Origin of the sequence: Salinisphaera orenii subsp. halophila YIM 95161, assembly GCF_003732545.1 — a bacterium.
In the GTDB taxonomy this organism is placed as follows: domain Bacteria; phylum Pseudomonadota; class Gammaproteobacteria; order Nevskiales; family Salinisphaeraceae; genus Salinisphaera; species Salinisphaera orenii_A.
The window spans coordinates 1-56,121 of sequence record NZ_AYKF01000121.1; the positions used below are offsets into that span (position 1 = coordinate 1).

Annotated in this window: 56 protein-coding genes (1 of these 56 only partly in view); 30 read left to right on the forward strand and 26 right to left on the reverse strand. The window is 67.9% G+C overall.

Features of this window, described 5'->3' with window-relative positions:
• Window positions 1–250: 250 nt before the first annotated feature.
• Entirely contained in the window at window positions 251–1,288 is a 1,038-nt protein-coding gene (locus tag SAHL_RS14820; protein ID WP_416235855.1) for an IS110 family RNA-guided transposase, read from the forward strand.
• A gap of 263 nt (window positions 1,289–1,551) precedes the next feature.
• Here SAHL_RS14820 and SAHL_RS14825 read toward each other — a convergent pair whose 3' ends face one another.
• The 8 genes from SAHL_RS14825 to SAHL_RS14865 form a co-directional block, all read right to left on the reverse strand.
• Complete coding sequence (locus SAHL_RS14825; protein WP_221177982.1) at window positions 1,552–2,022, reverse strand: hypothetical protein; 471 nt, start codon at window positions 2,020–2,022, stop codon at window positions 1,552–1,554.
• Between the two features lie 98 nt (window positions 2,023–2,120).
• The gene (locus tag SAHL_RS14830; protein WP_123592197.1) at window positions 2,121–2,936 is read right to left on the reverse strand and encodes an alpha/beta fold hydrolase; all 816 of its coding nucleotides are present in this window, start codon (window positions 2,934–2,936) and stop codon (window positions 2,121–2,123) included.
• Between the two features lie 156 nt (window positions 2,937–3,092).
• The gene (locus SAHL_RS18445; protein WP_123592198.1) at window positions 3,093–3,497 is read right to left on the reverse strand and encodes a zinc-ribbon domain-containing protein; all 405 of its coding nucleotides are present in this window, start codon (window positions 3,495–3,497) and stop codon (window positions 3,093–3,095) included.
• A gap of 236 nt (window positions 3,498–3,733) precedes the next feature.
• Entirely contained in the window at window positions 3,734–4,219 is a 486-nt protein-coding gene (locus SAHL_RS14840) for a cupin domain-containing protein (protein ID WP_416235856.1), read from the reverse strand.
• A 96-nt stretch (window positions 4,220–4,315) separates the two neighbouring features.
• Window positions 4,316–4,894: an OsmC family protein gene (locus SAHL_RS14845; RefSeq protein WP_221177984.1), complete on the reverse strand. Its 579-nt coding sequence runs from the start codon at window positions 4,892–4,894 to the stop codon at window positions 4,316–4,318.
• Window positions 4,895–5,011: 117 nt separating this feature from the next.
• Entirely contained in the window at window positions 5,012–6,082 is a 1,071-nt protein-coding gene (locus tag SAHL_RS14850; protein ID WP_221177985.1) for an alpha/beta fold hydrolase, read from the reverse strand.
• 314 nt (window positions 6,083–6,396) lie between these two features.
• Window positions 6,397–8,100, reverse strand: a complete 1,704-nt coding sequence (gene ilvD, locus SAHL_RS14855; RefSeq protein ID WP_123592201.1) for a dihydroxy-acid dehydratase — start codon at window positions 8,098–8,100, stop codon at window positions 6,397–6,399.
• Between the two features lie 745 nt (window positions 8,101–8,845).
• Entirely contained in the window at window positions 8,846–9,481 is a 636-nt protein-coding gene (locus SAHL_RS14865) for a peroxiredoxin (RefSeq protein WP_123592202.1), read from the reverse strand.
• A gap of 170 nt (window positions 9,482–9,651) precedes the next feature.
• Here SAHL_RS14865 and cutA point away from each other — a divergent pair, with 170 nt between their 5' ends.
• From cutA to purH, 9 genes are all read left to right on the forward strand, one after another.
• On the forward strand, window positions 9,652–9,987 hold the full coding sequence (gene cutA / locus SAHL_RS14870) for a divalent-cation tolerance protein CutA (protein WP_123592203.1): 336 nt from the start codon (window positions 9,652–9,654) through the stop codon (window positions 9,985–9,987).
• On the forward strand, window positions 9,984–11,855 hold the full coding sequence (gene dsbD, locus SAHL_RS14875) for a protein-disulfide reductase DsbD (protein ID WP_123592204.1): 1,872 nt from the start codon (window positions 9,984–9,986) through the stop codon (window positions 11,853–11,855). Before cutA ends, dsbD begins: the two co-directional genes overlap by 4 nt.
• Window positions 11,852–12,397, forward strand: coding sequence for a TlpA family protein disulfide reductase (locus tag SAHL_RS14880; RefSeq protein WP_123592205.1), 546 nt, complete (start codon window positions 11,852–11,854; stop codon window positions 12,395–12,397). Before dsbD ends, SAHL_RS14880 begins: the two co-directional genes overlap by 4 nt.
• 148 nt (window positions 12,398–12,545) lie before the next feature.
• On the forward strand, window positions 12,546–13,001 hold the full coding sequence (gene aroQ / locus SAHL_RS14885) for a type II 3-dehydroquinate dehydratase (RefSeq protein ID WP_123592206.1): 456 nt from the start codon (window positions 12,546–12,548) through the stop codon (window positions 12,999–13,001).
• Between the two features lie 5 nt (window positions 13,002–13,006).
• A complete protein-coding gene (accB, locus tag SAHL_RS14890; RefSeq protein WP_123592207.1) occupies window positions 13,007–13,474 on the forward strand; it encodes an acetyl-CoA carboxylase biotin carboxyl carrier protein in 468 nt (155 codons plus the stop codon).
• 11 nt (window positions 13,475–13,485) lie between these two features.
• On the forward strand, window positions 13,486–14,841 hold the full coding sequence (gene accC, locus SAHL_RS14895) for an acetyl-CoA carboxylase biotin carboxylase subunit (RefSeq protein ID WP_123592208.1): 1,356 nt from the start codon (window positions 13,486–13,488) through the stop codon (window positions 14,839–14,841).
• A complete protein-coding gene (gene prmA, locus SAHL_RS14900) occupies window positions 14,828–15,724 on the forward strand; it encodes a 50S ribosomal protein L11 methyltransferase (RefSeq protein WP_221177987.1) in 897 nt (298 codons plus the stop codon). Before accC ends, prmA begins: the two co-directional genes overlap by 14 nt.
• Window positions 15,725–16,039: 315 nt before the next feature.
• The gene (gene fis / locus SAHL_RS14905) at window positions 16,040–16,300 is read left to right on the forward strand and encodes a DNA-binding transcriptional regulator Fis (protein WP_123592209.1); all 261 of its coding nucleotides are present in this window, start codon (window positions 16,040–16,042) and stop codon (window positions 16,298–16,300) included.
• A gap of 66 nt (window positions 16,301–16,366) precedes the next feature.
• Entirely contained in the window at window positions 16,367–17,947 is a 1,581-nt protein-coding gene (gene purH, locus SAHL_RS14910) for a bifunctional phosphoribosylaminoimidazolecarboxamide formyltransferase/IMP cyclohydrolase (RefSeq protein ID WP_123592210.1), read from the forward strand.
• A gap of 380 nt (window positions 17,948–18,327) precedes the next feature.
• Here purH and SAHL_RS14915 read toward each other — a convergent pair whose 3' ends face one another.
• The 5 genes from SAHL_RS14915 to gatC form a co-directional block, all read right to left on the reverse strand.
• A complete protein-coding gene (locus SAHL_RS14915) occupies window positions 18,328–18,867 on the reverse strand; it encodes a superoxide dismutase family protein (RefSeq protein WP_123592211.1) in 540 nt (179 codons plus the stop codon).
• Between the two features lie 130 nt (window positions 18,868–18,997).
• On the reverse strand, window positions 18,998–19,414 hold the full coding sequence (locus SAHL_RS14920) for a secondary thiamine-phosphate synthase enzyme YjbQ (RefSeq protein ID WP_123592212.1): 417 nt from the start codon (window positions 19,412–19,414) through the stop codon (window positions 18,998–19,000).
• 281 nt (window positions 19,415–19,695) lie between these two features.
• Window positions 19,696–21,147 carry an Asp-tRNA(Asn)/Glu-tRNA(Gln) amidotransferase subunit GatB gene (gatB, locus tag SAHL_RS14925; RefSeq protein WP_221177988.1) on the reverse strand — a complete coding sequence of 484 codons (1,452 nt, stop codon included), beginning with the start codon at window positions 21,145–21,147 and terminating at the stop codon, window positions 19,696–19,698.
• Window positions 21,144–22,610, reverse strand: coding sequence for an Asp-tRNA(Asn)/Glu-tRNA(Gln) amidotransferase subunit GatA (gene gatA, locus SAHL_RS14930; RefSeq protein ID WP_123592214.1), 1,467 nt, complete (start codon window positions 22,608–22,610; stop codon window positions 21,144–21,146). The genes gatB and gatA overlap by 4 nt, the downstream gene beginning before the upstream one ends.
• Window positions 22,607–22,894: an Asp-tRNA(Asn)/Glu-tRNA(Gln) amidotransferase subunit GatC gene (gene gatC, locus SAHL_RS14935; protein WP_123592215.1), complete on the reverse strand. Its 288-nt coding sequence runs from the start codon at window positions 22,892–22,894 to the stop codon at window positions 22,607–22,609. Before gatC ends, gatA begins: the two co-directional genes overlap by 4 nt.
• Before the next feature lie 213 nt (window positions 22,895–23,107).
• Between gatC and SAHL_RS14940 the strand changes: the two genes are divergently transcribed.
• The 16 genes from SAHL_RS14940 (at window position 23,108) to SAHL_RS15015 (ending at window position 37,134) form a co-directional block, all read left to right on the forward strand.
• Window positions 23,108–24,148, forward strand: a complete 1,041-nt coding sequence (locus SAHL_RS14940; RefSeq protein WP_123592216.1) for a rod shape-determining protein — start codon at window positions 23,108–23,110, stop codon at window positions 24,146–24,148.
• Between the two features lie 240 nt (window positions 24,149–24,388).
• Complete coding sequence (gene mreC / locus SAHL_RS14945; RefSeq protein WP_123592217.1) at window positions 24,389–25,351, forward strand: rod shape-determining protein MreC; 963 nt, start codon at window positions 24,389–24,391, stop codon at window positions 25,349–25,351.
• Window positions 25,348–25,833, forward strand: coding sequence for a rod shape-determining protein MreD (mreD, locus tag SAHL_RS14950; RefSeq protein ID WP_123592218.1), 486 nt, complete (start codon window positions 25,348–25,350; stop codon window positions 25,831–25,833). Before mreC ends, mreD begins: the two co-directional genes overlap by 4 nt.
• 108 nt (window positions 25,834–25,941) lie before the next feature.
• Window positions 25,942–27,825, forward strand: a complete 1,884-nt coding sequence (gene mrdA / locus SAHL_RS14955; RefSeq protein WP_123592219.1) for a penicillin-binding protein 2 — start codon at window positions 25,942–25,944, stop codon at window positions 27,823–27,825.
• Entirely contained in the window at window positions 27,822–28,943 is a 1,122-nt protein-coding gene (gene rodA, locus SAHL_RS14960; RefSeq protein WP_123592220.1) for a rod shape-determining protein RodA, read from the forward strand. The genes mrdA and rodA overlap by 4 nt, the downstream gene beginning before the upstream one ends.
• Window positions 28,940–29,938, forward strand: coding sequence for a lytic murein transglycosylase B (gene mltB / locus SAHL_RS14965; RefSeq protein ID WP_123592221.1), 999 nt, complete (start codon window positions 28,940–28,942; stop codon window positions 29,936–29,938). The genes rodA and mltB overlap by 4 nt, the downstream gene beginning before the upstream one ends.
• Complete coding sequence (locus SAHL_RS14970; RefSeq protein WP_123592222.1) at window positions 29,938–30,906, forward strand: septal ring lytic transglycosylase RlpA family protein; 969 nt, start codon at window positions 29,938–29,940, stop codon at window positions 30,904–30,906. Before mltB ends, SAHL_RS14970 begins: the two co-directional genes overlap by 1 nt.
• Before the next feature lie 72 nt (window positions 30,907–30,978).
• Complete coding sequence (locus SAHL_RS14975; protein WP_123592223.1) at window positions 30,979–32,124, forward strand: D-alanyl-D-alanine carboxypeptidase family protein; 1,146 nt, start codon at window positions 30,979–30,981, stop codon at window positions 32,122–32,124.
• A gap of 6 nt (window positions 32,125–32,130) precedes the next feature.
• Window positions 32,131–32,994: a D-amino acid aminotransferase gene (locus SAHL_RS14980; protein WP_123592224.1), complete on the forward strand. Its 864-nt coding sequence runs from the start codon at window positions 32,131–32,133 to the stop codon at window positions 32,992–32,994.
• The gene (locus SAHL_RS14985; RefSeq protein WP_123592225.1) at window positions 32,987–33,256 is read left to right on the forward strand and encodes a YbeD family protein; all 270 of its coding nucleotides are present in this window, start codon (window positions 32,987–32,989) and stop codon (window positions 33,254–33,256) included. The genes SAHL_RS14980 and SAHL_RS14985 overlap by 8 nt, the downstream gene beginning before the upstream one ends.
• A gap of 7 nt (window positions 33,257–33,263) precedes the next feature.
• The gene (gene lipB, locus SAHL_RS14990; RefSeq protein WP_221177989.1) at window positions 33,264–33,920 is read left to right on the forward strand and encodes a lipoyl(octanoyl) transferase LipB; all 657 of its coding nucleotides are present in this window, start codon (window positions 33,264–33,266) and stop codon (window positions 33,918–33,920) included.
• A 34-nt stretch (window positions 33,921–33,954) separates the two neighbouring features.
• Window positions 33,955–34,800 (forward strand): ABC transporter ATP-binding protein, encoded by an 846-nt coding sequence (locus SAHL_RS14995; protein WP_123592226.1) that lies wholly within the window; start codon window positions 33,955–33,957, stop codon window positions 34,798–34,800.
• Window positions 34,797–35,582, forward strand: coding sequence for a lipid asymmetry maintenance ABC transporter permease subunit MlaE (gene mlaE / locus SAHL_RS15000; RefSeq protein ID WP_123592227.1), 786 nt, complete (start codon window positions 34,797–34,799; stop codon window positions 35,580–35,582). The genes SAHL_RS14995 and mlaE overlap by 4 nt, the downstream gene beginning before the upstream one ends.
• A gap of 28 nt (window positions 35,583–35,610) precedes the next feature.
• Window positions 35,611–36,111: an outer membrane lipid asymmetry maintenance protein MlaD gene (mlaD, locus tag SAHL_RS15005; RefSeq protein ID WP_123592228.1), complete on the forward strand. Its 501-nt coding sequence runs from the start codon at window positions 35,611–35,613 to the stop codon at window positions 36,109–36,111.
• A 73-nt stretch (window positions 36,112–36,184) separates the two neighbouring features.
• Window positions 36,185–36,817, forward strand: a complete 633-nt coding sequence (locus SAHL_RS15010) for an MlaC/ttg2D family ABC transporter substrate-binding protein (protein WP_123592229.1) — start codon at window positions 36,185–36,187, stop codon at window positions 36,815–36,817.
• 2 nt (window positions 36,818–36,819) lie between these two features.
• Complete coding sequence (locus tag SAHL_RS15015) at window positions 36,820–37,134, forward strand: STAS domain-containing protein (RefSeq protein ID WP_184947750.1); 315 nt, start codon at window positions 36,820–36,822, stop codon at window positions 37,132–37,134.
• Window positions 37,135–37,138: 4 nt separating this feature from the next.
• On the opposite strand, the gene SAHL_RS15020 is transcribed toward SAHL_RS15015, so the two are convergent.
• The 6 genes from SAHL_RS15020 to SAHL_RS15045 form a co-directional block, all read right to left on the reverse strand.
• A complete protein-coding gene (locus tag SAHL_RS15020) occupies window positions 37,139–39,139 on the reverse strand; it encodes an acetoacetate--CoA ligase (RefSeq protein WP_123592231.1) in 2,001 nt (666 codons plus the stop codon).
• 36 nt (window positions 39,140–39,175) lie between these two features.
• Window positions 39,176–40,378 carry an acyl-CoA dehydrogenase family protein gene (locus SAHL_RS15025; RefSeq protein ID WP_123592232.1) on the reverse strand — a complete coding sequence of 401 codons (1,203 nt, stop codon included), beginning with the start codon at window positions 40,376–40,378 and terminating at the stop codon, window positions 39,176–39,178.
• A gap of 17 nt (window positions 40,379–40,395) precedes the next feature.
• Window positions 40,396–41,682 (reverse strand): TRAP transporter large permease, encoded by a 1,287-nt coding sequence (locus SAHL_RS15030; RefSeq protein ID WP_123592233.1) that lies wholly within the window; start codon window positions 41,680–41,682, stop codon window positions 40,396–40,398.
• The gene (locus tag SAHL_RS15035) at window positions 41,679–42,215 is read right to left on the reverse strand and encodes a TRAP transporter small permease (RefSeq protein WP_123592234.1); all 537 of its coding nucleotides are present in this window, start codon (window positions 42,213–42,215) and stop codon (window positions 41,679–41,681) included. The genes SAHL_RS15030 and SAHL_RS15035 overlap by 4 nt, the downstream gene beginning before the upstream one ends.
• A gap of 284 nt (window positions 42,216–42,499) precedes the next feature.
• Window positions 42,500–43,528: a TRAP transporter substrate-binding protein gene (locus SAHL_RS15040; protein ID WP_148045581.1), complete on the reverse strand. Its 1,029-nt coding sequence runs from the start codon at window positions 43,526–43,528 to the stop codon at window positions 42,500–42,502.
• A 72-nt stretch (window positions 43,529–43,600) separates the two neighbouring features.
• On the reverse strand, window positions 43,601–44,371 hold the full coding sequence (locus tag SAHL_RS15045) for an IclR family transcriptional regulator domain-containing protein (RefSeq protein ID WP_123592236.1): 771 nt from the start codon (window positions 44,369–44,371) through the stop codon (window positions 43,601–43,603).
• 166 nt (window positions 44,372–44,537) lie between these two features.
• Between SAHL_RS15045 and SAHL_RS15050 the strand changes: the two genes are divergently transcribed.
• Genes SAHL_RS15050 through SAHL_RS15060 form a run of 3 tightly spaced genes read left to right on the forward strand, consistent with a single transcriptional unit; the run spans window position 44,538 to window position 47,129 of the window.
• Window positions 44,538–45,752 carry a CaiB/BaiF CoA transferase family protein gene (locus tag SAHL_RS15050; RefSeq protein ID WP_123592237.1) on the forward strand — a complete coding sequence of 405 codons (1,215 nt, stop codon included), beginning with the start codon at window positions 44,538–44,540 and terminating at the stop codon, window positions 45,750–45,752.
• A 25-nt stretch (window positions 45,753–45,777) separates the two neighbouring features.
• Window positions 45,778–46,239 carry a MaoC family dehydratase gene (locus SAHL_RS15055; protein ID WP_123592238.1) on the forward strand — a complete coding sequence of 154 codons (462 nt, stop codon included), beginning with the start codon at window positions 45,778–45,780 and terminating at the stop codon, window positions 46,237–46,239.
• Window positions 46,236–47,129, forward strand: a complete 894-nt coding sequence (locus SAHL_RS15060) for an HpcH/HpaI aldolase/citrate lyase family protein (RefSeq protein ID WP_123592239.1) — start codon at window positions 46,236–46,238, stop codon at window positions 47,127–47,129. Before SAHL_RS15055 ends, SAHL_RS15060 begins: the two co-directional genes overlap by 4 nt.
• A 348-nt stretch (window positions 47,130–47,477) precedes the next feature.
• Here the strand turns inward: SAHL_RS15060 and SAHL_RS15065 are convergent, their stop codons facing one another.
• Genes SAHL_RS15065 through SAHL_RS15075 form a run of 3 tightly spaced genes read right to left on the reverse strand, consistent with a single transcriptional unit; the run spans window position 47,478 to window position 50,198 of the window.
• Window positions 47,478–47,792, reverse strand: coding sequence for a 2Fe-2S iron-sulfur cluster-binding protein (locus SAHL_RS15065; RefSeq protein ID WP_123592240.1), 315 nt, complete (start codon window positions 47,790–47,792; stop codon window positions 47,478–47,480).
• 51 nt (window positions 47,793–47,843) lie between these two features.
• Entirely contained in the window at window positions 47,844–49,004 is a 1,161-nt protein-coding gene (locus SAHL_RS15070) for an NAD(P)/FAD-dependent oxidoreductase (protein WP_123592285.1), read from the reverse strand.
• Between the two features lie 21 nt (window positions 49,005–49,025).
• Window positions 49,026–50,198: an aromatic ring-hydroxylating oxygenase subunit alpha gene (locus SAHL_RS15075; protein ID WP_123592241.1), complete on the reverse strand. Its 1,173-nt coding sequence runs from the start codon at window positions 50,196–50,198 to the stop codon at window positions 49,026–49,028.
• Between the two features lie 322 nt (window positions 50,199–50,520).
• Between SAHL_RS15075 and SAHL_RS15085 the strand changes: the two genes are divergently transcribed.
• On the forward strand, window positions 50,521–51,579 hold the full coding sequence (locus tag SAHL_RS15085; protein WP_123592243.1) for a GlxA family transcriptional regulator: 1,059 nt from the start codon (window positions 50,521–50,523) through the stop codon (window positions 51,577–51,579).
• Between the two features lie 30 nt (window positions 51,580–51,609).
• Here the strand turns inward: SAHL_RS15085 and SAHL_RS15090 are convergent, their stop codons facing one another.
• The 4 genes in view from SAHL_RS15090 to SAHL_RS15105 are tightly spaced (at most 18 nt apart) and all read right to left on the reverse strand, a layout consistent with a single transcriptional unit that may run on beyond the window.
• Window positions 51,610–52,200 (reverse strand): sarcosine oxidase subunit gamma, encoded by a 591-nt coding sequence (locus SAHL_RS15090; RefSeq protein ID WP_184947752.1) that lies wholly within the window; start codon window positions 52,198–52,200, stop codon window positions 51,610–51,612.
• Window positions 52,124–55,195, reverse strand: a complete 3,072-nt coding sequence (locus SAHL_RS15095) for a sarcosine oxidase subunit alpha family protein (protein WP_123592245.1) — start codon at window positions 55,193–55,195, stop codon at window positions 52,124–52,126. Before SAHL_RS15095 ends, SAHL_RS15090 begins: the two co-directional genes overlap by 77 nt.
• Window positions 55,192–55,473, reverse strand: coding sequence for a sarcosine oxidase subunit delta (locus tag SAHL_RS15100; RefSeq protein ID WP_123592286.1), 282 nt, complete (start codon window positions 55,471–55,473; stop codon window positions 55,192–55,194). The genes SAHL_RS15095 and SAHL_RS15100 overlap by 4 nt, the downstream gene beginning before the upstream one ends.
• 18 nt (window positions 55,474–55,491) lie before the next feature.
• A protein-coding gene (locus SAHL_RS15105; protein ID WP_123592246.1) for a sarcosine oxidase subunit beta family protein crosses the window boundary here: on the reverse strand, window positions 55,492–56,121 show its 3' portion. The gene runs 621 nt beyond the window's last position; 630 of the gene's 1,251 nt are visible here — the last part of the coding sequence; its start codon lies off the right edge, out of view; the stop codon is at window positions 55,492–55,494.

Below are 56,121 nucleotides of genomic sequence, written 5' to 3' on the forward strand. Positions count from 1 at the left end.
TGGCCGCAAAAGCGGCAATCTAAACCCAAGGGCTCTGGATCAAAACGCTACTAAAACCGGGGCATGGTCGTAAGCTCAGTTGCCGCCGGAGCAGGCGAAGCCTGCGGAGGGAACCCGAAGCGCGGCAGCGCTTCGGGTGGTCAACTGCAGTGATGGAATGGACGCCTCCCGCCCTTTTGATCGGCATCTGCATGCCATGCTGAGGGTGTGGATCACAGCAGAAGAACCGGAGACGTCCATGACTTCGAGTATGACCATTGCCGTCGATCTGGCCAAGACCGTGTTTGAGATCGCCATCGCCGATGCAGAGTGGCGGATTGTCGAACGGCATCGGCTGAGCCGTGCGCAGTTCCAGACGTTCTTCTTCAATCGCGAATCGGCCACGATCGTGATGGAGGCCTGCGGCACGGCACACTTCTGGGGCCGTTGGCTGACTGATCTTGGGTTTTCCGTGCGGCTGATTCCAGCGCACTACGCGCGCCCCTATCGACGACGCAATAAGAACGACGCGGCCGATGCCGCCGCCCTGGTCGAAGCCGCACGCAATGCCGAGATCATCGATGTGCCGGTGAAGTCGGCCGACCAGCAGGCGATTCAAGGGCTGCATCGCATCCGGTCGCAGTGGATGGCGACACGCACGGCGCGGATCAATAACCTGCGTGGGTTGTTGCGAGAACAGGGCATCAATATACCGGTGGGTGCCGCCACTGCGGTCTCGGCAGCGCCCGCGCTGATCGACAGCGATGCCGTGCCGGCGGCCTTGCGTGCCGCTTTACAGGACATCATCTCGGAGATTCACGAGCTGGAAGCACGGATGAAAACCGTCGAACGTCAGCTCAAGCAGTACGCCGCCACGTCGCGTGATGTGCAAAGCATCCAGCAAGTACCCGGCGTCGGCCTGCTCACAGCGACAGCGTTGGTCGCCGCTGTGGGCTCGCCGGACAACTTCCGAGATGGGCGCCACTTGGCGGCCTGGATGGGGCTGACGCCTCGGCATGTCGGCAGTGGCCACCGCATGCATCGGGGCGGCATCTCCAAACGCGGCGATCGGTATCTGCGGATGTTGTTGATCCACGGGGCACGATCGGTCTTGATTCGCGCACAGCTCAATGCGAAGTCCGGTCAGCCACTCAACCGATTACAGCAATGGGCACTGGATCTGAGACAGCGATCCAACCACAACAAGACGACGTGCGCCTTGGCTAACAAGCTGGCACGGATCGCTTGGGCCGTCTGGGCACATGACCGAAATTTCGACGGCAACCATAGCCTGGTCCAAGCGGCATGAGCTTGACGATTAGATTCCCAACCCCGGTTGCGTAGAGACGACAGCAGTTATGGCAGACGAGGTCGGACCCGCGTCGAGCCAGGCCGATAACGAGTTCGGCTAGCAAAGCCGTTGCAGCGATAGGCCCTCGGCGTGCGGATTCCATAAAGGCTCGGGCTCCAATGTCCAATCAGAAGCCGGATATACGACCGCAACCGTTCTTCGGACTGCCGAACATCAAATGTCGGATCTACTACTTGCGGGAGGCGTCCATATACGCCTCGTTAGGTTCCGAATGCATCGACAATAGTCTGCCAGCAGCTTCGAAATGGTTGTGCCTGCTTATATAACAACCTCGCAACACTCGGTCTGTCTCCGTACTCGTAGCCGTGCTTTATCCTGTAGCGTTCGCGATATGCGGTTTCCTCAGCAGCCAGCGTTTTATGGAGTTGCGACTGCGTAAGGACGAAGAACTCAGCATGAGTATCGATATCTTCGCCTAAGCTTACGAACACCCAGATTTTTTTGCTCGGCGCTGGCACGCGGCTACCTATCGGCCATCTACCCTTCGAGCTGGTCTTTACCTCAATAACAAGCGCTTTTTCCGATTCCGGGTCGAGCGCGATTATATCGGCGCTTTTCGCGTTGCCATAAGTAACCGACGAAGATAGACAAAGACGCTGTAACTGAGCAGCAACCAAGTACTCCCCAGCCATAGCGAGATGATATTTACGCTGCTGTTTCGAAATTGCCAATTTTTATACCTAACGCCGACCATCAGGGGCCGTCGCAAGCAAGCGCAGCGCCGCTTTCGACGGTCCCCTGCATGGCCTTGTTGGGCGTCTAATCTGGATCACGCAGAACCGGCGTCAAGGAACTCACGAATGATCGGATTGACCAGATCTGAATGAGTGAGTGGCGCCATATGTCCGCCCTCGGCAACGGAACGGAAAGACCAGTGAGGACAGGCCTTGACAAAGATATCGACGATCTCCCGGATGGGAAGTCGGGTCGCCTGATCGCTGACCACTAACGTTCTCGCAGTTAGGCCTTTACATTCCTCAACGGTGGTCTCCTCGTCCATCACGGCATCCCATTCGTAGAAATTAGGCGGCAAGGCTTCGGAGAATGCGACTCGCCGCTTGTCGGGCATTGCACTCCACGAACCGTCACCTAACCAGTAGTCGGCAAAGCGTTCCGCCACTCTTGACCAATCTCCCAATGAGCCAAAGCATTTCACATGATCGCGCAGATCACGTGATTCCGCGAATGCTCGCGTTCGACCGTCCTGTTTGAGCAAGTAAAACGGATTCGGTTCGAGAAGAACAAGGCGCCCAGCTCGTGGCCCAAGCAGCATCGCGGCCTTCAACGCCACCGAGCCGCCGAAGGAGTGCCCGACCAAGTGGATGGGACTCGCTACTTTCTCGCTCAAGGCCATAACTAGTTGGGCCTGTGCATACAGGGATTGCGGAGAGGTTCCCGGCCAGGGGGTCGTATCTCCGTAACCGAATAGATTGATCGCCAGGACCCGGTAGCGATCCTTCAGCAACTCAGTGAGCGCACGCCATTGCCGATTGGCGCTGACGGAGCTATGCACCAAGACGATGGTCGGACCCTGTCCATCGTCCGTGTAATCGATCTTGAGGCTCCCTTTTGAGAGGATTGGCATATCTTACCTCCTATCAGCGCGCCTTCACGCCCAAGGGTTTAGGATGCCCAACGCCGAAGCTCAGTTGCCGCCGGAGCGCGAAGCGCGGAGGGAACCCAAAGCGCGCCAGCGCTTTGGGCGGTCAACTGCAGCTTTTCGTTAGAGAATCTTACTTAATCATTGATTGAAGATATTTGAAGAACGAAACCAAATTTTCCCTCTATTTAGTGCTCTAATTGAGAACAAAACCGGAATAAGCATCACTATTAAAATGAAAAGGCCAAAATATGGGTGAATTAGGGACCCAAACAACGAGAGGACTACCCCTAGAATGATTGGAACCGCGATCCCCCACCAAATAGTCCGCTTCTTTCCATAGACGTTGCCTGATGCTTGTACATAACCTTTTTGTGCACCACACTCCTTACATACTTCGGCACCTTCAGAAATTGACGTCTTGCAAAACGGGCAGCTCGGGCCAGTTTGCGTTGGTATGCTTTTGACTGGCGCTCCACACTTCGGACACGAGACGGCCGAGTCAGATACTTCATTAGTGCATTCCGCACATTTTATGAGAGCCATTTTTGCCTCCTTCACTCGCAGTTTATCTGTATATCTCTAACGCATAGCTAACCGGCGCCAGAGCGAAGCGGTGGGGACCAAAAGCGCAGCGCTTTTGGCGTCCGGTTGAGCGGCATGTTAGAAGTCGGCTCACCCGATGGTTTCCAGCCCCCACCACAACTCGCATGCGAACTCCAAAGAAGCTTCACCACGACCTTAATGAAACATGAAAGACCTGACCCGATTTCAGGCCCGGCTCAGTTGCGTTTGATGCCGCACTCCGCGTCCAGGGCTGCGTTTCTTTCCTCATCAACCGGAATGGTCAGCGCACCCTCAGCGGGCGCACCGAGTAGTAAGGCAACTACCACGGTTTCCTCGGTGCGACTCGGGTTGAGTGCCGTGTGGACGGTGTTGCCCGGATCGACCAGGGCGTCCCCGGGGCCGTATTCGCGGTTCACGCAGTCTTCCGCGAAGATGAACTCGAACTCTCCCTCCGTGACGGTGATCAGAACCGTGCCCGGGTGGGTGTGCCAGGGAAAAACAGCGCCCGGCTGAATGGTAAACCGCACCACCGTGATATGCGATGCATCGTCAAACGAGATTGCCTGTTCCGGCAACCCCTCCAGTTTCTGAGTTATTCTGACCGAGACCTCACCGTCAAAGGCGTGCCTCTGGGTTAGTGGCTCCGCCGCGATGGGCTTTGGTTCATCTGCCTCGGCGGCGGTACTCATAATCAATGCCATGAAAATGCTGGCGATTCCGGCTAATTTGCGACTATGGATCATAATAATCTCTCCCATTCGCTCTTGTTGAAACGCTGTCACGCGCCGTTGCTGGCTTCAGGACACCTGATCAACGCGCCAGTCTGTGGTTACTTTGGTGCCACCTTGCAGCGTCTGGAATACAACGCAGCAGTGCTCGGCACCGGCCATCAGGGTTTTGAGAGTTCGCTCGCCGGTATCGGCGGGCACCTCCAGGTTTACATCGCAATGCAGGCGCTGGAATCCCACCGGCACACTTGAATCCACCATCAGGGCACCGCGCACATCCACCTGCGCCGTGGCGGTGACGTCGCTGTTCAGGATGGTCACGCCCAGGCGCTCGGCTACCATGCGCAGCGTTGAGTGCAGGCAGGTCGACAGCGCGGCGCAAAGGTAGTCTCCGGGGTTCGGAGCGTCGTGGTCGCCACCGACAGCTCTGTGAATGCCATGCTGATGGCGAACGCCTCCGCTGTTGGCCAGCTCGACGGCACCGTGGACCGGGTCTTTCTTTTCGCCTGGCATTGCCCTCGCATGATCCGTGATCCAGGCGTCCTCAGGCACCTCCAGATAGTGCCGGCTCAAGCTGTCCTGGCGTTCTATGAACGATGATATTTTCTCTGCTACCGACATGATTTCGCCTCCTGTGATGAGTGGCATGTCGTAGCTTTAGCCTAAACAGCAGAACCACACGGCACATGAGGCAGATGTCCCGGGGTAAAATACGAATGTCAGGAAAACCGGGACGAATGTCCCGGGAATGGAGCGGTCAGCTACTCAGTTGTCGCCAAAACCTGCATTGAGGGCTTCGACCACCAATTCGGAGCGGGTTGAGATCGCCAGCTTGCCGCAAATATTGCTTACATGATTGCGCACGGTCTTCGGTGCCAGTGACAGGGTGCCGGCGATGTGGGTGTTCGAGCGCCCGCGGGCAATCTGCTCCAGCACTTCACATTCTCGGCGAGTGAGCTCATGGAATAGGGAAGGTTGGCTCACGTCGCGTTGTGGGTTGTCATCGAGAAAATGTCGGATTTCCTTGATGAACGGTCGCCAGCCCGGATCGTTTGGTTGCAGGATGTGATTGCGACCCTCGAGCGGCAAGAATCGACAGTCCGGGATCCGGCTGGCCAGATCCCGCCCGGCTTCGAACGGCACCATGTTGTCAGCTTTGACATGTGCCGCCAGGGTGGGTGCCTTCAAGTTGGACAACTGGCTGCGAATATCAATTTCATGGAAGCCGCGCCAAAGCCCGGCGGCGGTGGGCCGGTCCGCCGTCAGCCGCTGAAGATCGTCCCACCAGGTGATCTGATCGGGGGCATCGGAGGGTGACAGCAGGCGCGCAAACACTTCCCGGAAGGCGCCGGTCTTTCGGCCCCAGCCGATCTCAATCATGCGGGCCAGGGTTTCGGCTTCCTCGACGCGGTATTTTGACATGCCTTCGGAAAAGGCGCCGCAGGCGTAAGCATTGTACAGAATTAGGTGACTGACCCGCTCCGGGTGACGCAGTGCATAGGTCACGGCAATCGCCGCTCCCTGGCAGACCCCCAGAATCGGGAAGCGTCGCCAGCCAAGGCTATCCGCCACCGCTTCCACATCTCGCACCCAAGCTTCGAGCGAGTGGCCGCTCACGTCCCGATCCGACAGGCCCGATCCGCGAATGTCAAAGCGCGCCAGTGTATGATCCCGGGTTAATTCCCGCAACCAATGGCGCCAGACCGGGCTGTCCCAATCGTGCTCGATGTGCGTCATCCAGCCGCCGATACGCAAAAGCGGCTTGCCTTGCCCAGCCGTGGCGTAGGCAATGCGCACATCGTCACTTGTGGTGCAGAACCCTATTCGCTGTCTCATACCATTCTGCTATCGAAGCTTGTTGATGTGTGGACACCCACCATAACCGCTTCTGATTTTTGAATCTAACGCCAAGTATACGGACGAAGCTAGGTATAGCGATTACACCTGTTTTCGTATAGCAATACTTGGCTATCTATTATTCAAGTACTTACAGCCTGTAGTTATCGGAACGCGGAATACCGATTTTTTGATTAGGTTTTAATGCGTACGATCCGGTTCCCCCGCTGTCCCTTAAAGCATCTCAGAATCTATGAACATAAAAAAGCCCGCACGACGCGGGCTTTCAATAGACGGCTAATCAACGACCTCGATCAATCGCTGCCCTGATCCGTAACCGCCCCCTTGGACGCCGTGCCCACCAAGCGCGCGTACTTGGCCAGCACGCCGCGCGTGGCGTTCGGCGGCTTGGGCTGCCAGGCCTTGCGGCGCTCGGCGAGCTCTTGGTCGCTGATCTCCAGATGCAGCTTCCGCTCGCGGGCGTCGATGGTGATGCTGTCGCCTTCCTGCACCAGGGCGATGTTGCCGCCCACGGCCGCTTCCGGCGCGACGTGGCCGACGACCATGCCGTAGGTGCCGCCGGAGAAGCGCCCGTCGGTGATCAGGCCGACCTTCTCGCCCAGGCCACGGCCGACAATCGCCGAGGTGGGCGAGAGCATTTCGCGCATGCCAGGGCCGCCCTTCGGGCCTTCGTAGCGGATGACCACGACGTCGCCGGCGACGACCTTTTCGTCGACGATCGCCTGCATGGCCTCCTCTTCGGAGTCGAACACGCGGGCGGGGCCGGTGATGGCCGGGTTCTTGAGGCCGGTGATCTTGGCGACACCGCCCTCCTCGGCCAGATTGCCCTTGAGGATGGCCAGATGGCCGGTCTCGTAGAGCGGCTGGTCGATCGGGTAGATGACGGTCTGCCCGGCCGGCGGCGCGTCGGGCACGTCCGCCAGCACTTCGGCCAGCGTCTGGCCGGTGATGGTGCCGCAGTCGCCGTGCAGCAGGCCGGCGTTGAGCAGCATCTTGAGCACCTGCGGGATGCCGCCGGCGGCGTGCAGTTCGGTGACGACGTGGCGCCCGGAGGGCTTGAGGTCGCAGAACACGGGCACCTTGCCGCGGATGCGCTCGAAGTCGTCGATGGTGAGGTTCACGTCCGCGGCCTGGGCGATCGCCAGCAGGTGCAGCACGGCGTTGGTGGAACCGCCCACGGCCATGATGAGCGCGATGGCGTTCTCGAAGGCCTCGAAGGTGAGCAGGTCGCGCGGCTTGATGTCCTGCGCGATGGCGTTGATGAGCGCCTCGGCGGAGGCGGCGGTGTTCTCGGCCTTTTCCGCGTCCTCGGCGGCCATGGTCGAGGAATACGGCAGGCTCATGCCCATGGCCTCGAAGGCGGAGGACATGGTGTTGGCGGTGAACATGCCACCGCAGGAGCCCGCGCCCGGGCAGGCGTTGCACTCGACGCGGCGGACCTGTTCGTCGTCGATGGTGCCGGCCACGCGCTGGCCCACCGCCTCGAACACCGAGACGACGGTGAGATCCTCGTCGCTGCCCGGCACGCGGCCCGGCTTGATGGTGCCGCCGTAGACGAAGATCGCCGGGACGTTCATGCGGGCGATGCCGATCATCGCGCCCGGCATGTTCTTGTCGCAGCCGCCGATGGCGATGACGCCGTCCATGGACTCGCCCTGCACCGCGGTCTCGATGGCGTCGGCGATGACCTCGCGCGAGACCAGCGAGTACTTCATGCCCGGCGTGCCCATGGAGATGCCGTCGGACACGGTCACGGTGCCGAACATCTGAGACTTGGCGCCGCCGGCTTCCAGCGCGCCCTCCGCGCGTACGGCCAGCTTGTTCAGGCCCATGTTGCAGGGCGTGATGGTCGAGTAGCCGTTGGCGATACCGACGATCGGCTTGTCGAAGTCCGCATCGACATAGCCCATGGCGCGCAGCATGGCGCGGTTGGGCGCACGCGCGGTGCCCTGGGTGGCGACGCGACTGCGACGGTTGAGCGGCTTGTCCTCGGCCATGGCACGACCCCTGCGGTTTGGAAGGCCGGCTATTATGCCGATTCGCGTGCATGACGCACAAAAACCGTTGCGCGCGGTTCGATATACGGCCAACGCGCGCCGCCGGACGGTTGCAGCAGACGTTTTTGATGCGGATGGCGGCCGGGTTCGATGCCCGGCGCGTGTCCCGAGCGCTCGGCCCGTGCCGGCGGACCGCGACCGCCAGAGTCGACACGCTACGCTCGGGCCGCGCTTCGGCGTGCCGTCAGCAAATTACACCGGGCAAGCGGCGGCCGGTTGGACACGCCCGCAGGCCCACGTCTTCGGCCGGCGATACGCCACGCTCCCGTCGCCGTTTCGGCCCGGCCGCGACGGCGAGCCCGGCGACCCGCACCGCGCCGATGCGACCTGCGACCTGCGACCTGCGACCTGCGACCGGCGACCGGCGACCGGCGACCGGCGACCGGCGACCGGCATCCGGCATCCGGCATCCGGCATCCGGCATCCGGCATCCGGCATCCGGCATCCGATGATCGGCTAGGCCGAACGTCGTATGACAAGCGGCCTCGGGTGTTTCCGGCACGTCGGGCACCGCGTGGCGGTTCCTTCCACGCGCGCGGCCGGAGCCGGCCAAGATCCGCCCGGGCTACGCCAGCCGCGATCGGGACCAGCGCCGTGCGACGGGCCCGCCGAATCCGTTTCGCCCGGGCACAAAAAAGGCGCGACCCGAGCGGGCCGCGCCTCATGCGCCGATTGCAGCGGCCGACTATTTGTTCGGCTGCTTGGTCATGCGCAGGTAGGGCTTGAGCTCGTTCCAACCGGCCGGGAAGAGTTTCTCGGCTTCCTCGTTGGACAGTGCCGGCGAAACGATGACGTCGTCGCCGTCCTCCCAGTTCGCCGGCGTGGTTACCTTGTAGTTGTCGGTGAGCTGCAGCGAATCGATCACGCGCAGGATCTCGTTGAAGTTGCGCCCGGCGCTCTTCGGGTAGGTGAGCGTCATGCGGATCTTCTTGTTCGGGTCGATCACGAAGACGCTGCGCACCGTGGAGGTGTCGCCGGCGTTCGGGTGGATCATGTCGTAGAGCTCGGAGACCTTGCGATCGGTGTCGCCGATCAGCGGCAGGTTCAGGCCGCAGCCCTGTGTTTCCTCGATGTCCCTGGCCCAGGCCTTGTGGTCCTCGACCGAGTCCACCGAGACGACGATCGCCTTGGCGTTGCGCTTGTCGAACTCGTCCTTGAGCTTGGAGGTCGCGCCGATCTCGGTGGTGCACACCGGCGTGAAGTCCGCCGGGTGGGACATCAGCACGCCCCACTGGTCGCCCAGCCAGTCGTGAAAGTTGATCGTGCCTTCGGTTGTCTCGGCCGTGAAATCCGGCGCGGTATCGCCCAGTCGCAGACTCATGTTCGTTTCTCCATCCGTGGTTTCGCGCGACTATAGCAGCCGCGCTTTGCGGTACTAAATAATCATCCGTTCGATGCTTAGATGTGGGGCGTGCCGCGGCGTGAGACAAGCCCCGGGGCCGGCCTTGTTAAGCTGTGGCGCCACTCGAGCCCAAGCCATCGACGATGCCCATGACCGCGGATTACGACGACGCCCGCATGGTCTACGTGACCTGCCCCGACCAGGCCACCGCCCGCACGATCGCGCAGGCGCTGGTCGCCCATCGCGAGGCGGCCTGCGTGAACATCGTGCCGGGGCTGGAATCGGTCTATCGCTGGCAGGGCTCGGTGGAAACCGATCCGGAAGTGCTGCTGCTGATCAAGACGCGCGCCGCGCGCCTGGCCGAGGTCGAAGCGCGAGTGGGCGCCCTGCATCCGGATGAACTTCCGGAGGTCGTGGCAGTCCATCTGAGCGACGGTTCGCAGGGCTATCTGGATTGGCTGACGCAGGAAACGACGCCCAAATGAGCGCCGCCCGCCGGCCGCTGCGCCGCTGTGCCTGGCTGCTGGTCGGCCTGTGGCTGGCCGTGGCCGCCTGCGCGGCGTCGGCGGCCGACGATTTCCTGCCCGTGGACGAGGCCTTCGCGCCGACGGCCAGCCGCGCGGACGACGGCGCCGTGGCGGTGACCTGGGCCATCGCCGACACCTATTATCTGTACCGCCACGCCTTCGAGTTCACCTTCGTCGACGCGGAGGGCGCCCGCGCGGGCGAGCCGCGCATTCCCGACGGCGAAACCGAAAGCGACGACTTCTTCGGCGAGGTCGAGACCTATCGCGACCGCATGCGCATCGAAGTGCCCACGGCCGACGACGAACCGCTGCCGGAGGACGCCCGCATCGAGGTCAGCTATCAGGGCTGCGCCGACGCCGGCCTGTGCTATCCGCCGCAGACGCGCACGCTGGCGATTGCCGACGCGCCGGCCGAGCCGCCGACCAACGCATCGGCGGAAGCCTCTCGCGCCGACGCGACCGGCGGAGCGGCAGCGGACGAATCGAGCGGGGCCGCGGCCCGCGGTGCCGACGACGGCTTCGTCGCGCAGCAGGACGCGCTCGCGCGCCGGCTGGCCGGCCCGGCCGAGGCCTCGACCCTGGCGCTGTTCCTCGGGCTCGGGCTGTTGCTGGCGTTCACCCCCTGCATCCTGCCGATGATTCCGATCCTGTCCGGCATCGTCGTCGGCAGCGGCGCCGGGCCGGCGCGGGCCTTCGCCCTGTCGCTGGCCTATGTGCTGGCCATGGCCGCGGCCTACACCGTCTTCGGCGTGGTGGCCGGCTATTTCGGCGCCAATCTGCAGGCCGCGCTGCAGATGCCGGCGGTGCTGCTGCCGTTCGCGGCGGTGTTCGTGCTGCTGGCCGCGGCCAGCTTCGGCGCCTTCGACCTGCAGATGCCGGGCGCCTGGCGCCAGCGGCTGGGCGCGATCGGCAGCCGCCGCGGCGGGCTCGTCGGCGCGGCGGGCATGGGGTTCTTCTCCGCTTTGATCGCCGGGCCCTGCCTGGCGCCGCCGCTGGCCGGCGCCCTGCTCTACATCTCCAGCAGCGGCGACATGTGGCTGGGCGGCGCGGCGCTGTTCATGCTGGGCCTGGGCATGGGCCTGCCGCTGATCGTGATCGGCACCTTCGGCGCCCGCTTCGTGCCCCGCGCCGGCCCGTGGATGACCCAGGTGCGGGTGTTCTTCGGCGTGCTGCTGCTGGGCGTGGCGCTGTGGCTGGCCTCGCGCCTGGTCGAGCCGGTCACTGCGCTGGCCGGCTGGGGGCTGCTCGCACTCGGCTACGGCGCCTGGCTGTCGACGGCGGCCGCGGATTCGCGGGCCGGGCTCGCGCTCAGGCGCGCGGTGGTCTTCCTGCTGTTCGTCTATGCCGGCGCGGCCGCCGTGGGCGTGCTCGCCGGCCAGGGCCGCGTCGACCGGCCGCTGGCGGGCCTGACGCTGGCTGCGGACGGAACAGCGGACCGGCAGCAGGCGCACGAATCGCCGTTCACCCGCGTGGATGATCTGGCCGCCCTGCGGGCCGCGCTGGATCGGGCCGCGGAGGCCGGCCGCCCCGCGGTGGTGGACTTCTACGCCGACTGGTGCGTGGAATGCGTGCGCATGGAGCGCACCACCTTCGCCGATGCGCGCGTGCACGAAGCACTTGCGGACGTTGCCGCCCTGCAGGTCGACGTCACCGACTACGACGCCGGCGACCGTCGCCTGCTGCGGGCGATGGACGTGTTCGGCCCGCCCACGCTGCTGTTCTTCCGTGCCGACGGCCGCGAGGCCGCCGAGCGGCGCGTGATCGGCGAGATCGACGCCGCAGAGTTCGTACGCCATCTGCAGCGCGCCACCGGGAGCGCGCCATGAGCCGGGGCGCGCGCATCGTCGCGGGGCTGCTCGTGCTCGCCGCGGTGCTCGGCGGCGGCGTGCTCGCCTATCGCTGGGCGGCCCCGGCGCAGCCGCCGCGCCCCGACTTCACGCTGCCCGGTCTCGACGGCGAACCGCGGTCGGTCTCGGAATTCGACGGCGACGTGCTGGTGCTCAATTTCTGGGCGACCTGGTGTGCACCATGCCGGCGCGAGATCCCCATGCTGGTCGAGGCCCAGGACGACTACGGCGACGACGGGCTGACCATCGTCGGCATCGCCGTGGACACCCGCGGCGCGGTCGCCGACTTCGCCCGCGAGTACGAAATCGACTATCCCGTGCTGGTCGACCCGACCGAGGCCGCCCGCGTGCAGGACCGCTACACCGGCGCCGACACGCCCGCCGGGGTGCTGCCCTACACGGTCGTCGTGAACCGTTCGGGCCGGATCGTCGCCCGGGTCGCCGGCGAGCTGACGCGGGCGCATCTGGACCGGCTGGTGCAGGGCCCGCTCAAAGCGACGCCGCCGGCCGAGACGCGGTAACGGCGCGTATCGCGGCGCCTGCGGTGATCTGATCGTCGGCGATTCCTCCACAATACGGCAGCGAACGGCACCGAAGTGCTGCAGTGCACGGTTGTATCGCGCGCAACGCTGGTGCAGACTTCGCCGAACGACACTCAAGGACGGCGGCGTGGCGCATTTTCTGCTGCTCAACGGACCCAACCTGAACCTGCTCGGCACGCGCGAGCCCGGGGTCTACGGGCAGGACAGCCTCGCCGTCATCGAATCGCGCCTGGCCGACACGGCCTGCGCCGCCGGCCACACGCTGGCCTGCTTCCAGTCCAACAGCGAAGCCGAACTCATCGAGCGCATCCACGCCGCGCGCGATGAGAACGTCGCCTGTGCGCTGTTCAATCCGGCGGCGTTCACGCATACGAGCGTGGCGCTGCGCGACGCCCTGCTGGCCGCGGAGCTGGCCTTCATCGAGGTTCATCTGTCGAACACCGCGAAGCGCGAGCCGTTTCGCCATCATTCGTACTTCGCCGACATCGCCGTCGGCACCATCACCGGTTTCGGCGCACGGGGGTACGCCATGGCGCTGGACGCCGCCATGGCGGGCTTTGCGGAAACCGCGCGGGAGCACTGATCATCATGGACATTCGCAAGCTCAAGAAACTCATCGAACTGGTCGAGGACTCGGGCATCGCCGAGCTCGAGATCACCGAAGGCGAGGAGTCGGTGCGCATCGGCCGCTATCCGGCGCCGGGCAGCGTGCCGGCGGCCCCGCAGCAGGCGTATGCGGCCGCGCCGCCGCCGGCCGAGGCACCGGCCCAGAACGCCGGCGGCAGCGCCCCGGCCGCCGAGCCGGCCGACAACACCCCCGAGGGGCATGTGGTGCGCTCGCCCATGGTGGGCACCTTCTATCGCGCGCCGGCGCCGGACGCCAAGGCGTTCGTCGACATCGGCGACACCGTCGGCCCCAACGACACGCTGTGCATCATCGAGGCCATGAAGATGCTCAACCAGATCGAGGCCGAGGTCTCCGGCGAGATCGCCGACATCCTGGTCGAGGACGGGCAGCCGGTCGAATTCGACCAGCCCCTGTTCGTGGTCAAGTAGAGGCCACTCCTATGCTGGGCAAAGTTCTAATCGCCAATCGCGGCGAAATCGCGCTGCGCATCCTGCGCGCCTGCCGCGAACTCGACGTCCCGGTGATCGCGGCCTATTCCACCGCCGACCGCGATCAGAAACACGTGCTGCTGGCCGAAGAGGCGGTCTGCATCGGGCCGCCGTCGGCCACGCAAAGCTATCTCAACATGGCCACGCTCATGAGCACGGCCGAGGTGGCCGGCGCGACGGCCGTCCACCCGGGCTACGGCTTCCTCTCCGAGAACGCCGACTTCGCGGAGAGCGTCGAGCAGTCCGGCTTCACGTTCATCGGCCCGCGGGCGGAAACGATCCGCCTGATGGGCGACAAGACCTCGGCCATCCAGGAGATGCAGGCCGCGGGCGTGCCCTGCGTGCCGGGTTCCGGCGGTCCGCTGGCCGCCGACGACGCCGCCAACCGCAAGCTCGCGCAGAAGATCGGCTTCCCGGTCATCATCAAGGCCGCGGGCGGCGGCGGCGGCCGCGGCATGCACGTGGTCTACGAGGCCAGCGCGCTGTCCGGCGCGATCGACATGGCGCGCCGCGAGGCCGCGAGCTTCTTCGGCAACCCGTCGGTCTACATGGAGAAGTATCTCGAGCTGCCGCGCCACATCGAGGTGCAGGTGCTCGCCGACAACCACGGCAACGCGATCCATCTGGGCGAGCGCGACTGCTCGCCGCAGCGCCGCCACCAGAAGGTGGTCGAGGAGGCACCGGCGCCCGGCATCACCGAGGAACAGCGCAACCAGATCGGCCAGCTCTGCGTGGACGCCTGCAAGCGCATCGGCTATCGCGGCGCGGGCACGTTCGAGTTCCTGTACGAGAACGGCGAGTTCCACTTCATCGAGATGAACACGCGCATCCAGGTGGAGCACCCGGTCACCGAGATGGTCACCGGCGTGGACCTCGTCGGCGAGCAGCTGCGCATCGCCGACGGGCAGGAGCTGCGCTACACCCAGGACGACATCCACATTCGCGGGCATGCCATCGAGTGCCGGATCAACGCCGAGCATCCGCAGACGTTCGTGCCCTCTCCGGGCAAGATCGAGGCCTATCACGCGCCCGGCGGCCCCGGCATCCGCATGGATTCGCACATCTATGCCGGCTACAGCGTGCCGCCGCATTACGACTCGCTCATCGGCAAGCTTATCGCCTACGGCGACACCCGCGAATCCGCGCGCAAGCGGCTCGACATGGCACTGTCGGAGATGGTGGTCGAGGGCATCCACACCAACATCGCCCTGCACAAGCGCATCATCCACGACCCCGCGCATATCGAGGGCGGCGTGTCCATCCACTTCCTGGAGAAGAAGCTGCGGGACGAAAGTGACGACGGCTGAGGCGCCAGCCTGGCTGCAGATCACCGTCACCACACCGCGGGCCGCACTGGCCGAGGCCGTGTTCGAGGAACACGGCGCCGATGCGGTGACCGTGCTCGACGCCGGCGACGATCTGGTGGCCGAGGAGGCCCCGCACGCGCAGCCGGACTTCGACGCCGCGCGCGTGGTCGGCCTGTTCACCCACGGCACGCCGGCCGAGCCGATCCTGGCGGTGCTACGCGACGTCCTCGGCGACGACGTCTCGGCGGCCACCGAGACGCTGGCGAACCAGGACTGGGCCGGCGCCTGGCTGTCGCAGCATCCGCCGCTGCGCTTCGGCGAACGGCTCTGGATCGCCCCGCACAGCGCGCCGGTGGACGCCGACGAGGACGCCGTGGTGGTCCGCCTGGATCCGGGCCTGGCCTTCGGCACCGGCACCCATGCCACCACCGCCCTGTGTCTGGAGTGGCTGGCCCGGACCGATCTGGCCGGCCGGCGGGTGCTGGACTACGGCTGCGGTTCGGGCATTCTCGCCATCGCCGCGGCGCGCCTGGGCGCGGCCTCGGTGACCGCGGTCGACATCGACGACCAGGCGGTGCGCGCCACCCGCGACAACGCCGCGCGCAACGGTGTGGCCGACGCCGTCGCCACGCCGCCGATGGACGCCATCGAGCACGGCCCCTTCGACATCGTGCTGGCCAATATCCTGGCCCAGCCGCTGATCGATCTCGCGCCCACGCTGCACGCCCTCACCGCGCCCGGCGGCGATCTGCTGCTCTCGGGCCTGCTGACCCGCCAGCGCGAGGCCGTGTCCGCCGCCTACATCGCCACCGGCTTCACGCTGGCCGGCGACGCGCACCGCGACGACTGGGTCCGCCTCGACGCCCGCCGCCCGGCGGGCTGACCCCGGCGAGCGCGCTCGGGCGCGGCCGGCGCTCGATCCCGCTCGATGTCCCGGACTCGGTGCCGGCAGGGGCGCCGACCATCGCCGGCCACGTCGTTCCGGGACGGCGCCGCTTGGCCGTGTCCGAGCCGGCTGTCGCGGCGCTCCGACGCGCGTCGGCACCGCGCCCGTCCGAGTATCGCCGGCAGCCCGCTTCGCGGCCTGTCGCGCGGCGAGGGACGGCGCGGGGCGGCATCGCCGAAAGTCGCCTTTCTATCGCCCGGCTTTGCCGTTATAGTTTCGAGTCCTTAACCCGCCCGCGCGCCTCGAGAACGGATGACGCAGACCGACCCGGACGCCGATGCCCTGCCGCTCAGCCACTACGTGAGCACGAGCATCGATCGCTATTTCGAGTCGCTGAACGGCTCCGCGCCGCCCTGCGATCTCTATCACATGGTGCTCGAGCAGGTGGAGAAGCCGCTGCTCGAGCGCGTGCTCGAGTACAGCCGCGGCAATCAGTCGCGCGCCGCCGAGATGCTCGGCATCAACCGCGGCACGCTGCGCAAGAAACTGCGCGCCTACGACATCGCCCAGTAGCCGGGCGCCCCGAAGCCATCCGCCCGCCTCGCGGGCTTTTTCTTTTTCGAGAGGACTTCCACCGACGTGAGCGAGCCGACCCCGATCCGCCGTGCCCTGATCAGCGTCTCCGACAAGACCGGCGTGGCCGATTTCGCCCGCCGCCTGGCCGAGGACCACGGCGTCGAGATCCTGTCCACCGGGGGCACGGCGCGCACCCTGCGTGAGGCCGGCGTCTCCGTGACCGACGTGGCCGAGCACACCGGCGCGCCCGAGATCATGGACGGCCGCGTGAAGACGCTGCACCCCAAGATCCACGGCGGCATTCTCGGCCGGCGCGGGACCGACGACGCGGTGATGGCCGAACACGCGATCGCGCCCATCGACCTGGTGGTGGTCAACCTCTATCCGTTCGAGCAGACCGTCGCCCGGCCGGACTGCAGCCGCGACGAGGCCATCGAGACGATCGACATCGGCGGCCCGGCCATGCTGCGGGCCGCGGCCAAGAACCACGCCCACGTCACGCTGGTGGTCGACGCCGCGGACTATGACGCCGTCCTGACCGACCTGGCCGCCAGCGGCGGCACCACCGACGCCACCCGCGCCCGGCTGGCGGCCAAGGGCTTCAACCACACCGCCGCCTACGACCACGCGATCGCCAGCTACCTGAACGGCAGCGACGCCCCGGCCGCGACCGACGACGCGCTGCCGGATCGCTTCGCACCGGCCTGGCACAAGCGGCAGTCGCTGCGCTACGGCGAGAACCCGCACCAGCGGGCCGCGCTCTACGCCGGCGACACGCCGGTCGCCGGCAGCCTCGTCGACGCCCGCGTCTGCCAGGGCAAGGCGCTGTCCTACAATAACCTCGCCGACGCCGACGCCGCGCTGGCGGCCGTGCGTGCCTTCGACCAGGCCCCGGCCTGCGTGATCGTCAAGCACGCCAACCCCTGCGGCGTCGCCGTGGCTCCGGATCTGACCACCGCCTACGAGCGCGCCTTCGCCACCGACCCGGTCTCGGCCTTCGGCGGCATCCTCGCCTTCAACGAGACGCTGGACGCAGCCACCGCGGAGCGCATCGTCGCCAACCAGTTCGCGGAGGTCATCCTCGCCCCGCACATCGCCGACGCGGCCCTGGCGGTGTTCGCGAAGAAGAAGAACCTGCGCGTGCTCGCCACCGGCGACTTCAAGCCCGCGGCCACGCCCGGCTATGCGCTCAAGCCGATCGCGGGCGGGCTGCTGGTCCAGGACGCCGACAGCCTGCTGTTCGAGCGCGACAAGCTGCAGGTCGTCACCGAGACCCAGCCCGACGGCACCCAGCTGCAGGATCTGCTGTTCGCCTGGCGGGTGGCCAAGTACGTCAAGTCCAACGCCATCGTCTACGCCCGCGACGGCCGCACCATCGGCGTCGGCGCAGGCCAGATGAGCCGCGTGGATTCGGCCCGGCTGGCCGGCCAGAAGGCCGCCGACGCCGGCCTAGAAGTCGCAGGCTCGGTGATGGCCTCGGACGCGTTCTTCCCCTTCCGCGACGGGCTCGACTCCGCCGCGAAGGTGGGCATCCGGGCGGTGATCCAGCCCGGCGGTTCCATCCGCGACGACGAGGTCATCGCCGCCGCCGACGAGGCCGGCATCGCCATGGTCTTCACGGGTATCCGCCACTTCCTGCACTAGGGCCACGCCGAAACGCCCGCCACGGGGGCGCCGGCCGACGGCGCCCCTTCGGCGATGCACGGGCCACGGCCCGGCTGGGTCGCGGCCGACCGCACGCGCGGTGCGCCGCCGCGGCTCGATCTCGCGCCCGGTCGCCGCGAGCGGGCCGATCTTCGGACAGGCGCCCGCCGGCCGACGACATGCGGCGCAGCTTCCAACTCTCACATCGCTTTCATGGGGTTGAACCACTCGCTGTGGCGAGCCGAGGGCCGGGGTTTACCGCGGCAGCACACCGACCGCCTGAAGTCTCGGATCTGCTACCCCGCGATCCCGGGCGACACGGGCCTGGACGACGCCGCGGTGGCGACCCTGCGCGCGGATCGCGCTTCTGCCGGGCGCGCCTACTCGATCACCCCGCAGTACATGCGCACGCCGCCCTTGCCGTGCTCGTGATCGCCGTGGCCGTCATAGTGATCGGCCGCGCCGTGGACCATGACGGCACGCCCGTCCAGGTCGGCGACCGTCGGCCGCGGTGCCAGCACCGAAATCGTGGCAGCGCCGTCGGCGGCCACGATCAGATTGGGCAGATCGCCGAGATGGCCTTCCCCGTAGGGGCCTTCGTGGCGCTGCGTATCGTCCGGGTCGTAGTGGCCGCCCGCGGCCCCGCCGGCCATCGCATGGCCGTGCGAGCCCTCCCGCGGGCCGCAATCGCCCCTGGCATGAATATGCATGCCATGCGCGCCCCCGCTTGCCAGGCCCTGCATATCCGGGGTGACGAGCAGGCCATGCGCCGTGTCGGTGAACGTGATCGTGCCGACCGCGCCCGCTTCGCCCTGGGCGGTGATCTCGTGCAGCGTCGCCGTACGTTCGGCCGCGGGCGCGCCGCACGAGACCAGCAGGGCGAGCGCGATCGCGGCCACCCGGCGTCGGGGAATTCGCATGAGGCTACTCCTTGTCTATCTTATTATTTATTTTCGGATAATACGCAGCACACGACCGAACGGCGGCGCGCCTCGCTTCCCTTGGTGGCGTCGGGGAGTCGACGAATGCCCGCCGCGCCGCGAGAGGCCGCTACCCCGCGGCGGGCATAAGCGTGACCACCACGTCGCGGCGATGCGGCGCGCTTCGGTGTTCGTAAAGATAGATCCCCTGCCAGGTGCCCAGATTGAGCGCGCCGTCCGTGATCGGCACCGTGAGATCCATGCCAGTGAGGATGCTGCGGATATGACCGGGCATATCGTCGGGGCCTTCCATGTCGTGCTCGAACATGGGGTCGCCGTCGACCACGGCCTTCGCCATCCAGCGCTCGACGTCCTCGCGCACGCTCGGGTCGGCGTTCTCGCAGATCATCAGCGAGGCCGAGGTGTGGCGGATGAAGACGTGGCACACGCCGACGGCCACGCCGGCCGCACGCACCACCGCGTTCACGTCGGCGGTGATGTCCCGGGTGGAGCGCCCCGGGGTCTCGAACGACAGTGTCTGCTGCATGCCCTGCTACCGAGTCGAAAAACCTCTGCGCGACAGGCTAACGCGTCGAACCCGCGGCGTCTGCGGCCAGGGCCGTGCGACCGAAGGGGCCAGCTCGGCGCTGCCGGCCACGCCCACCGTCGCGGATCGGCCGGCAAGCCCGCACGGCGGCCAAGCCCGGACCGGTGGAACCCGGCGTCCACCGAGCCCTGTCGGCAATCCGTGTGCAATCGGGCCCGTCTCGCGTACCCACTGTCATCGCGCACCGTCCTCCGGCGCCGGGGAATACGCCTCGACGGAGGCTAGAGCGCGTCGAGCTTGGCGACGAGCATCCGATTGACGTCTTTGGGGTTGGCCTTGCCCTGCGAGGCCTTCATGACCTGGCCGACGAGATAGCCCACGATCTTGGTCTTGCCGTCGAGATACTGCTGGACCTGGTCCGGGTTGTCGGCGATGACCTGGTCCACATAGCCCTCGATGGCGCCGGTGTCGGTGATCTGCCGCAGGCCACGGGCCTCGATGATCGCGTCCGCGGACTCGCCCTCACCGGCGAACAGCGCCTCGAAGACCTCCTTGCCGATCTTGCCCGAGATGGTGCCGTCGGCGACGCGCGCGATCAGGCCGCCGAGCTGGGACGGGCTCACCGGCGAGGCGTCCACGCCGCGACCCTCGCGGTTCAGCGCACCGGAGAGATCGCCCATGATCCAGTTGGCCGCGGGCTTGCCCTGGCTCGCCGCGTCACCGCCGGCGGCGGCCACGGTGGCCTCGAAATAGTCGGCGAGCACGCGCGACTGTGTCAGCGACGCGGCGTCGTCGTCGCCCAGGCCGTAGTCGGCGACGAAACGCGCGCGCTTGGCGTCGGGCAGCTCGGGCAGGTCCGCGCGCTCGGCCTCGATGAAGTCGGCGTCGATCGCCACCGGCAGCAGATCCGGATCGGGGAAGTAGCGGTAGTCGTGCGCTTCCTCCTTGCTGCGCATGCTGCGGGTCTCGTCGGCCTCGGGATCGTAGAGCCGGGTCTCCTGGACGACGGTGCCACCGGATTCGAGTACGTCGATCTGGCGTTCGATCTCGAAGTGGATCGCCTTTTCCAGAAAACGGAAGGAGTTGACGTTCTTGGTCTCGGTCCGGGTGCCGAACTCGGCGCTGCCCGCCGGCCGCACCGAGACGTTGGCGTCGATCCGGAACGAGCCCTCGGCCATGTTGCCGTCGCAGATGCCCAGATAGGTCACCAGCGAGTGCAGCTTGCGGGCGTAGGCCGCGGCCTCAGCCGCGCTCGTCATGTCGGGTTCGGAGACGCACTCCACCAGCGGCGTACCCGCGCGGTTGAGGTCGATGCCGGTCTCGCGGTCATACGCCTCGTGCAGCGACTTGCCGGCGTCTTCCTCCAGATGCGCGCGGGTGATGCCCACGCGCTTGTCGCGGCCGGCCACGGTGATGTCCAGATGCCCGCCGGCGACGATCGGCAGTTCGTACTGGCTGATCTGATAGCCCTTGGGCAGGTCCGGATAGAAATAATGCTTGCGCGCGAATACCGACCGCGGCGCGATCGTGGCGTCGATGGCCAGACCGAAGCGCGTGGCCATGCGGATCACGCCGGCATTGATCACCGGCAGCACGCCCGGCAGCGCGATATCGACCGCGCTGGCCTGGGCGTTGGGCGCCGCGCCGTAGGCGGTCGGCGCCGTGGAGAAGATCTTGCTCTGTGTGGCGAGCTGGATATGGACTTCCAGCCCGATCACCGCTTCCCAGTTCATGGCGTTTCCTGCGACTCGTAGCCCGGCGGACGGCGCGTGTGCCAGTCGGTGGCCTGCTGGAAGGCATGGGCGGCGTTGAGCAGACGCCCCTCCTCGAACCACGGCGCGAGCAGCTGCAGACCCACGGGCAGCCCCTCGACAAAGCCGGCCGGCACCGACATGCCGGGCAGCCCGGCCAGACTGGCGGGCAGCGTGTAGACGTCGTTGAGATACATCGACACCGGATCGTCGAGCTTCTCGCCCAGCCGGAAGGCCGGCGCCTGGGTGACCGGCCCGGCGATCAGGTCGACGTCGGCGAAGGCGCGCGTGAAATCGTCGGCGATCAGCCGTCGCGTCTGCTGCGCCTTGACGTAGTAGGCGTCGTAGTAGCCGGCCGAGAGCACATAGGCGCCGATCATGATGCGGCGCTGGACCTCGCGGCCGAAGCCCTCGGCCCGCGAGCGGCTGTAGAGATCGTCCAGATCGACCGGATCGGCGCAGCGGTGGCCGTAGCGCACGCCGTCGTAGCGGGCCAGATTCGACGAGGCCTCGGCCGGCGCGATCACGTAATAGGTCGATACCGCGAGATCGGTGTGCGGCAGATCGATCTCGACGAGCTCGGCGCCGAGGCCCTCGAGTTCCGCGATCGCCCTGTCGATGGCCGCGCGGCTGCCCGCCTCCAGGCCGTCGGCGAAGTACTGCTTCGGCAGCCCGATGCGCAGGCCGCGGATGTCGCCGTCCAGGGCCGCGGCATAATCGGGCACGTCCCGCTCCACGCAGGTGGAGTCGCGCGCGTCGAAGCCGGCCATGGCGCCGAGCACGTGGGCGCAGTCCTCGGCCGAGCGCGCGAAGCAGCCGCCCTGGTCGAGGCTCGAGGCGAAGGCAATCATGCCGTAGCGCGACACCCGGCCGTAGGTCGGCTTGATGCCGGTCACGCCGCACAGGGCCGCGGGCTGACGGATGGAACCGCCGGTGTCGGTGCCGGTGGCCGCGGGCGCGAGCCCGGCGGCCACCGCAGCCGCCGAACCGCCGGAGGAGCCGCCGGGCACGTAGTCGCGGTTCCACGGGTTGCGCACCGGGCCGTAGTAGCTGGTCTCGTTCGACGAGCCCATGGCGAACTCGTCCATGTTGGCCTTGCCGAGCGTGACCGCGCCGGCCGCGGCCAGACGCGCCACGGCGGTCGCGTCGTAGGGCGCGATGAAGTTATCGAGCATGCGCGAACCGCAACTCGTATTCACGCCCTCGGTGCAGAAGATGTCCTTGTGGATCAGCGGCAGGCCGGCCAGCGGCCCGTCCGCGGCGGTGCCGGCGTCGACCGCCTCGGCCTGGGCGCGGGCGCGTTCGGCACAGACGCTGATGAGGGTGTTGAGGTCGCCGTCGTGGCGCTCGATGCGCTCGAGATAGTGCGCGGCGATCTCGGCGGCCGATATCTCGCCTGCGGCGCGGCGCGCGACCAGCGACCGGATGCCGTCTTCGGCCGTCATTCGATCACCTTCGGCACGAGGTAGACGCCGTCGGCCACGGCCGGCGCGATCGCCTGGAAGGCGTCTCGCGTGGTCACCGGCACGGCCTCGTCGGGGCGCAGCCGGGCGGTCAGATCCAGCGGATGCGCCATCGGCTCGACGCCGTCGGTATCGACCTGCGCCAGCGACTCGAACACGTCGATGATGTTCGACAGTTCGCCGGCATGCTCGGCGACGCGCGCATCGTCGAGGCCCAGGCGCGCCAGCCGCGCCACGTTGCGTACCTGATCGTCGGTCAGACTCACGAGTGCTTGCCTGTCTTGGGTCTGTCGGTGAATGCCCGCGCACCGCAGCGCGGCGCATAAAACTAGCATAATTGACCGCTTGCCGAACCGCGGCGTTGCCGTGGCCCACCCCCGTTGCTAGCATTGCGCCCTTGACCGCGTCGCGCCCGAAGGCGCGACACGGCAGCGCGTGGCTGGCGCGCTGTATCGTACTTGCGCTCGGGTGCCCCTCTAATGCTGGATAATTTTCGCGGCCTGTTCGTCAACGATCTATCGATCGATCTCGGCACGGCCAATACGCTGGTCTACGCCCGCGACCAGGGCATCGTGCTCGACGAACCGTCGGTCGTGGCGGTGCGCACCGATGCCCGCGGCGGCAAGCGTATCGAGGCGGTCGGCGCCGACGCCAAGCGCATGCTCGGGCGCACCCCGACCCATATCAGCACCATCCGGCCGCTCAAGGACGGCGTGATCGCCGACTTCACGGTCACCGAGAAGATGCTCCAGCACTTCATCCGCAAGGTGCACAAGAAGCGCTTCCTGCGGCCGATGACGCGCGTGCTGGTCTGCGTGCCCTACGGCTCGACCCAGGTCGAGCGCCGGGCGATCCGCGAATCGGCCTCCAACGCCGGCGCGCGCCGCGTGTATCTGGTCGAGGAGCCGGTGGCCGCGGCCATCGGCGCCGGCATCCCGATCAGCGAGGCCCGCGGTTCGATGGTGCTCGACATCGGCGGCGGCACCTCGGAGGTTGCGGTGATCTCGCTCAACGGCATCGTCTACGCGGAGTCGGTGCGTACCGGCGGCGACAAGTTCGACGAAGCGATCGTCAACTACGTCCGACGCCAGTACAACATGCTCATCGGCGAGGCCACGGCGGAGTCGATCAAGCACCAGATCGGCACCGCCTTCCCCGGCCACGAGGTCAAGGAGATCGAGGTGGTCGGCCGGCATCTGTCGGCGGGCGTGCCGCGCAGCTTCACGCTCAACTCCAACGAGGTGCTCGACGCCCTGCAGGAGCCGCTGTCCAACATCACCAGCGCTGTCAAGCTGGCGCTGGAGTCGACCCCGCCGGAGCTGGGCTCGGACGTGGCCGAACGCGGCATCGTGCTGACCGGCGGCGGCGCGCTGCTGGCCGATCTGGACAAGCTGATCTCCGAGGAGACCGGCCTGCCGGTGATCGTGGCCGACGATCCGCTGACGTGCGTGGCCCGCGGCGGCGGCATCCTGCTTGAGATGATCGACCGCAAGGCGGGCCAGGTCTTCGCGCTGGAATAGGCCGGCCCGCGAGTTGCGCGGCGCCGCCGCGCGCCCCTATTCTTCACCGTCAATATTGTCGCCACCGTACGGCGGGGTACGCATGACGAGTACGCCGACGGCCCGCAGCCGTGCTGCCAGGACACAGACCCGGACGCCCGTCCCCGCCGCCCGGCCAGGCGCATGACGGGCGGTGCGCGATGCGCCGCGCCGGGGCGTCCGGCGACGAGCGGCGACGGTTTCCAACGACACGGGCTTTAAGTGCGCGGATTCGCCGACGACGAGGACAACAAGGGCCCCCTGCTCGGTCGCCGTGTCTCGCCGGGGATCAAGATCGTCGCGATCGCGATCGTCTCGGTCGTGCTGATGATGGTCGACAACGCGCACGATGCGCTCGCCCCGGTGCGCGGCACGCTCGCGATCGCGCTGCAGCCGGTCCAGATCGCCGCGGAGATGCCCGGCGACGTGGCCGACTACCTCGGCCGCTACTTCAACCGCGGCGAACTGATCGAGGACAACGAGGCCCTCAACCGCCGGGTGCTGCTGCTGCGGGCGCGGCTGCAGCGGCTGGCCGCACTCGAGGCCGAGAACGAACGCATCCGCGCCTTGCTCGCCTCGGCGAGTTCTCTGGATCAGAACGTGCTGATCGCTCGCGTGCTGTCGGTCACGCCCGATCCGTACCGCCATCGCATCAAGCTCAACAAGGGCAGCTCGGACGGGGTCTTCAAGGGCCAGGCGCTGATCGACGCCAACGGCATCATGGGCCAGGTGACCGACGTCACCCCGCTCGACTCGCGCGCGATCCTGATCACGGACGCCAATCACGGCATTCCGGTGGAGATCAATCGCACCGGACTGCAGACGATCGCCCAGGGCACCGGCCGGTCGGACGAGCTGCGGCTGCCGTTCCTGGCCAACAACGCGGATGTCCAGAGCGGCGATCTGCTGGTCTCCTCGGGGCTCGGCGGCCGCTATCCGGCGGGCTATCCGGTCGGCCGCGTCGAGCACGTGGATCACAAGCCGGGCGACGAATTCCTGGACGTGGTCGCAGAACCCACGGCCCATCTCAACCGAGGTCGGGAAGTGCTGCTGGTATGGACCAGCGACACCGCGAGGAAAGCCGACCAGCCACCGGCCGACGAATCCGCCGCGGGCGATGCCGATGACGCTGGGGCCACCGAGAACCGCGCGAACGGGGCCGACGCCGGAAGCGACGCACGATGATTATCAATCATCACGTGAGCGGGTTGATGCTCCTGTTCACGTTGGGAATGGGGCTACTGCTTACGCTGCTGCCGCTGCCGGAGGCCCTGGCCGCGGCCCGGCCGGCCTTCTATCCGGCCACGGTGCTGTTCTGGGTGCTCATGCAGCCGCTGCGCTTCGGCCTGATCGCGGCCTGGGTCTGCGGCATCCTGATCGACGTCCTCTACGGCACGCCGTTCGCCGAACACGGCCTGGCGCTCGCGGTCGCGGCGTATCTGGTGGTACAGATGCGCGAGCTGCTCTGGAGCTTTCCGCTGTGGCAGCAGAGTCTGCTGATGACGCCGGCCATCGTGGCCTACGAGTTCGTGCTGTTCTGGATCGACGGCGTCGCCGGTGCGGAGGTCAATCAGTGGTGGCGCTGGCTGCCGGTGCTGACGACGCTGCTGATCTGGCCTTTCTGGGCCTTCCTTCTGGAACGGATCGCCGAATTCGAGGTCGGATGATGAAGACGTTGAAGTTTCGGCTCTAAACAACTGAGCCGGCGGATAAACGCCGCATTCATGAATGCCTGCCCGGACAGGGCGCGAGGGGACGGGAGCACATACACGAGCATGGCCGCAGACGACGCGATCAAGGACCACGCCGCGGAACGACGTCTGTTTGTCGTGCGCACGCTCGTCGTCGGCACGGTGCTGGGCGTCATGGTCGCGACCCTCGTGGCCCGCGTGGCCTATCTGCAGGTCTACCGACACGCCTACTACGAGACCCGCTCGCAGGACAACCGCATGCGGGTCCAGGTGATCCCGCCGGTACGCGGGCTCATCTATGACCGCAACGGGGTGGTGCTGGCCGACAACCTGCCGGCCTATCGGCTCGAGATCGTGGCCGAGCAGGTCGAGGACCTCGATGCCACGCTGGATCGTCTGGACGAGGTCGTCGAGATCCGCGAGGCCGATCGCCAGCGCTTTCGCGACCGGCTGTCCAAGACGCCGCATTTTCGCGGCGTGCCCATCCGCCTGAATCTCAGCCAGCGCGAGGTGGCACGATTCGAGGTCAACCGGGGGGCGTTCCCGGGCGTCGAGATCCGTGCCGGCCTGACGCGCCACTACCCGCTGGGCCGCGTGGCCGCGCATCTGGTCGGGTATGTCGGCGGCATCACCGCCCAGGATCTCGGCCACGTCGACAACACGCGCTATCGCGGCTCCAACCACATCGGCAAAGCCGGCGCCGAATACAGCTTCGAGTCCCGGCTGCACGGCTATCCCGGTTCGCGCGTGGTCGAGACCAACGCCGGCGGCCGGGCGCTGCGGGAACTGGAAATGAACCGCCCGACGGCCGGCGAGAACCTCTATCTGACCGTCGACGCCCGCCTGCAGAGCGCGGCCTACGAGGCGCTGGGCGACAACGACGGCGCCGTGGTGGCGATGAACCCGGAGACCGGGGGCGTGCTTGCCATGGTCTCCAAGCCGAGCTACGAACCGGACCTGTTCGTCGACGGCATCAGCGGCGACAAGTACCGGCAGCTCACCGCCGACCCCCACATGCCGCTCTACAACCGCGCCATGCAGGGCCGCTATCCGCCCGGCTCCACGATCAAGCCGGTCATGGCCCTGGCCGGGCTGGAGACCGACGCGATTCCCGCGACGAAGAAGGTCTGGTGCCCAGGCTACATCACCCTGCCGGGCAGCGAACGCCGCTACCGCGACTGGAAGCGTACGGGCCACGGCTGGGTGGACATGCGCGAAGCGATCTATCGTTCCTCCGACGTCTATTTCTACAAGCTCGCGCTCAAGCTCGGCATCGACAACCTGCACCGCTACGGCGCAATGTTCGGCCTGGGCAGCCCGACCGGCATCGACCTGCCGCGGGAATCCAGCGGCATCATGCCCTCCCGCGACTGGAAACGCGGCGCGCGCGATCTGCCGTGGTACCCGGGCGAAACGCTGAACACGGTCATCGGGCAGGGCTTCATGACCGCCACGCCGCTGCAGCTCGCCCAGATGACGAGCCTGATCGCCGAGCGCGGAGCCGGCTACCAGCCGCATGTGCTGAACGGCTGGAAGGCGCCGTCCGACGAGAACTTTCAGAGTGCGCCGGCGCGACCGCTCGCGCCGATCGATCTCGAGGACCGCGATCACTGGCAGGTGGTCATCGACGGCATGGTCGATGTCGTCTCAGCGCCGCGCGGCACCGCGCACCACTATGTCGGCCAGAATCTCGACTACTCGATCGCCGGCAAGTCCGGCACTTCGCAGGTGGCGGGCCTGGCCCAGAACCAGGCGGCACCCGACATCGAGGACGTGGAACGGCGCTTTCGCGACCATGCCCTGTTCGTGGCCTTTGCGCCGGTGGAGAGCCCGGAGATCGCGGTGGCCGTGGTCGTCGAGCACGGCGGCGGCGGCTCGAGCGTGGCCGGGCCCATCGCGCGCCGGGTCATCGACGCCTACCGCGCCGATCAGCCGATGCTTCAGGCCAACAGGGAGACGCCGCAATGACCACGCAGACCGCGGCCAACGCCCCGTCCACGCTTTCGGAGTGGCTGGTCTACTGGCGCATCGACCTGCAGCTGCTGGTCGCCCTGCTGTGCTGCGGCGCGGTCGGCCTGTTCGTGCTCTACAGCGCGTCAGGCCAGTCGACGACGCTGGTCCTCAACCAGGCGATCCGCTTCGGGATCGGCATCCTCGGCATGCTCATGGTCGCCCAGATCCCACCCGAATGGTTCCGCGTCGGTGCGCCCTGGCTGTTCACCCTCGGTGTGGCGCTGCTGACGCTCGTGATCCTGGTCGGCGATACCGCGATGGGCGCGCAGCGCTGGCTGGACTTCGGCTTCATGCGGTTCCAGCCGTCGGAGATCATGAAACTGGCCGCGCCGCTGGCGATCGCGGCCTATTTCCACGACAAGAGCCTGCCGCCGACGCTCGGCCGGGTCGCCGTCGCCGCGGCCATGATCGCCGTCCCCGCGGCGCTGATCGCGGACCAGCCCGATCTGGGCACCGCGCTGCTGGTCGCGACCGCCGGGGCTTTCGCCATCTATTTCGCCGGCCTGCGCTGGCGCGTCATTCTCGTGCTCGCATTGCTGGCCGCGGCCGCCGCACCGCTGCTGTGGTTCAACATGCACGAGTACCAGCAGGCACGGGTGCTGACGTTCCTCAACCCCGCCAGCGACCCGACCGGCGCCGGCTACCATATCTCCCAGTCCAAGATCGCGATCGGCTCGGGCGGGCTGTTCGGCAAGGGCTGGCTCAACGGCAGCCAGGCGCATCTGAACTTCCTGCCGGAGTCGGACACGGACTTCGTGTTCGCCGTCTTCGCCGAGGAGACCGGCCTGTTCGGCGTGATCGCCCTGCTCGCGCTCTACTGCTTCATCGTGGCCCGCGGGCTGTACATCGCCGCCAAGAGCCAGGACACCTTCCAGCGGCTGGCCGCCGGCAGCCTGAGCCTGACCTTCTTCATCTACGTGTTCGTCAACATCGGCATGGTCGCCGGGCTGATGCCCGTGGTCGGCGTGCCCCTGCCGCTGATCAGCTACGGCGGCACCTCGATGGTGATCCTGCTCGCCTCCTTCGGCATCCTCATGTCCATCCACACCCACCGGAAGCTGCTCGCCACATGATTCGATCCCTCGCCCTGATCACGCTGGCGCTGGCCGCCGCGCCCCTGTTCGCCGCGCCGGGCGGCAATTACGCCGAGCGCGAGGCCGGACGGGCCCTGCTAGAGCGGCTGGAGCGCGTCGACGGCGTCGACATCGACGCCGCCCGCGCGCTGCTCGTCGAGGCCGAGTACCAGCCGGAAATCGTCGAGAAGATGCGCACGCCCGCCGAACGCACGCTGACCTGGGGCGATTATCGGCCGATCTTCCTGCAGGCCGAGCGGGCCGCGCTCGGCGCCGACTATATCGCCGAGCATCGCGAGATCTTCGACCGCGTCGCCGACGAGACCGGCGTGCCGCCCCATATCGTCGCCGCGATCATCGGCGTGGAGACGAAATACGGCCGCGTGCTGGGCAACGACCGCGTGCTCGACGCGCTGGCCACGCTGGCCTTCGATTATCCGGAGCGCAGCGACTACTTCACCCGCGAGCTCGAGGGTTTCATCCAGCTCTGCGTTGAGGAGTCGCTCGAATGCGACCGCGAGGTCGGCTCCTACGCGGGGGCCATGGGCCTGCCGCAGTTCATGCCCTCCAGCTATCGCGCCTACGCGGTGGACGGCAACGACAACGGCCGGCGCGATCTCTGGGAGGAACCGGCCGACATCATCGCCTCCGTGGCCAACTATCTCGCCGAGCACGGCTGGCAGGACAAGGCCCGCGTCGCCCTGCCCGCCTGGGTGGGCGACGCCGATCAGATCGACGACATCGAGCGCAGCGAACGCGAACCGGCCTACCGCTGGGACGCGCTGCGCCGGCTCGGCATCCGGGTGGACGCGCCGCCGGCCGATGACGCCCGCGTGGGGCTGCTGGAGTTCGACGGCGCCCACGGCACCGAGTACTGGGTCGCGCTGAACAACTTCTTCGTGATCACGACCTACAACCACAGTCCGCTCTACGCCATGGCCGTCTACCAGCTCGGCCAGGAGATCGCGGCGGCCCGCCAGGACGCCGCGGGCTGATGCGTGGTGCCTGGATCCCGGCGACCGCGACGCTCGCGGCGCTGATGCTGGCCGGCTGCGCAAGCACTTCGGGCTCGGGTGCCGGCGGTTCAGGCGGCGGTGGTGGTGGTGGCTACTATCAGAACGACGGCCCGCCCGATGACGAGCGCATCGACCTCGACTCGATCGAGGACGCCGTGCCGCGCGACGAGCCGAAATCGAAATACGGCAATCCGGCGAGTTACGAAGCGCTCGGCAAGACGTACTACGTGCTCGAAAGCGCGGCCGGATTTTCCCAGACCGGCCGTGCGAGCTGGTACGGACGTCAGTTCCACGGCCGACGCACCTCGAGCGGCGAGGACTACAACATGTTCAAGATGACGGCGGCGCACAAGCGCCTGCCCATCCCGAGCTATGTCCGCGTCACCAATCTCGACAACGGCAAGCGCGCGATCGTACGCGTCAACGATCGCGGGCCGTTCCACGATGACCGCATCATCGATCTGTCCTACGTCGCCGCACGGCGCCTGGGCGTGGTCAAGCGCGGCAGCGCCCCCGTGCGCATCGAGACCGTCACGCCGGCGAGCCTGGGCGCCGAGCGCGAGGAAGCCGCGCCACCCGAACGCGCCACCCGGCGCACCGCAACCTCGTCGGCGCCCGCAACGGAAAACAGGCGCCGCGAGGCCCCATCCGGGAGCGCCTCCAGCTCCGCCGGCCGCGCGATTCCGGTCGCCGACGGCCCGCCGTCACGCCGCCGGAGCCCGCGCCTGTATCTCCAGGCCGGCGCCTTCGGCGAAGCCGCCAACGCGGACCGGTTGCGCACACGCCTCGAAGCCGCCGGTTTCGAACGCGTGTCGATCATCGAGCCGAGCGCGGCCACGCCCCTGTACCGGGTGCGCGTCGGGCCCTTCGACGATCCGCGCAGCCGAAGATCGTCCCAGCAGATCCTGACCGACCGCGGCTTCGCCGTGCGCGCGGTCGAACGTTAGCCCGCAGCCGAGCTGCACGATAAACTCCCGGGTCGCCGGCCCAGTCACCTCCACGCCACCGAGTCGAAGTCGATGCACCACGCCACTCGCCTTTTCCATGCCGTTGTTCTGCTTTTCGTCGCCACGCCGGTGCTCGCTGCCTCGCTGCCGATCCCGGAACCGCCGAATCTGGAGGCGCGCAGCTACATTCTGGTGGACTTCGATTCCGGCCAGGTGCTGGCCGCCAAGAATGCGGAAAAGGCGATCGAGCCGGCCAGCATCACGAAGCTGATGACGACCTACATCCTGTTCGACGAGATCGACCAGGGCAACATCGCCCTCGACGACAAGGTCACGATCAGCGAGAAGGCCTGGCAGATGGGCGGCTCGAAGATGTTCATCGAGGTCGGCGAGCAGGTCAGCGTGGACGATCTGCTGCACGGCATGATCACCTCCTCGGGCAACGACGCGACCGTGGCGCTGGCCGAGCACGTGGGCGGCACGGAATCCTCCTTCGCGGACTACATGAACCAGTACGCGCGGGATCTCGGGCTCACCGACAGCCACTTCGTGGACGCCAGCGGCTGGCCGCACGAGGACCACGTGATGAGCGCACACGACATCGCACGCCTGCTGGGCGCGATCGTGCGCGACTTTCCCGACCTCTACGACCAATATTTTCACCAGAAGAAGTTCACCTACGCCGGCATCGAGCAGTACAACCGCAATTCGCTGCTGTGGTCCGACGACAGCGTGGACGGCGGCAAGACGGGCCATACCGAATCCGCCGGCTACTGCCTTGCGGCGACCGCCAAGCGCGACGACATGCGGCTGGTCTCGGTGGTCACCGGCACGGATTCGAACAACGCCCGCAAATCGCAGAGCCAGGCACTGCTGAACTACGGCTTTCGTTTCTACGAGAGCAGCCAGCTGTTCGACGCCGACAAGCAGATCTCCGAAATCCGTGTCTGGAAGGGCGACGAGACCATGCTGCCGGTGGTCGCCGACGGCGCCGTCCACGTGGCCTATCCGCGCGGCAAGCGCGACGAGCTGTCCACCAGCGCCGAACTGCCGTCCAACCTGAGCGCGCCGGTCAAGGACGGCGAGCGCCTGGGCACCCTGCACGTCAAGTACGGCGACAAGACGCTGGCCGAAGTGCCGCTCTACGCCGGCCAGGCCATTGCCGAGGGCGGCATCATCCGCCGCCTGACCGACGAAGTCATGATGATGTTCGAGTAGGCCGCCATGCGCACCGACACCGCCCCCGACACCGCCTGGGTCAACGGCCGCTTCCTGCCGCTCGCGGATGCGAGCGTGTCCGTGCTGGATCGCGGCTTCCTGTTCTCGGACAGCGTCTACGAGGTGATCCCGGTCTATGCCGGGACCCCCTTTCGCATGGACGACCACCTGCAGCGGCTGGCCCGCAGTCTCGACGCCCTTGGGATCGCCGACCCGCACGGCATTGACGGCTGGCGGGCACTGCTTGCCGAACTCGTCGAGGTCAACGGCGGCGGTGATCTGGCGATCTATCTGCAGGTGACGCGCGGCGCGCCATCGCGCCGCGATCACCGCATCCCGCACGACGTCGAGCCCACGGTCGTCGCCTTCTGCCAGACCCGCGCCGCGCCCGACCCCGAGGCCCTGGCCGCGGGCCTGGCGGCGATCACCACCGACGACACGCGCTGGCGCGACTGTCACATCAAGTCGACCTCGCTGCTGGCCAACGTGCTGGCCGCGGACGCCGCCCGGGCCGAGGGCGCGACCGAGGCGATCCTGGTGCGCGACGGCGCCGTACTGGAGGGCACCTCCTCAAACGTGTTCGCCGTGATCGACGGCCGCCTGGTCACGCCGGCGCTGCGGCCCACCATCCTGCCGGGCATCACCCGCGGGGTGGTGCTCGGGATCGCGCGCGCCCAGGCACTGGACCACGCCGAGGTGGATACACTCACCCCCGAGGCGCTGCGCGCCGCCGAGGAGGTCTGGATCACGTCGTCGACGCGCGAGATATTCCCCGTGACCCGGCTGGACGGCGCCACCGTGGGCGACGGTGTGCCCGGGCCGCTCTGGACGCGGGTCCGCGGCTGGCTGCAGGCTGGACTCCATGAGTGACGACCGCGAGACGCTACTCGAATTCCCCTGCCGGTTCCCCGTCAAGGCCTTCGGCCGGCAGGGCGAGGGCTTCGAGACCATCGTCCACGACCTGCTCAAGCCCCATGTGCCCGAACTCACCCACGCCGATCTGTCGCGGCGCGAGAGCAGCGGCGGCCGTTTCGTGTCCGTGACCGCACACATCACCGCCCAGAGCCAGGCGCAGCTGGACGCGATCTATGCGGCGCTGACCGCGAGCGACGACATCGTCATGGCGCTGTGAGTCGTTCGTGAGCGCGCCACCGCTGGCCATTCGCCGCCACGGCTGGGCGCCGCTGGCCTATCGCCCCGTATGGCACCGGATGCAGGCCTACACCGACGAGCGCGGGCCCGGAACGCCGGACGCGCTGTGGCTGCTCAACCACGCGCCGGTGTTCACCCAGGGCAAGAACGGCCGCCCGGAGCACGTGCTGGCACCGGGCGACATCGAGGTCGTGCCCATCGATCGCGGCGGCCAGGTGACCTATCACGGGCCCGGCCAGATCATGGCCTATCTGATGCTGGATCTGCGCCGGCACGGCATCGGCATCCGCAGCCTCGTCAGCGCGCTGGAGAACGCCGTGATCGCCACGCTGGCCGGCTACGGCATCGCCGCCCGCGCCGAACCCGACGCCCCCGGCGTCTATGTGGACGGCGCCAAGATCTGTTCGGTGGGCCTGCGCGTGCGCCGCGGCGCGAGCTATCACGGCCTGGCGCTGAACGTGAACATGGACCTGGAGCCCTTCTCACGCATCGATCCCTGCGGCTATCACGGCCTGACCATGACCCAGATCGCCGATTTCGGCGGGCCCGGCGATCTGGACCGGGTGGCCGACGATCTCGGCGCCCAGCTCTGCATCGCCCTCGGGATCAACGACGTAGAGCACGGATCCGGCGTTCCCATCTGATAGGCTTGCGCGCAAGTTCCGCGCGTGACGGCTCATGACTCCAGAGACTCCCGGGCCTGCGCGGCCCCGTGACAACAGCGATCTCCTCGTCGAGGTGCGCGATCTGCACTTCGCGATCGGCGCGCACGTGATCTACGACGGCGTCGACGTGGACATCGCGCGCGGGCGGATCACCGCGATCATGGGGCCCAGCGGCACCGGCAAGACCACGCTGCTGCGGCTGATCAGCGGCCAGTGGCGCGCAGCGCGCGGCTCGGTGCGCTTCGACGGCGCCGAGGTCGCCCGCATGTCGCAGCGCGAGCTGTTCGAACAGCGCAAGCGCATGGGCATGCTGTTCCAGTCCGGGGCGCTGCTCACCGACCTGTCGGTCTACGACAATGTCGCCTTTCCGCTGCGCGAGCACACGCGGCTGCCCGAACGCCTGATCCGCGACATCGTGCTCATGAAGCTCGAGGCCGTGGGTCTGCGCGGCGCGCGCGGGCTGTATCCCGCCCAGCTGTCGGGCGGCATGGCCCGGCGCGTGGCGCTGGCGCGGGCGATCGCCCTCGACCCCGAGATGATCATGTACGACGAGCCGTTCGCCGGCCAGGATCCGATCTCGATGGGCGTGCTGCTGCGGCTGATACGGCGTCTGAACGACGTGCTCGGCCTGACCGCGATCGTGGTCAGCCACGACGTCAAGGAGACGCTGGGCATCGCCGACTACGTCTACGTGATCTCGGACGCCACGGTCATCGACCACGGCACGCCCGACGACATCCGCAACTCGCGCTCCGACTGGGTGCAGCAATTCATCCACGCGGAGGCCGACGGGCCGGTGCCCTTCCATTATCACGGCGCGCCCTACGCCGACGAGCTGCTCACGGGAGAGCGCGGATGAGCGACGTCCGGGCCATCGTCCACACCGCCACCGACTGGATCGCCGAACTCGGCCGGGCGGCGCTCTTTCTCGTGCGCATCCTGCGCAATCTGCCCTCGCTGGTGACCAAGCCGCGGCTGCTGGTCGAGCAGATCTATTCGGTGGGCGTGCTCTCGCTGGTCATCGTGGTCGTGGCGGGCGTGTTCGTCGGCATGGTGCTGGCCCTGTCCGGCTATCGGCTGCTCGTGGATTTCGGCGCGGAAGAGGCCCTCGGCACCTCGGTCGCGCTGGTCGTGGTACGCGAACTCGGCCCCGTGGTCACCGGCCTGCTGTTCGCCGGCCGTGCCGGCAGCGCGCTGGCCGCCGAGATCGGCCTGATGAAGGCCACCGACCAGCTGTCCGGCATGGAGATGATGGCGGTGGACCCGGTGCGCCGGATCGTGGCGCCGCGCTTCGCCGCAGGCGTGATCGCCCTGCCCCTGCTCACCGCCATCTTCTGCGTCATGGCGATCGGCGCGGGCGGCGGCTACTTCGTCGGCGTCGACATGCTGGGCGTGGACGCCGGCTCCTACTGGAGCGGCATTCAGTCCAACGTCGATTTCGGCGGCGACATCATCAACGTGTTCCTCAAAAGCGGCGTGTTCGGCGCCATCGTGACCTGGGTCGCGGTCTATCAGGGTTATCATGCGCCCCCCACCTCGGAGGGCGTCTCGCGGGCGACGACCAATACGGTCGTGATCGCCTCGCTCGCCATCCTCGGCGCCAATCTCATGCTGACCGCCGTGCTGTTCGGCGGCAACTAGCCTGCTCGGCGGAAATCAGGATCAGTCTATGCAGTCTCGTGCAGTGGAAATACTCGTCGGCTTCTTCGTGTGCCTCGGGATCGCGGCGATCTTCATCCTCACCATGCGCGTCAGCAACCTGACCGATACCAGCGGCATCGACGGCTATACCGTCACCGCGGCCTTCAACGACATCGGCGGCCTCAACGAGGGATCGCCGGTCAATATGGCCGGGGTGCGCATCGGTCGCGTGGCCGACATCACGCTGGACCAGCAGTCCTATCAGGCGGTGGCCACGCTGCGCATCGACGGCCGCTACAAGATCCCGCGCGACTCCGACGCCCAGATTCTGACCTCGGGCCTGCTCGGCGAACAGTACATCGGCGTCGGTCCGGGCGGCGCCATGGAGAACATGGAGGACGGCGACCGCTTCATCATCACCCAGAGCGCCGTCGTGCTGGAACAGCTCATCGGCCAGTTCATGACCAGCATGGGGGCCGGCGACGCCGGTTCGCGCGGCGCGTCCTCCGAGGACGAGGCGCTTCCCTGAGCCGGTCGATTCAGGCCGGATTAATGCCGCCCGGCCGAGACTTATCCAATATTACCTGCAGAGTAAATCCGCCATGACGCGCAACACCCGCTCCCCTTTCGTGAAGCGCCTGCTCCAGGCGCTCGCGCTGTCGCTTCTGCTGCCGGCGATTGCGCTCGCCGCACCGAAACCGCCGGAAGAGCTCGCGCGCGAGACCGTGCAGACGATCCTCGACAGCATGGAGGGCCGCCGCGACGAGCTGCGCCAGAACCCGCAGGAACTCTACACGCTGATCGAGCAGGAGCTGGTGCCGCTGGTCGACATGCAATACATGTCGCAGCTGGTGCTCGGCCGCGCCTGGCGCACCGCCTCGCCGGAGCAGCGCGAACGCTTCCAGGAGGCGTTCCAGAACATGCTGATCCGGACCTACGGCAACGGCCTGCTCAGCTTCAAGGATCAGCAGCGCATCGAGTATCTGCCGGTCCGCGGCGATGACGACGCCGAGGACATCACCTTCCGCGCGCAGATCACCGACGATGAAGGCGACAAGTTCCCGGTGAGCCTGCAGATGCACGTGGTCGACGATGAATGGAAGATCTACGACGGCAGCGTCGGCAATCTCTCGTTCGTGACCAACTACCGCGGCCAGTTCAACTCGCAGATCCGCAACGGCGGTCTGGAGTCGCTCATCGAGCGCATGGAATCCCGCTACAACTCGGACGGCTGAACGTGGGCGAGCCGGGCGAAGCCACCGCCGCGGTCTCCGGCGAGCTCGACGCCGAGACCGCGCCGCAGCGCCTGCGCGAGTCCGAACACTGGTTCGAGCACGGCGCGGAGACGGTCATCGACCTGTCCGGCGTGACCCGGGTCGACAGCGCGGGCGTCGCCCTGCTGCTGGCCTGGGTGCGCGATGCACGCGCGGCCGGCGCGAGCCTGCGCTTCGTCAACGCGCCGGCACAGATGCGCGCCATCATCGATTTCTGCGCCCTCAACGACGTCATCCCCGTGGGCGAGCCGCTCGCGGCGACGCAGCCGCGCGGTTGACGACTCAGGCGCCGGCGCCGCCCGGTCCGCCGGCGGGAATCTCCAGCGCCTCGATCGCCGCGATGTCGGTCAGCGATTCCGGATTGGCGATGGCGCCGGTGTTGTCGACCGTCGCGCCGCGCAGGAGCTTGGCCACGGCCACCTCGACCTTCTTGCCGCTGCGCGTGTAGGGCAGCGCCGCCACCGGCACGATCAGCCCGGGCACGTGGCGCGGGCTGGCGTGCTCGCGCAGCCGGCGACGGATGGTGGCCGCCAGCGTGCCGTCGAACTCGTGGCCCGGATTGAGCACCACCAGCATCACGATGCGGCTGTCCTCGCCGCGCGGCTGGGCCACGACCATGGCGTCGGCGATGGCCTCCAGCGGCTCGACCTGACGATAGATCTCGGCCGTGCCGATGCGGATGCCGCCCACGTTGAGAGTGGCGTCGCTGCGCCCGTAGATGATCGCGCCGCCCTCGGCGGTGAACAGGATGTAGTCGCCGTGCGCCCAGACGCCGGCAAAGGTGTCGAAATAGGCCGCGCGATAACGGCTGCCGTCCGGATCGTTCCAGAACTTCACCGGCATGGACGGCACAGGCTGGGTGCAGACCAGCTCGCCGCATTCGTCGATCACCGCCTCGCCCTCGTCGTTGAAGGCGTGGGCGTCGATGCCGAGCAGGCGGCACTGGATCTCGCCCCGGCGCACGGGCAGCAGCGGGCAACAGCCGACAAACGACGACACCAGATCGGTGCCGCCGGAGATCGAGCCCAGCAGCACGTCCGAGCGCACGGCCTCGTACACCCAGTCGAAGTCCGGCGGCAACAGCGGCGAGCCGGTGGACAGCAGCACGCGCAGTGCCGACAGGTCGTGATCGCGGCCGGGCGCGAGATCGGCGTTGCGGCAGCCGGCGAGAAACTTGGCACTGGTCCCGAAATGGGTGATGCCCTCGCGCTCGGCCAGCGCCCACAGCACGTCCAGATCGGGATGGCCCGGATTGCCGTCGTAGAGCACCAGCGTCGCGCCGGTGAGCAGGCCCGAGACCAGCCAGTTCCACATCATCCAGCCGCAGGTGGTGAAGTAGAAGAAGACATCGTCGCGATGAATGTCGGCGTGCAGCAGCAACTCCTTGCTGTGCTGCATGAGCGCGCCGCCGGCGCCGTGGACGATGCACTTGGGCACGCCCGTGGTGCCCGACGAGAACAGGATGTAGACCGGCTGCTCGAAGTCCAGCGCCGCGAAGGACGGCCGCGCGCTGCGGCCGGCGGCCAGCGCCGCGTCCCAGGACACGAAGCCGTCACGGGCACCCAACTCGGGCGCCTGTTCGTCGTTGGCCGTTACGATCACGGTCTCGATCGACGGGATCCGTTCGCACACCGCCGCGGCATGGTCGATGCGTTCGAAGTCCTTGCCGCCGTAGCGGTAGCCGTCGACCGTGATCAGCACGCGCGGCTCGATCTGCGCGAAGCGATCGACCAGGCCGCCGACACCGAAATCCGGCGAGGCCGACGACCAGATCGCCCCCATGCTGGCGCAGGCGAGCATGGCCACGATCGGTTCGTGGGTGTTGGCGACGATGCCGGCCACGCGATCGCCCGGCTGCACGCCCACCGAGCGCAGATAGGCCTCCATCGCACCCACCTGCGTCAGCAGCTCGCCGTAGGACAGCCGCACCTCGGCCCGCGACTCGGATACGCCGACGACCGCAGTCCGCCCGGGGTCGCCGTCGATGGCCTCTCGCAGCAGATTCTCGGCGAAATTCAGCCGCGCGCCCTGAAACCAGTGCGCGCCCGGCATCTCGCGGGTATCGAGTACGCGATCCGGACCACGCTCGGCGCGCACGCCGGTGTAGTCCCAGATGCTGCGCCAGAAATCCTCGAGCGCGTCCACCGACCATCGATGCAGCGCGGCGTAGTCGTCGAAGCGACCGTAGCCGCGCTCGCCGAGCCACGCCATGTAGTCGCGCATCCGGGTGCGTGCCATCGCGGCTTCGCCGGGCACATGGAGAATGGGGTTGTCGTCAGCCATGGCGCTCCGCCTGTTAGTGCCGTTGCCGTTGGCGCCTCAGGTTACACCGACAAAGCGATTGCGCATGCGGTGCCGGGTCGCGTCCTTGATCCCGAGCGCGTCCTCGCCGATGAGGATGCGCTGGACGTTCTCGGAACCCTCGCCCACGGTGAGCATGTCGATATAGGCGTTCAATCGCTGGACGGGATACTCCGCGGCCAGGGCGTTGCCGCCGAAGGTCTCGCGCGCCACGTCGCCGGCCAGCCGCGCGGCCTGGGTGGCGAAGTACTTGGCCCGCGAGGCCACCCGCGTGGAGACCCGGCCCTGATCCATCGTCCAGCCGATGCGATAGGCCATCAGCCGCGCGGCCTCGACCGCGACGGTGGCGTCGGCGATACGCTCCTGGACGAGCTGGTGGCGCGCGATCGGCCCGCCGCCGACCACACGCTCGTTGGCGTAGGCGACGCTGGCATCGAGCGCGGCCTGGGCGATGCCGGTCAAACGCGCCGACACCGTCAGTCGGCCGTACTCCAGGGCGTTCATCGCGATCTTGAAGCCCTCGCCCTCGTCGCCCAGCCGGTTGTCCACCGGCACCTTGAAGTCGTCGAGAAATATCTCGCAGGAGCGCAGACTCTTCGACAGCCCCGGCAGATCGATCGGCTGGGCGGTATAGCCGTCGAAGCGCTTCGGCTCGACGATGAAGGCGCTGATGCCGCGATGCGCGGGTTCGGCCTTCGGGTCGGTCCGCGCGAACAGCACGCCGACATCGGCCGCATGCGAGAAGGTGATCCACATCTTCGAGCCGTTGAGCACGTAGTGATCGCCCTCGCGCCGGGCGGTCGTGCGCATCGCCCCCGCCGGATCCGAGCCGCCCCCGGCCTCCGAGAGCGCGAACATGCCGATCGACTCGCCCGCGATCAGCCCCGGCACGAAGCGCTCGACCTGCGCGGGGCTGCCCCAGTTGTAGATCGTGTAGGGGCAGGTCGCGCACTGCATGTTCATCGCGTAGCCGTAGGCGGGGGCGATGCGCGAGACCTCCTCGGCGATCACCGACACCGCCAGAAAGCCGGCCGCGCTGCCGCCCAGATCCTCCGGGAACGGCGCGCCGAACAGGCCCGTCTCGCCCATCGCGCGGATCAGATCGTAGGCGAACTCGCCGCTGCGCTCGAACGCCTCGGCCTCCTCGGTGAGCCGCCGTGTGGCGAAGTCGGCGGTCGCCTCCTTGAGCGCGGCCATATCCGCCGGCAGGTCGAAATTCATAGGTGGTGCTCCTAGGTCTAAGACATCAGATTGGGAAGAAACAGGGAGATCTCGGGGAAGGCCAGCAGCAGGCCGAGCACGATGAACTCGACGATCAGAAACGGGGCCACGCCGCGGAAGCAGTCGGCGACCGACACTCCGGTAATGCCCGAGGTGACGAAGACGTTGAGCCCGAGCGGCGGTGTGACGAGACCGATCTCGACGGTCTTGGTGATGACGATCCCGTACCAGATGCCGTCGTAGCCGAGCTGGCTGATCAGCGCGTAGGTCACCGGCACGGTCAGCACGAGGATCGCGATCTGGTCCATGAACATGCCGAGCACCAGATAGATGAGCACGAGCACGGCGATGACCATCCACGGGGCGAGGCCGGCGTCCTGGATCGCGGCGAACAGCGACTGCGTGGCCTGGGTGAGCGTGAGGAAATAGCCGAACATCATCGCGCCGATGACGATGGTCACGATCATCACCGTGGTCGACAGCGTGTCGGCCACGGCGTCGGCAAACGCATGCACGCCGAGCCGGCGCATGAGCACGGTGATCGCCAGCGCCCCGGCCGCGCCCACCGCGCCGATCTCCGTCGGCGTGGCGATGCCGCCGTAGAGCCCACCCACCACGAGCACCATCAGCAGCAGCACGGGCCAGACCGGCCTCAGCGCACGGACCGCGGCGCCGGCATCGAAATGCGGCTGCGCCGGCATGGCCTCCGGCCGCCGCCAGCCGATCAACAGGATGGCGATGATGTATCCGAGCGCCGTCAGCAGCCCCGGAACCAGTCCCGCCACGAGCAGCTTGCCCACCGAGAGTTCGGTGAGAATGCCGTAGATGATCAGCACGATGCTCGGCGGGATCATGATCGCCAGCGTCCCCGAGATGGCGATCACGCCGACCGACACCCGGGCGTCGTAGCCCACCTCGCGCATGCTCGGATAGGCGGCGGCCGACATCGTCGCCGCACTCGCGGTGCTCGAGCCGATGATCGCGGCCATGAAGGCACTGGCCATCACGCAGGCCACCCCCAGGCCGCCGCGCAGCCGTCCCAGCCACAGATCGCTGGCGCGGATGACGTCGCGCGCCATGCCCGACTGCGCCATGTACTGGGCCATGAGCACGTACATCGGGATCGTGAGAAAGACATAGGACGCCGACACGCTGTGATACACGTCGGCCAGATAGCTGGCCACGAACGGCAGCCCGCCGGTCAGATACAGACCCGTCGTCGCCGCGATCATCATCGCGAAGGCGATCGGGACCTCCAGTATCAGCAGGCCGAGCAGCACCCCCACTCCAACCGCCACGCTCACGAGTGCACCTCCGACGAGGCGCGGCCCCCGGCTTCGGGTTCGCCCGATTCCGGCGCGACGATATCGGTGGCCGCACGCACGAGCAGCCGCAGCGCGAGCATGCCGCAGCCGATCGGCACCCAGACGAGCGAGGCCCACACCGGCCAGTCGATCACGCCGAAGATGGCGTCGCCGGACTGGTATTTATCGACCGTGCGCCAGCCCGAATACCAAGCGATGGCCGCCATGATCGCGGCCGCGGCCAGCGCCCCCGCAGCGTGCAGCACACGCCGGCCGCGCGGGCCCAGCAGGCGGCCGGCGACCGACAGCCGGATGAACGCGCCCCGCCGCTCGCACCAGGGCAGCGCGATCGTCGCCACCATGACCATGAGGTAATTCGTGGTCAGCTCGAACTGAAACGACAGCGGCGCGTTGAACACGTAGCGCGCGACGACGTCGGCCGAGACCAGCGCCATCATGACCACGAGCGTGGCGGCGGCCAGCATGAACAGCGCGCGTTCCGCGCCCGCGTGGATACGGATGAGCAGCTTCATGGCTGGCCGTGCCCCAGGGCCTGTTGATGTTTCGTACGCGCGCCGCGTTGGAGACCGCAAATCGTTGTCCGGCAAGGCGCGAGCCGCCGCGTCGTGGCGTGCCACGACCCAGGCTTGCAACGTCGCCGGGCGCGATGTGCGGCCCAACCCTTCGGGACAAGCGCTGTTGTGCGGCAATCCAGCGTTCTAGCGCGCTTGTGCAGAGTGACTGCACGGCGCGCACTACGCCTCGTCTTGCCGCACAACAGCGCTTGGCGCGGACGCGTACGAAACATCAACAGGCCCTAGGCGCCGTCGCCGAGCCGCGACTCGAACGCCTCGAGCGCGGCCCGGCCGTCGAGGCCGCGATCGTCCATGCGCTCGATCCAGCGCTGCTGCGCGGCGCGGTACTTGGGCGCCAGCGCCTTCTGCATGGCCTCGGGCAGGTCGTAGATCGTCACGCCCGCCGCCTCGAACTCGGCGAGATCGTCCGCGACATCGTCGGCGAGCGTCTTCGACAGATGCGCCACCGTCTCGTCGCCGGCCTTGGCGATCGCCTGTTTCTGCGCCTCGCTCAGGTCCTCGTAGACGTCCCGGTCCATGGCCACGGTGATGCCGAAACTGCCGAAGGCGGCGTTGCGAGACAGACTCTTGCTGACCTCCTGGAGCTTGTACGGGGCGATACTGGTCACCGGGAACAGCGCGCCGTCGAGGGTGCCGCGCTGGAGGCCGAGGTAGGTATCGGGCGCGGCCATGGAGACCGGATTGGCCCCGACCGTCTCGACGACCATATTGAGGCTGCCCGAAGAGCGCAGCTTCAGGCCCTCGAGGCCGGCCATGTCCTCGACCGGCGGCCGGTTGAGCAGCAGCTGATAGGGCGGCAGCATCACCGCGTAGACCGGCACCACGCCGTTGTCGAGAAATTCCTGACGCAGCGGCGTATCCGCCTTCAAGGCGCTCCAGTAGGCCTGACTGGCCTCGACCACGTCGTCCACCTCGCCCGGGAGCATGGTCGCGCCGTTGAGCGGCATCTCGTCGCTGACATAGCCGATGCCGATGTAGCCCGCCTGCACCACGCCGTCATTGATCTTCTGCAGGATCTCGCCCGCCTTGGCGAGCTGCTCGTTCGGGAAATAGCGGAAATCGACCCCGCCGTCGGTATGCGCCTCGACCCGGTCCATCCAGTAGACCGTGCCCTCGCTGGACAGAGTGTTGGACGGCGGGAACGAGTCCGCGAACATCAGCGAGGCGGCCAGCGGTGCGCTGCTGGCCAGCAGAGTCGCCATGCCCGCCGCGGCCAGGACGAGCGGCTTGAATACATGCGTCTTCTTCATGATCTCCTCCGGTCTGTATCGGTCATCGATGCGCCGGCCGACGTTCTGTGCGTCGATCCGGGCGCGGTTCACTCAGCCATCGCCGGCCTCCGAAAGCGCGGCCTCGATGCGGGCGCGCGCCTCCTTGAGCATGGGGATGTAGGTGTCTTCGAACGTGGCCAGCGGTACGGCCTGGGCCAGCGCGATCAGGTTGAACGCGCAGAGCACGCGTCCGTGGTGCATCACCGGCACGGCGGCGGCGCGGATGGTGGGCACGAACTCGCGGTCGCTCACGGCATAGCCGCGTTCGCGCGTGCGCTCGACGAGTGCCGCCACGCGCGCCGCGTCGCCGGCCTCGCGCTCGTCGGCGTCGCCGCCGGCGACCAGGTCCTCGAGGATGGCCGCACGCTGGGCTTCGGTGGAGAACGCCAGATAGGCGCGCCCGATGGCGGTGCGCATCACCGACACGCGCGACCCCACCGTCCGGTTGACCGAAAAGGTCCCCGGCTGACGGTTGGTGTCGGCGATCGCCATCTTGCCGGCCTGGTAGATCGCCAGATCGGAGGGCCAGCCGCTGGCCTCGCGCAGCCGCTGCATCACCGGCCGGCCGGCGGCCAGCAGGGCCGCGTCGGCGCGGTAGTTGTTCGACAGCGCAAGCGATCGCGCGGCGACCAGATAGCGCCGGGACTCGCCGTCCTGGGCGACATAACCGCCGTGGCAGAGCGTCTCCAGAGCGCGCAGCGCCGAGGCCTTGGGCAGGCCGGTGGCCTCGCGCACCTCGGTCAGTGTCGCCGGGCCGATGCGGTTGACTGCTTCCAGCACCTTCAGCCCGCGCAGCAGTGCCGTAACCGGCGTATAGGCCATAAAAGTTTCACTAGATGAACCATCGGTTCAAAAATTGATTGCAGCGTCAGCATGCCCGTGCAAGACTCGGCGCGCAAATCATTTCGAGCCGCTGCCCGAACCACAGCCGCGCGACGCGGTGACGAGGCCCGGGCCGGTGATCTGGCTCAACGGGCAGGAGAGGTGCATGTTCGAACTGCTGAAGGGGGTGACCGTGCTGGATCTGAGCACGGTGGTCTTCGGCCCTTTCGCATCGCAGATGCTGGCGGACTTCGGCGCCGACGTGATCAAGGTGGAATCGCCGGACGGCGACATCTTCCGGGCGGCGGCGCCGGCCCGGCACCGCGGCATGGGCGCGGGCTATCTCAACCTCAACCGCAACAAGCGCTCGATCTCGCTCGATCTGAAGCGCCCCGAGGGCCGCGCCGCGCTTGACGACCTCGTGCGTGAGGCCGATGTCTTCCTGCACAACATGCGCCCGCGGGCGATCGAGCGCCTCGACCTCGGCTACGAACGCCTGGCCGCGCTCAACCCGCGTCTGATCTACTGCGGCGCGGTGGGTTTCGGCAGTGACGGGCCGTATGCGAACGACCCGGCCTACGACGACGTGATCCAGTCCATGACCGGCTTCGCGGCGATGGACACCGATCCCGAGGCCGAACCGGCGCTCATCCCGACCGTGCTCACCGACAAGATCGCCGGGCTGTATTCGGTCGCCGGCATGCTCGGCGCGCTGATGTCGCGCGAGCGCACCGGCCGGGGCATGGCGGTGGAGGCCGCGATGTTCGAAAGCCTGGCCTCGTTCATGCTCGCCGAGCACCTCAGCGGCCACGTCTTCGACCCGCCGCTGGGCACGCTGCGCTACGACCGCGTCACCTCGCCGCACCGCCGGCCGTACCGCACCGCCGACGGCTATATCGCAACGCTGCCCTATTCCGGCAAACACTGGCAGAAGGTGCTGCAGGTGATCGGCCGCGAGGATCTCGCCGAAGCGGGCTGGGTGCGCGACGACGCCGCCCGCAGCGAGCGCATCGGCGAGCTGTATGCCGTGCTCGCCGAGGCGATGCCGCAGCGCTCGACCGCCGAGTGGCTCGCCGAGCTCAAGCGGCTGGACATCCCCTGCGGCCCCGTGAACCGGCTGGAGGATCTCGTGGCCGATGAACACCTGCAGGCGATCGGCTTCTTCCAGTCGGCCGAGCACCCCAGCGAAGGCGCGATCACGACGCTGCGCCAGCCGCTGCGCTTCATCGACGCGCCGACGCGACCGGACCGACCGGCGCCTAATCTCGGCGGCGACGGCCGGGCCGTGCTTCACGAATACGGCATGGACGACGCCACCATCGATGCCCTGATCGCCGCGGGTGCGATGACCCTGCCCGGCGACGACCCCGATCCGGCCTGAGCGCCGGCACCCACCAGGAGGCCCCATGTCCGGTCTGTATTTCGAGGATTTCAGCGAAGGCCAGCGTTTCGAACACCCGATCACGCGGACCGTGACCGAGTCCGACAACACGCTGTTCTGCGGCATGACGATGAACCCGCAGCCGCTGCACATCGATCACGACTTCGCCGCTCGGTCGCCGTTCGGCAAGCCGCTGGTCAACAGCCTCTACACGCTCGGGCTGATGATCGGCATCTCCGTGCACGACACCACGCACGGCACCACGGTCGCCAACCTGGGCATGAGCGAAACCGCCTTTCCGGCGCCGGTCTTCCATGGCGACACGCTCTCGGTGGTGACCACGGTGGAAAGCCTGCGCCGAAGCCGCTCGCGCGAACACGTCGGCATCGTCGGATTCCTGCACCAGGCCCACAACCAGCACGGCACCGAGGTCGCCCGCTGCCGGCGTCAGGCCATGATGCACTGTCGCTCGGGCCAAACGGCATGAGCACGCCGCGCGCCTATCTGTTCGTACCCGGCGACGCCCCGCGCAAGATGGACAAGGCGCTGACCGCCGGCGCGGACGCCATCATCCTCGATCTCGAGGACTCGGTCGCCCCGGCCCGCAAGGCCGACGCGCTGACCGCGGTGGCCGCATTTCTCGACGCGCGGCCCGCGGACGCCACGCCGGAGTTCTGGGTACGCGTCAACGCCGCCGAGCCGACCGCCGCCCTGGAGGAACTCGCCGCCCTGCCGCTGGCGCGGATCGCCGGCATCGTCCACCCCAAGCTCGAGCGCCACGACCAGCTCGAACGCATGGGCGCCTGGCTCGACGCGCTGGAGGCGCGCGACGGCCTGCCCGCCGGAGGTACGCGCATCCTCGGCATCGTCACCGAAACCGCCGACGCGCTGGTCGGCGAGCACGGCTCGAGCCTGGCCCGCGGCCACCCGCGACTGCGCGGCTATAGCTGGGGGACCGAGGATCTCTCCGCCGTACTCGGCCGACCGCCATTGGCCGGCAATACCGACGCGCACGCCGACCTTGCGCGCATGGTCCAGCGCCACTGCCTGCTGCTGGCCGCAGCCGCGGGGGTCGACGCCATCGACGGCATCAGCGCCGATTTCCGCGACCAGGCGGCCCTGGCGCGCAGCTGCGACTATGCCCGCGAGCTCGGATTCGTGGCCAAGCTCGCCATCCATCCGGCCCAGATCGAAGCGCTCGACGCCGGGCTGGCCCCGCACCCCGACGCGCTGGCCTGGGCGCGGCGCGTTCGCGCGGCGGTGGTCGACGCCCCCGATGCGGCCGCGCTGACCGTGGACGGCCGCATGGTCGACCGCCCGCACATCGACGTGGCCGAACGGCTGCTCACCCGTGCCGGCGAGCCGGGCGCGACGTAACGCCACGACCGGGCCGGTGGCCGGCGCACCGAGGCCGTGGCTCATGCCGCGATCGCCGCGGCATCCACGCACTCCGGGCTGTCCACGGGGCAGACGAACCCGTACCCCGGATTGTTCGGCGGCAAGGCTGGGCGCAGTGCGCGCCGCATCGCCACTTTAGCGCGCGAGTGCGACAACGCCGGGGGCTGCAATCGTTCGTTTTTCGGGGCGCCCATCCGCCATGGGCGCCCTGCCGCGTTGCACCTCTCGATCGCGACTCGCCGCGATCGGCGACACGCGTCTTTGCGCGATACATTGCGCGGTCTCCAGCGTGGCACCCGTATGGCCGGTCGACCGGCCCTGATTGTCTTAGTTCGGTGCCAGCGTCACGCGCAGGCCGTCGAGCGCCTCGCTGAAGGCGATGCGACAGGTCAGCCGTGATTGCGCGGCGTCCACGTCGAAGGCCATGTCCAGCATGTCGACCTCCTCCTCGTCGGCCGGCGCGAGTGCGGTCAACCAGGCGCGATCGACATAGCAGTGACAGGTCGCGCAGGCGCAGCAGCCGCCGCAGGAGGCCTCCAGCGGCAGGCCCGCGTCACGGATGATCTCCATCACCTTGCGGCCCGGCTGCGCCTCGAGGCGGTGTTCGCCACCCGTCCGGTCGATCACGAATATCTGCGCCATGCCAACCTCCATTGTCGAATCGGGAACTTCAAATCCGTGCGCGCCGCCGCCTCAGGCCAGCAGCGGCGGAAGCTGACGGCCGAGTTCGGCGCGTTCGGCGGTGCTGTCGCCGGCCAGCGCGAAGCCCAGCGGGGCATCGTCGTCGCCGCGGAATACGGCGCGCAGATGCCGCCCGTGGCCGTCGATCTCCCAGCGCCCGGCGCTGCCCGCGGCCGGCGGGCAGACCGTCAGCGGCAGGCTGGTCGTCTTGACCACCACCGGCATGGCCTTCATCGCCAGACGGGCGTCGCCACCGGCCAGCACCTGCGCGAGCACCCTGGCCTGGGCCATGAGCGGCAGGATGTAGGGCTGCACCCCGGCGGGCGTCTGGGCGCAGTCGCCGATCGCGTGGATGTGCGGGTCCGAGGTGCGCAGGCGATGATCGACGCGCACGCCCTGATCCACGACCAGGCCCGCGGAGCGCGCCAGTGCGGTCTCGGGCACCAGTCCGGCGGCCGAGAGCACCAGATCGGCGTGGACGCGGCTGCCGTCGTCGAGCGTCGCGGTGAAGCCGCGACCGTGGCGCACCAGCTGCGCGACGTGACGGCCCGTGCGCACGTCCGCACCGTTGTCGGCCAGCGCGCTCGCCAGCGTGCGCCCGAGCGCGGCCGGCAGCAGGCGCGCGAGCGGCCAGTCGGCGGGATCGACCAGCGTCACACGCAGGCCGCGGTGCATGAGATCGTCCGCGAACTCGCAGCCGATCAGGCCGGCGCCGATGAGCAGCACGTGCGACACCCCGGACTCGAGCTTGGCGTACCAGCGGCGGTAGTCGTCGAGATTGTTCACGCTGTCGATCCACCGGGCATCGGCCTCGGCGGGCACGATGACCCGCTGGCGCGCGCCGGTGGCCAGCACCAGATCGCCGTAGGGGATCTCACCGGCACTGGTGTCCAGACACCGCGCGTCAGGGTCGACGGCGTGCACGTGACAGTGGTTGATCAGACGCACGTCCAGTTCCGCGGCCTTGGCCTCGGCGGACTTCTGCACCATCGATTCCGGCGTCTGGTGCTTGGCCAGCGCGTTCGACAGCAGCGGTTTGGAATAGACCTCGCCCCCGTCAGCCGTCACCAGCACCACCGGCCGCGCCGGGTCGTGCTGGCGCAGCTGGCGTATCAGGGTGTAGCCGCCGAGGCCGCTGCCCACGACCACGATGGGCCCGGCGGATGATGTCATGCCTGTCATCTCGGTCATCCTCTATTCGCTGGCCACGCGGGCGGCCGCGGTATCACGGCCGAGCTGATTGGCGATTCGACGCTGGAACTCGTGTGTGGTCGCCTCGTGGTAGGGCGAGAAGCGGCCGCCCGCGTATCCCGGCGAATGACGTCCGCGCTGCATGCCCTCGATCATCTCGATGTCTTCGGCGTTGATGCCCGTCCAGGCCTCGATCGGGCGCTGACGCTGGGCCGCCAGGTCGTCGCCCATGGCCGCGTCGCCCACGAAATAGAAATGAAAGATCTCGCGGGTGCGCCCGGGCGACAACGGCTGAATGGCGAACACGAACAGATAGCTCGGGTGCATGCCCAGCATCAGATTGGGCATGACGTAGGGATACTCCGCGGTCGAACGGCGGGCTTCCGGCAGATCCGGGAAGGTCGGCAGGTCGGGGTGCCCCGCGGCCACCGAGTCGTACCCCTGGCTGCCCTGGCCCATATAGGTCGGTTCGAGCATGTTGAAGTGGGCCTGCATCCGCGAATAGTCGTTGAGCGAGGGATGCGTCCACGGCAGGTGATAGCTCTCGACGAAGTTCTCGACCGCGAGTTTCCAGTTGGCCTCGACCTCGAACGTCGCGCTCCCGCCGTGGCGAAGCCGGGACAGATCGTAGTCGGCCCAGCGACTCTCCAGCGGGCCCATGCAATCGGCCAGCGGGGGCGCGTCACCCGAAAGATTCACGAAGATCAGGTCGTACCACGTCTCGCAGCGGATCTCGGCGAGGCCGTATTCCCGGCGGTCCAGCGCTGGCGAGTCGTCGCAGTCGTGGCCGCCGAAATGCGGGGTCTTCTTGAGCTCGCCATCGAGCGAATAGGCCCAGGAGTGATAGGGGCAGACCAGCGTGGCGCAGCCGCGGCGGGCCTTGCCCACCAGCTGCAAGCCACGATGTCGGCAGACGTTGTGGAACGCCCGGACCGCACCGGCGCGATTGCGCGTGAGCACCACCGGCCGTCCGGCGATCTCGACCGGTACCACGTCCCCGCGCCGGGGCAGTTCGGCGCCGACGCCCGCAATCACCCATTGCCGATCGAAGATCTCGTCGCGCTCGCGGTCGAGAATCTCCGGCGAGGTATAGGCGGCGTTCGGCAGACAGACCGCATCGCCGGTTGGCCTGTTGAGCTGTTCGATCACGCGTGGCGTCAAGACGGTTTCGGTCATGTCGAGGTCCTCGGCGGGGCCCTTGTTCGAATGGCGTGATCGGCGGCGGGACCAGCGCGGGCACGCTGCCGATGCAGGATTCGAAAACGAGATTAGCGCCGGCCGGCACGCTCGATTGTCTTCGGGGCGACATGAAGATGCACCGACACGACAGCGCGCAAATCACTGCGGGAAAAGCGCTTGCGCCGTTGCCCGCGATGATCCATAAATCGGATAACGAGGCGGGACCCGACCACGAGTGAATCAACCGTGAACGACAGTCTCCATATCTCCCGCGCCCGATCGTCGGCGCCCCTGACAGCCAGCGACGGGAGGCGAGGTCATGCGGTCCACAGCCGGTGAGGCCACCGCGCAGCGGCCGACGCACATCGGTTTCCTGCAGGTGCCCAATTATTCGGCGATCGCCTTCTCGACCGCCATCGAGCCGCTGCGGATGGCCAATCAGCTCGCCGGGGTGGCCCTCTACGACTGGTCGGTCATCACCCTGGACGGCGGCCCCGTGGCCGCCAGCAACGGCCTGGCGGTCACCCCCGACGCCGACATCCGCTCGGCGGGCGCGCTGGACATGCTCTTCGTCTGCGGCGGCACCGGCATACGCGATTGCTGCGACCGCCGCCTGCTGGCCTGGCTGCGCTCGCTGGCCGAGCGTCACGTCGAACTCGGCGCGATCTGCACCGGCACCTATCTGCTGGCGCATGCGAATCTGCTGAAGGGGTATCGCTGCACGATCCACTGGGAGAACATCTCGAGCATCGACGAGGAGCACCGCTTTCCGGACACGGTCTTCACCTCGGAGCTGTTCGTGATCGACCGCGACCGCTACACCTGCGCCGGGGGCATCGCCCCGCTGGACCTGATGCTCAACGTGATCGGCCGGCAGAAGAGCCCGTCGATCGCCGAGGCGATCTGCGAGGAATTCATCCACGAGCGCATTCGCAACGTCAGCGACATCCAGCGCGTGCCGCTGCGGGTGCATCTGGGCACCAGCCAGCCGAAGCTGGTGGAGGCGGTCTCGCTGATGGAGGCCAACATGGAGGAGCCGCTGTCGCTGCACGATCTGGCGCGGCTGGTGAACGTCTCGCGGCGGCAGCTCGAGCGCCTGTTCAAGAAACACCTGAACTGCGTGCCGACACGCTATTACCTGGAACTGCGGCTGAGCCGGGCACGTCAGTTCCTTCTGCAGACGCAACTGTCGATCATCGACGTGTCACTGGCCTGCGGTTTCTCCTCGCCGCCGCATTTCAGCAAGTGCTATCACGACTTCTTCGGCTACCCGCCAAGCCGGGAACGCCGCAGCCGGGCCGGCGGCGAGTCAAGCGCCGCCGCGACGGCCACGCCGGCGCGGGTGCGCAATCAGCGCCGGAAAGCGAGCACGCCGTAGGCGGCTGCGGCGTGGCCCAGCAGCCGCGGCTCAACGAAGCGATGCGCCGTTGCCCACGTCGCGGGCGGCGTCGTCCAGCCAGGACCAGATATAGTCCGCCATGCTGCGACGCACGATGACATGGAAGCGCGGCGATGCATCGCGCTGGGCCAGGATCACGTCGGCCTTGGCCAGCAGTGTCTGGGCGCTGTCGCCGGGGCCGAAGACGCGCGGATGCAGGTCCACCGAGCAACCGCGGGCGAGCAGCGCCCGCGCCTGCGACCCGGCGATCTCCAGCGTGGCGTAGCCGCTGCTGACATCCGTCGCGGTGGCGAACAGATTGCCGAAGGCCGCACGCAGCCGCGCCTGGAGCGAGACGGCGTCGTCCGGCGGTGTGACCAGCAGCCATTCGTTGGGCGCAAGCCATATCGCCGACAGCGACTCGCCCATCGTCATCGTGTTGGGCGTCAGCGGCAGGTCGAGGCCGGTGACCGTGCGCACGGCCTCCACGAAGGCCGCCTGCTCCGGCTGTCCGCGCAGATTGAGATACCCGCGCGCCGGGCGTTCACGCATCGACAGCGCCGGCCGGTGGGCGCTCGGGACGGCGGTCAGGGCGCTCTGCGTTTCGGTCTGTTCGGTCATGCGGACGCCTCCCTGGGGCATCGAGAAAAACAGGTTCGGTGATGCGTGCGGCCAGCACGCGGCCATCGGCCAGCGGCGCGAACACGCGCTGCCCGATCCGGTCGCGGCCGCCGTCCACGAGCGCGAGCGCGATCGAGCGCCCCACCCGCGCGCTGGCGTAGCTGGACGTCACCCAGCCGACCATGGGCAGCGGCAACGGTCCATCCGGAACATCCACGAGCTGGGCGCCCTCGGGCAGCACGGCCGCCGGCTCATCGGTCAGCAGCCCGACCAGTTGACGACGATCCCCGCGCTGGAGGTGCGGCCGCGCCAGCGAGCGCCGGCCGATGAAATCCTTCTTGGTGCTGACCAGGCCGGCCATGCCCAGATCATCGGGGGTCACCGAGCCGTCGGTATCCTGCCCGACGATGACGAAGCCCTTCTCCGCCCGCAGGACGTGCATGGCCTCGGTGCCGTAGGGCGTCGCACCGTAGCGCTCGCCGGCGGCCATCACGGCCTCCCAGAGGCGCTGGCCGTGCGCGGCCGGCACGCTGATCTCGAACGAGAGTTCACCGGTGAAGCTCACGCGTGCCACGCGGGCCGCCACGCCGACGGCGGTGCACTCGCGGATCGACATGAACGGCATGGCTTCGGCCGACAGGTCGACGTCCGCACACAGCTCGCCGACGAGGTCACGGCTGTAGGGGCCGGCGACCGAGACGGTGGCCCAGTGGTCCGTGACCGAAGTCAGATGGACTTCGAGATCGGTCCACTCGGTCTGCAGCCAGCGCTCGAGCCGCGCCATGACGTTCGCGGCGCCGCCGGTGGTCGTGGTCATCAGATAGTGGTGCTCGGCCAGCCGCGCGGTCACGCCGTCGTCCATGACCATGCCGTCCTCGTCGAGCATCAGGCCGTAGCGACAGCGGCCGACGGCCAGTTTCCGCCAGTTGTTGGTGTAGACCCGTTCCAGCAGGGTCACCGCATCGGGTCCGTGGATATCGATCTTGCCGAGCGTTGAATAATCCAGCACGCCCACGGCGTGATGGGTGGCCAGGCATTCGCGATCGACGGCCTGCTGCATCGTCTCGCCGGGCCGGGGGTAGTAGCGCGCCCGCTTCCACTGGCCGACGTTCTCGAACACCGCACCGCGCGCGACGTGCCACGCGTGCATCGGCGTATGGCGGGTGGCGTCCAGCAGCGCGCCGACATCGCGTCCGGCGATCGCGCCGAAGGTCACGGGCGTGTAGGCCGGCCGGAAGGTCGTGGTGCCCACCTCGGCCAGCGGCCGGCCGAGCTTTTCGGCCACGATGCCCATGCCGTTGATGTTGCCGAGCTTGCCCTGGTCGGTGCCGAAACCCAGCGCGGTGTAACGCTTGACGTGCTCGATCGCGGTGTAGTTCTCGCGGATCGCCAGATGCAGATCGGCGGCGGTGGTGTCGTTCTGATAGTCCACGAATTGCTTGGGCCCGCGCGAGACCGGCTTGAATCCGGGCACGAGCCAGCACGGCAGCAGCGGTTGTTCGTCGGCCGCGGCCGCGCTCGGCAAGACGGTGGCCGGGGCCTCGAAGCCGCAGGCGGACGCGGCGGCGACCCCCGCCTCGTTGCCCTCGAGCAGGCAGCCGGCCGTATCCCAGGTGCCCCGCGCCGCGCCGGCCGAGCGCTCGGCCTGGACCGGATCGCCCGGCACGAAGCAGGCACGATCCGTATCGAATCGCGGCCGTGCACCGGACTGCGACTGCAGATGCACCACCGGGCTCCAGCCGCCGGAGACGGCCAGCAGGTCGCAGTCCAGTCGCGGGCCCTCGTCTTCGATCCGGCCGGCGTCGGCCGACAGGCGCGCGGTGCGTACCGAGGCGAGCCGACGCCGACCGCGGGCATCCGGCACGACGTGGCCGGCGAACACGCGCAGGCCGGCCGCACGCGCGGCCTCGTGCCACGCACCCGAGGGATCCGTGCGGACGTCGACCACGCCGGCGACGTCGATGCCGGCGCGCTGCATGTCCAGCGCACTGCGATAGCCGTTGTCGTTGTTGGCGAACACCACGGCACGTCGCCCCGGCGCGACGCCGTAACGGTTGACGTAGCTGGATACCGCCGAGGCCAGCATCACGCCCGGCCGGTCGTTGTTGCCGAAGACCAGCGGCCGTTCTATGGCGCCGGTGGCGATCACGACCTGCTTCGCGCGCAGCCGCCACAGCCGCTCCCGCGGCCCGATGGCATCGGTGGCCGGCAGATGATCGGTCAGACGCTCGACCAGCGTCAGGAAGTTGTGGTCGTAATAGCCGAACACGGTCGCACGCGGCAGCAGGGTGACCTCGGGCATGGCCGCGAGCTCGGCCCGGACACGTGCGATCCAGTGCGTCGACGGCGCGCCGTCGATGTGTTCGGCGGCGGACAGCAGGCTGCCGCCGAACTCACTGCCCTCATCGGCGAGGATGACCCGTGCGCCGCTGTACCCGGCGGCCAGCGCCGCGGACAGTCCCGCGGGGCCGGCGCCGACGACCAGCACGTCGCAGTGGGCGTTGATCCGGTCGTAGCGGTCCGCGTCGGCATCGTCGGGGGCGTACCCCAGGCCGGCGCCCGCGCGGATGACGTGCTCGTAGTGCTTCCAGCCGGAAGCCGGCCATTTGAACGTCTTGTAGTAGAAGCCGGCCGGCAGCAGCCGCGAGGCACGGTCGAGCACCGCCGTCAGATCGGTTTCCGCGCTCGGCCAGCCGTTGACCGTGCGCGCGCTCAGGCCGTAGTGGAGCTCGGTCTGGGTCGCCCGCTGTACCGGCCGGGTGCGCGCACCGCAGCCCAGCTGCAGGATCGCGTTGGGCTCCTCGGCGCCGGCGGCCACGATCCCGCGCGGCCGGCGATACTTGAAGCTTCGGGCCACGATGTCCACGCCGTTGGCGATCAGGGCCGAGGCCAGGGTATCGCCGGCGTATCCGGCCATCGGCCGGCCATTGAAGGTGAATTCGAGGCGCCGGTCGCGATCAATGCGCCCGCCCGATGCCAGTCGATAGCCGCTCATGCGTCGAACCCCGGCCGCGGTTCACCCATGCGATACACGCGGTGGATGCGGTAGGTCACGGTGTCGCGCGCGACGTTGAACCAGCGCCGACAGCCGTGGCTGTGACACCACTGCTCGGACTGCAGACCCCGGGTGTTGGTGTGAAAGAACAGATAGTCGCCCCAGGCCGCGTCACTGACGGCGTCGGGTTCGGGCGGACGCGTGATGTGCGCCTCGCCGCCGTAGGTGAATTCCTCCTCGTCGCGCGGTCCGCACCAGGGGCATTCGAGCTGCAGCATGGCCATGTCCTCCGGGGGTCAGTGGGCGACGCCGGCGGCGCCGTGCTCGTCGATCAGATGGCCGGTCACGAACCGGTCGAGCGAAAAGGGCGCGTTGAGCTCATGCGGGGCGTCATGCGCGATGGTGTGGGCGAACGCCCAGCCGGAGCCCGGGGTGGCCTTGAAACCGCCGGTCCCCCAGCCGCAGTTGAAATACAGCCCGTCCACCGGTGTCTTGCCAAGAATCGGACAGGCGTCCGGGGTGACGTCCACGATCCCGCCCCACTGGCGCAGCATGCGCATGCGCGAAAAGATCGGGAACAGCTCCTTGATCGCCGCCAGCGTGTGTTCCACCACCGGAAAGCTGCCGCGCTGACCGTAGCCCTGATAGGCGTCGATGCCGGCGCCGATGACCAGTTCGCCCTTGTCCGACTGGCTGACATAGCCGTGGACCTGGTTGGACATGATCACCGAGTCCAGCACCGGCTTGACCGGCTCGGACACCAGCGCCTGCAGCGGATGCGAGGTCACCGGCAGCCGGAAGCCGGCCATGTCGGCGAGCACGCTGGCGTGGCCGGCGACGACCACCCCCACTTTCGGCGCCGCGATGAAGCCGCGGCTGGTCTCGACGCCGGTCACCCGGCCGTCCTCGCGGCGAATGCCCGTGAC

Bases quoted from the DNA above. Each gene is read 5' to 3' on its own strand.
- SAHL_RS15060 (WP_123592239.1), top strand. From the start codon at position 46,236: ATGAGCACGCCGCGCGCCTATCTGTTCGTACCCGGCGACGCCCCGCGC.
- SAHL_RS14865 (WP_123592202.1), bottom strand. From the start codon at position 9,481: ATGAGTCTGCGACTGGGCGATACCGCGCCGGATTTCACGGCCGAGACA.
- SAHL_RS14830 (WP_123592197.1), bottom strand. From the start codon at position 2,936: ATGCCAATCCTCTCAAAAGGGAGCCTCAAGATCGATTACACGGACGAT.
- SAHL_RS15025 (WP_123592232.1), bottom strand. From the start codon at position 40,378: ATGAATTTCGACCTGCCGGCGGATATGGCCGCGCTCAAGGAGGCGACC.
- SAHL_RS14920 (WP_123592212.1), bottom strand. From the start codon at position 19,414: ATGCAGCAGACACTGTCGTTCGAGACCCCGGGGCGCTCCACCCGGGAC.
- SAHL_RS14985 (WP_123592225.1), top strand. From the start codon at position 32,987: ATGAGTGACGACCGCGAGACGCTACTCGAATTCCCCTGCCGGTTCCCC.
- SAHL_RS15100 (WP_123592286.1), bottom strand. From the start codon at position 55,473: ATGCTGCAGCTCGAATGCCCCTGGTGCGGACCGCGCGACGAGGAGGAA.
- SAHL_RS14995 (WP_123592226.1), top strand. From the start codon at position 33,955: ATGACTCCAGAGACTCCCGGGCCTGCGCGGCCCCGTGACAACAGCGAT.
- SAHL_RS14880 (WP_123592205.1), top strand. From the start codon at position 11,852: ATGAGCCGGGGCGCGCGCATCGTCGCGGGGCTGCTCGTGCTCGCCGCG.
- accB (WP_123592207.1), top strand. From the start codon at position 13,007: ATGGACATTCGCAAGCTCAAGAAACTCATCGAACTGGTCGAGGACTCG.
- SAHL_RS15050 (WP_123592237.1), top strand. From the start codon at position 44,538: ATGTTCGAACTGCTGAAGGGGGTGACCGTGCTGGATCTGAGCACGGTG.
- SAHL_RS15045 (WP_123592236.1), bottom strand. From the start codon at position 44,371: ATGGCCTATACGCCGGTTACGGCACTGCTGCGCGGGCTGAAGGTGCTG.
- SAHL_RS15070 (WP_123592285.1), bottom strand. From the start codon at position 49,004: ATGACATCATCCGCCGGGCCCATCGTGGTCGTGGGCAGCGGCCTCGGC.
- fis (WP_123592209.1), top strand. From the start codon at position 16,040: ATGACGCAGACCGACCCGGACGCCGATGCCCTGCCGCTCAGCCACTAC.
- SAHL_RS14940 (WP_123592216.1), top strand. From the start codon at position 23,108: ATGCTGGATAATTTTCGCGGCCTGTTCGTCAACGATCTATCGATCGAT.
- mrdA (WP_123592219.1), top strand. From the start codon at position 25,942: ATGGCCGCAGACGACGCGATCAAGGACCACGCCGCGGAACGACGTCTG.
- SAHL_RS14820 (WP_416235855.1), top strand. From the start codon at position 251: ATGACCATTGCCGTCGATCTGGCCAAGACCGTGTTTGAGATCGCCATC.
- SAHL_RS15095 (WP_123592245.1), bottom strand. From the start codon at position 55,195: ATGAGCGGCTATCGACTGGCATCGGGCGGGCGCATTGATCGCGACCGG.
- gatA (WP_123592214.1), bottom strand. From the start codon at position 22,610: ATGACGGCCGAAGACGGCATCCGGTCGCTGGTCGCGCGCCGCGCCGCA.
- cutA (WP_123592203.1), top strand. From the start codon at position 9,652: ATGACCGCGGATTACGACGACGCCCGCATGGTCTACGTGACCTGCCCC.
- SAHL_RS15085 (WP_123592243.1), top strand. From the start codon at position 50,521: ATGCGGTCCACAGCCGGTGAGGCCACCGCGCAGCGGCCGACGCACATC.
- SAHL_RS15075 (WP_123592241.1), bottom strand. From the start codon at position 50,198: ATGACCGAAACCGTCTTGACGCCACGCGTGATCGAACAGCTCAACAGG.
- rodA (WP_123592220.1), top strand. From the start codon at position 27,822: ATGACCACGCAGACCGCGGCCAACGCCCCGTCCACGCTTTCGGAGTGG.
- SAHL_RS15055 (WP_123592238.1), top strand. From the start codon at position 45,778: ATGTCCGGTCTGTATTTCGAGGATTTCAGCGAAGGCCAGCGTTTCGAA.
- SAHL_RS15090 (WP_184947752.1), bottom strand. From the start codon at position 52,200: ATGACCGAACAGACCGAAACGCAGAGCGCCCTGACCGCCGTCCCGAGC.
- SAHL_RS14850 (WP_221177985.1), bottom strand. From the start codon at position 6,082: ATGAGACAGCGAATAGGGTTCTGCACCACAAGTGACGATGTGCGCATT.
- SAHL_RS15020 (WP_123592231.1), bottom strand. From the start codon at position 39,139: ATGGCTGACGACAACCCCATTCTCCATGTGCCCGGCGAAGCCGCGATG.
- SAHL_RS15010 (WP_123592229.1), top strand. From the start codon at position 36,185: ATGACGCGCAACACCCGCTCCCCTTTCGTGAAGCGCCTGCTCCAGGCG.
- mltB (WP_123592221.1), top strand. From the start codon at position 28,940: ATGATTCGATCCCTCGCCCTGATCACGCTGGCGCTGGCCGCCGCGCCC.
- SAHL_RS14845 (WP_221177984.1), bottom strand. From the start codon at position 4,894: ATGCCACTCATCACAGGAGGCGAAATCATGTCGGTAGCAGAGAAAATA.
- dsbD (WP_123592204.1), top strand. From the start codon at position 9,984: ATGAGCGCCGCCCGCCGGCCGCTGCGCCGCTGTGCCTGGCTGCTGGTC.
- SAHL_RS15040 (WP_148045581.1), bottom strand. From the start codon at position 43,528: ATGAAGAAGACGCATGTATTCAAGCCGCTCGTCCTGGCCGCGGCGGGC.
- mlaE (WP_123592227.1), top strand. From the start codon at position 34,797: ATGAGCGACGTCCGGGCCATCGTCCACACCGCCACCGACTGGATCGCC.
- SAHL_RS15065 (WP_123592240.1), bottom strand. From the start codon at position 47,792: ATGGCGCAGATATTCGTGATCGACCGGACGGGTGGCGAACACCGCCTC.
- SAHL_RS15035 (WP_123592234.1), bottom strand. From the start codon at position 42,215: ATGAAGCTGCTCATCCGTATCCACGCGGGCGCGGAACGCGCGCTGTTC.
- SAHL_RS14970 (WP_123592222.1), top strand. From the start codon at position 29,938: ATGCGTGGTGCCTGGATCCCGGCGACCGCGACGCTCGCGGCGCTGATG.
- accC (WP_123592208.1), top strand. From the start codon at position 13,486: ATGCTGGGCAAAGTTCTAATCGCCAATCGCGGCGAAATCGCGCTGCGC.
- mreD (WP_123592218.1), top strand. From the start codon at position 25,348: ATGATTATCAATCATCACGTGAGCGGGTTGATGCTCCTGTTCACGTTG.
- mlaD (WP_123592228.1), top strand. From the start codon at position 35,611: ATGCAGTCTCGTGCAGTGGAAATACTCGTCGGCTTCTTCGTGTGCCTC.
- SAHL_RS18445 (WP_123592198.1), bottom strand. From the start codon at position 3,497: ATGGCTCTCATAAAATGTGCGGAATGCACTAATGAAGTATCTGACTCG.
- ilvD (WP_123592201.1), bottom strand. From the start codon at position 8,100: ATGGCCGAGGACAAGCCGCTCAACCGTCGCAGTCGCGTCGCCACCCAG.
- SAHL_RS14915 (WP_123592211.1), bottom strand. From the start codon at position 18,867: ATGCGAATTCCCCGACGCCGGGTGGCCGCGATCGCGCTCGCCCTGCTG.
- SAHL_RS14975 (WP_123592223.1), top strand. From the start codon at position 30,979: ATGCACCACGCCACTCGCCTTTTCCATGCCGTTGTTCTGCTTTTCGTC.
- gatB (WP_221177988.1), bottom strand. From the start codon at position 21,147: ATGAACTGGGAAGCGGTGATCGGGCTGGAAGTCCATATCCAGCTCGCC.
- SAHL_RS14980 (WP_123592224.1), top strand. From the start codon at position 32,131: ATGCGCACCGACACCGCCCCCGACACCGCCTGGGTCAACGGCCGCTTC.
- SAHL_RS14840 (WP_416235856.1), bottom strand. From the start codon at position 4,219: ATGGCATTGATTATGAGTACCGCCGCCGAGGCAGATGAACCAAAGCCC.